The organism is Streptomyces sp. NPDC093795 (assembly GCF_044764665.1).
Classification (GTDB): Bacteria; Actinomycetota; Actinomycetes; order Streptomycetales; family Streptomycetaceae; genus Streptomyces.
In genome coordinates, this window is the sequence record NZ_JBIWIO010000002.1 from 169,275 (window position 1) to 226,281 (window position 57,007).

Here is a 57,007-nt window from a genome sequence, read left to right on the forward strand (position 1 = left end):
CGCTCGGCGTGGGCTTCGCCGTCGCGGGCGCGGAGGGCGCGGAGGGCTCGGTGGTGCCGGGCCGCCGGGTCGAGGAGGTCAGCGGGTCGCTGCCGGCGGAGACCGGTTCGTCGGCGCTGCCGGCCGGGAGGGGAAGCGCGCGCGGAGGGTCGTACACCGTGCCGGACAGCACCGTGTGCACCCCCCACCAGGACAGGGTGACCGCCGCGCCGGTGGCGAGCGACCAGGCCAGGGCGTGAACGAGTCCTCTTCGCATCGGGGCCATACTGCACCACGCCGAGGGGACCCGTACCGGAGGGTGGTCCATACCTGCCCTCACCCGAATGGCGTACGGTGCGGCCCATGGCAAGTGTGCTCGTGGTCGAGGACGACCAGTTCGTGCGCTCCGCCCTCATCCGGCAGCTGTCCGAAGCCTCCCACACCGTACGGAGCGTCGGCACGGCCCTGGAGGCGCTGCGCGAGGTCGCCCATTTCCGTTTCGACGTGGTCGTCCTGGACCTCGGACTGCCCGACCTGGACGGGTCCGAGGCGCTCAAGATGCTGCGCGGGATCACCGACGTACCGGTGATCATCGCGACCGCCAGGGACGACGAGGCGGAGATCGTACGGCTCCTCCACGCGGGGGCCGACGACTACCTCGTGAAGCCCTTCTCGGTGGACCACCTCTCGGCCCGGATGGCCGCCGTCCTGCGCAGGGCGCGGGCCTCGGCGGGCGAGGCGCCGCCGTCCCGGGCGCTCCGGGTCGGCGGGCTCACCGTCGACCCGCTGCGCCGTCAGGCGGAGCTCGACGGGACGCCGCTCGACCTGACCCGGCGCGAGTTCGACCTGCTCGCCTTCCTCGCCGGGCGGCCCGGGGTCGTCGTCCCGCGCAAGGAGCTGCTCGCCGAGGTGTGGCAGCAGTCGTACGGGGACGACCAGACCATCGACGTCCATCTGTCGTGGCTGCGGCGGAAACTGGGGGAGACGGCCGCCCGGCCCCGCTATCTGCACACCCTGCGCGGGGTCGGCGTGAAGCTGGAGCCGCCGCGGCAGCAGGAACCGGAGCCGCGGCCGTGAGGTGGGCGCTCGTCAAGGTGTCGCTGGCCGTCACCGCCATGGTCGTCGTCGCCTTCGCCGTCCCCCTCGGGCTCGTCGTCAAGGAGATGGCCCGCGACCGGGCCTTCTCCAACGCCGAACGGCGGGCCGCCGGGCTCGCGCCCGTCCTCGCCATCACCACCGACCGCGACGAACTCGACAAGGCCGTCGCCACCACCGAGGACGGGGCCGCCGGACGGCTCGCCGTCCACGTCCCCGCCGGTGAACCCGGCACCACCGACCTGGAGATCGGCACCCGTCGGGCAGGCGAGGAGGAGCTCGCGACGACCCGCAGGCTCGGCCGGGCCTCCATCGCCGAGGTCCCGGGCGGCTTCGCGCTGCTCCAGCCCACCGCGCTCAGCAGCGGCAAGGTCGCCGTCGTCGAGCTGTTCGTCCCCGAGGGCGAGGTGTCCAACGGTGTCGCCACCGCCTGGCTGGTCCTCGCCGGTGTCGGCATCGCCCTGATCGTCGGCTCCGTCGCCGTCGCCGACCGGCTCGGCGTCCGCATGGTCCGGCCCGCCCAGCGGCTCGCGGGCGCCGCCCACGACCTGGGCGAGGGCAGGCTCGGCGCCAGGGTCCCGGAGGAGGGGCCGCCCGAACTCAAGTCGGCCGCCGTCGCCTTCAACTCCATGGCCGACCAGGTCGTGCAACTCCTCGCCAACGAGCGCGAACTGGCCGCCGACCTCTCCCACCGGCTCCGCACCCCGCTCACCGTGCTCCGGCTCAACGCGGCCTCGCTCGGTTCGGGTCCGGCCGCCGACCAGACCCGCGCGGCCGTCGAACAGCTGGAGCGCGAGGTCGACATCATCATCCGCACCGCCCGCGACGCGAAGCCGCAGACCCAGGCGACCGGTCCGGGCGCGGGCTGCGACGCCGCCGAAGTGGTGCGCGAGCGGATGGAGTTCTGGTCGGCACTCGCGGAGGACGAGAGCCGCCGGGTACGGGTCGCGGGCGTCGAGCGCCCGGTCCGTATCCCGGTCGCCCGCCCCGAACTCGTCGCCGCGCTCGACGCCCTCCTCGGCAACGTCTTCCGGCACACCCCCGAGGGCACCGCCTTCTCGATCGACCTCCACAACGGCGACGACGCCGTCATCGTCCTGGTCTCGGACGCGGGCCCCGGCATCGCCGACCCCGCCGCCGCCCTGGCCCGCGGCAACAGCGGTGCCAGGGACGGCTCCACGGGTCTCGGCCTCGACATCGTGCGACGGATGGCGGAGACCACCGGCGGCGACGTCCGCATCGGACACTCGGTCCTCGGTGGTACGGAGGTCCGCGTCTGGATCGGCCTCGACGGGCGCCGCTCGGGCGGCACGCCCGGACGCCCGGGCCGCCGCCCGGCCCGCCGCCGACGCGGGGGTACGGGGACCCGCAGGGCCGCCGACGCGTGAGCCGTACGGAGCGGAACCTTTCGTGGTTCCGATGCCTTCCTTAAGCGGATCCTAAGGATCCCCGCCCGCGCCCCCGGACACCTTTTTGTCCGTTTTCCAGTCGCTAGCGTGCTGCCGCACCCCCTTCCCCCCAGTACGCAGAGGCAGGCACGCGATGGGCACCAGTTCGCACCGGCGCAGGGCGAGCACCAGGACCAAGGCCGTCGGAGCGGTCGTCGCGGCGGCGGTCGTCGGCGGCGCCGTCTTCGCGTTCACCGGCACGGCCCAGGCCGCCGCGGTCGGCGCCGCGTACACCCGTACCAGCGCCTGGACCGGCGGCTACACCGGCCAGTACGTCGTCACCAACGAGACCTCCACCGCCCAGGCCGACTGGACCCTGGAGTTCGACCTCCCGGCCGGGACGACCATCGGGTCCCTCTGGAACGGCGAGCACACCGTCTCCGGCCGGCACGTCACCGTGAAGCCCGCGAGCTGGAACAAGCAGCTGGCCCCCGGCCAGTCCGTCACCGTCGGCTTCGTCACCTCAGCCGCCGGAGAGGCCGGCGACCCCGCCAACTGCCTCATCAACAAGGCGACCTGCTCCGCCGGCGGCACCGCCCCCACGCCCAGCGGCCGCCCCACGGACCCGCCCACCGCGACGGCCTCCCCGTCGGCGACCGCGAGCCCGAGCGCCACGGCCACGCCCACGCCCACCGCCACGGCCACCACGAGCCCGAAGCCGACCGCCACCACGACGACGGCGCCGACCACCGCCCCGACCCCCACCCCGACGCCCACCGCGACCTCGACCGGCGCCCCCGTCACGGCCGCGAAGTACGCCCCCTACGTCGACACCTCGCTCTACCCGGCGTACGACCTGCTCGCGACCGCCGACGCCACGGGCGTGAAGGAGTTCAACCTCGCCTTCATCACCTCCGGCGGCGCCTGCGCCCCGCTGTGGGGCGGGGTCACCGACCTGGCGAACGACAAGGTCGCGGCCCAGATCGGCGCGCTTCGCGCCAAGGGCGGTGACGTCCGGGTCTCCTTCGGCGGCGCAGCCGGCCACGAGCTGGCCCTGAACTGCTCCTCGTCCTCGGCGCTCGCCGCCGCGTACGGCAAGGTCATCGACCAGTACAAGCTGACCAAGGTCGACTTCGACGTCGAGGGCGCGGCCCTGCCGGACACCGCCGCCAACACCCGCCGCTCGCAGGCGATCGCCCAGCTCCAGAAGTCCCACCCGGGCCTGAACGTCTCCTTCACCCTGCCCGTCATGCCCGAGGGCCTCACCCAGCCCGGCGTCGACCTGCTCGCCGACGCGAAGCGGAACGGCGTCCGCGTCGACGCCGTCAACATCATGGCGATGGACTACGGCCCGGCGTACAGCGCGGACATGGGCACGTACGCCATCCAGGCCGCGACCGCGACCCAGGCGCAGATCAAGGGCGTCCTCGGGCTCTCCGACGCGGCCGCCTGGAAGGCCGTCGCCGTCACCCCGATGATCGGCGTGAACGACGTCGTCACCGAGATCTTCACGGTCGACGACGCCACCCAGCTCGTCGACTTCGCGAAGTCCAAGGGCATCGGCTGGCTGTCGATGTGGTCCTCGACCCGCGACAAGCAGTGCGCGGCCGGCGCGGTGAACTACGCGGACGCCACCTGCTCCTCGATCCTCCAGCAGCCCCTGGCCTTCACGAAGGCCTTCGCCGCCTACAAGTAGGAGGCAGGCCCCCAGGCCCCCCACACCGCGCGCCCCGGCCGGAACCACCCCACCGCCGGCCGGGGCGCGCACCCCTACCCGGCCGCCGACGGGCGTACCGCGCAGGCGTCGGCGATCGCCGAGGTGTCCCAGTAGAAGGGCCGGACCTCGGCGATCCGGCCGTCCCGCACGGTGATCGTCTGGAGGATCGGGAAGGTCAGCTCGCGGCCGGTGGCGCGGGCGCGGGCACGCACGCGCGTGAGGACCACCGCGGTGGGGCCCGTGGCGAGGAACTCCTGTTCCGTCATGTCGAAGGACTCCCACACCCGGCTCATCGTGAGGAAGAAGCGCTCCAGGCCCGCGTGTCCGTGCCAGGTCCCGCCGTACGGCAGGGCGGCGGCCTGGTGGAGGACCACGTCGGGCGCGAAGGAGGGGGCGAGCGGCGCGAAGGAGGCTTTGCCGGGGCCGCCGGCCGCCAGGTAGGCGGCCTCCGCCGCGTACATGCCGGTCAGGACTGCCGTCGAGTCGGTGGTGGGGGAGTTCGTCGTCATGCCGCCAGCGTGACCGGCCGGAACGGATCACGCTGGCGGCTGTCGGACGTCGACCTGGCGTCGGCCGTCTCCCTACTCCCGTACGCCCGTGCCACGCCCGTACTACGCCCGTGCGGCCTTCCACTCCTCCGCGTAGTCGGTGAAGATCGCCCGCAGATGGTGGCCGATCTTCAGGTAGTCCAGGTCGTCGAGGTTGGCGAGCGACACGCGTACGGACCACTCGGGGCCGTCGAAGCCGCCACCGTTGAGGAGGACGACGCTGGTCTGCTCGGCCAGCCGGAACAGCGGGTCGACCGGCTCGTAGTTCTTCTCCAGGAAGTCCGCGAAGTCCTTCCCGTGGACCCGCTCCGCCTCCGCGAGGAGGTCGAGCTCGATGTAGTACCCGGCCCGCTTCGGGTCGTCGGCGATCTTCATCCGGGCGCCTTCGAGGAGCAGGTCGAGGCGCTGGCGCACGATGCCCCGGATCTTCTCCTTGTACGCCTGGCCCTCGTCGAGCAGGTCGAAGAGGGAGAACAGCGTCATCATGACCTGCTGCGGGAGCGAGAGCCCCGCCGTGTGGTTGAGGGCGACCTGGCGGGAGTCGGCCACGAGCCGGTCGATGAACCGGATCTTCCCCGGCTCCAGGCTCAGCGTGCCGTACCGCTTGGCGAGGCGGTCCTTCTCGGCCCCCGGCAGGTTCGCGATCATCTCGTCGATGACGTTGTCGTCGTGGAGGCCGATGACGCCGAGCCGGTGCCCGGTGCAGCCGTAGTGCTTGGAGTACGAGTACACCAGGAGCGTGTTGCGCGGCAGATCGGCGGCGAGTGAGCGGAAGCCCTCGACGAAGGTGCCGTACACGTCGTCCGTGACGATCAGCAGGTTCGGGTTCGGGCCGGCGACGATGTCCTTGATCTGCTGCGTCACCCGCTCGCTCAGCGCGAGGGACGGCGGGTTGGACGGGTTGACGACGCAGACCAGCTTCACCGCCGGGTCGGCCAGCTTCTCGACCTCCTCGGCCGGGTAGCGCCACTCGCGCACCCCGGTCTCCGCGAAGAGGCTCGCGCTGACGGTGACGACGTCGAAGGCGTACGTGTCGAGTTCGGGGATCTCGATGTACGGGGTGAAGACCGGCACCATGAGCGCGATGCGGTCGCCCTTCCTCAGGATCCCGTTCTTCATCAGGGAGTCGAAGATGTAGCACATGGCGGCCGTGCCGCCCTCGGTCGCGAAGAGCGACAGGTTCCCGGCCGGCGGCCGCTTGTCGAACATCTCGTCGGCGAGGTAGCCGCGTACGACCTGCTCGGTGTGGGTCAGGATCCGGTCCGGTACGGGGTAGTTGTCGCCGATCGTGCTGTCGGTCAGCTCGTGCAGGAACGCGTCCTTGTCGAAGCCGAAGCGCTCGACCCCGTACTCCACGCACCTCTGGAGCAGCTCGATCCCCGGCAGGTCCGGGTGCTGCCGTACGAAGGTGTCGAAGCGGGCGCCGGAACCGGGGAGTTCGGGCATGCCACCGAGGTTGTCGGCGGTCCACACCCGGCGGGACTCGGACAGCGCGAAGTACCCGAGGGCGAAGAAGGCCTCGCGGGGGCCGGTGGCGACCCAGTTCGGGTTGCCACGGCCCGCGTTGAGCATCTGCGTCTGCGACTTCTCCTTCTGGCCGGGCTTGCCGGCCTGCGCGGCCTGCGCGATCTGGATGAACTTGTCCTTCAGCTCGAACGGCGAGAGCTGCGCGAAGGACTTGATCTCCTCGCGGGTGAAGGTGGTCTTGGGCACGGCGGACTCTCATTTCCGTCAGGGGGCGGGGATCACGTTCGTCGGGTCGTGCGCCCTCCTACGCTCCGAGGACGCCGACGAGGAGCGGGCCGGTCAGCGGGAGCAGGAAGTTCGAGAGCGTGTAGGTGATCGTGTAGCCGAGCATCGGGACCGAGCTCTGGGCCACCTGCGTGATCGAGGTGATCGCGGGGGTCGAGCACTGCTGGCCCGCGATGGCGCCGATGAGCAGCGGCTTCTCGATCTTCAGGAGCTTGCGGCCGACGATCAGCGAGATCGTCGCGGGCACCAGGACCATCGCGATCCCCGCGAACGGCAGCAGCGCCCCGTACTCCTTGAGCAGCGGCCATGCCTGCGGGCCCGACACCAGACCTGTACAGGCGATGAAGATCGCGAGGCCCATGTCCTTGAGGGTGGCGGCGGCCTGCGGGGGGAACGCGCCGAAGGTCTGCGTACGGGAGCGGAACCAGCCGAAGAGCAGTCCGGAGATCAGACAGCCGCCGCCCGTGCCGAGCGACATCGGGACGTCGCCGAACTTCACCACGACCTGCCCGAGGAGCGAACCGCAGACGATTCCGAGCCCCAGGTAGATGAAGTCGGTGGCGTCGTTCTTCACGACCGCGCCGACCTTGGACGCCAGCTTGCCGAGGCCCGAGCGGGCGCCGACCAGGGTCAGGACGTCACCGCGGTGGACGACGGTCTCCGGGGTCGCGGGCAGATGCTGGTCGTTGCGCAGGACGTCCGTCACGTACACCCCGCCGGAGGTGAACTCCGGGTGCTCCTTGGCGAGGGTGTCCAGGGACTTGCCGACCACGGCCTTGTCGGTGAGCGAGACCTCGGTGGTCGCGAGCGGGGTGTCGAGACCGGGGACGGCCGGGGTCTCGGGGCCGATGACCCGCCCCGCCTCGATGATGTTGGCCCGCCTGCCCACGGTGAGCACCAGGTCGGAGAGGGTCAGCTCGAAGCCGGGCGGGGGAGGGGTGAGGACCTTGCTGCCCCGCTTCACCGCCTCGACGGTGACCCGGCCGCCGAGTGAGCGCTCCAGGTCGCCGACCCTGGTGCCGTCGGCGTGGGTGACCAGGAAGGTCCGGCCGACCATGCCGGGGAGGGCCTCGCGCTCGTCGGACTCCAGGCCACCGCCGGAGCCGCGCATCTTCTCCCACAGCTCGCGGGAGGCGTCGCGGAGGTTGATCCGCAGCATCATCGGCATGATCTGGCTGGTGTAGATGACGATGGTGATGAGGCCGAAGAGGTAGCAGACCGTGTACGCGGTGGCCACGTGCCCCTGGTACTGGGTGATCTGCTCCTGCGTCAGGTCGGACAGCTTGCCGATGGCCTCGGTGGCCGTACCGACGACCGCCGACTCGGTGGCGGCGCCGGCGAGGATGCCGGCGGCGGTGCCGACGTCGAGGTCGAAGGCCCCGGCGAGGCCGAGGGCGATGCCGACGACACAGACGACCTCGATGAGGCAGAGGGCGAAGAAGCGCAGGCTCTTCTTGTTGAGGTTGGAGAAGAACTGCGGTCCCGCCATGTAGCCGAGCGAGAAGATGAACAGCGCGAAGAAGATCGTCTTCACGTCGTCGGAGACGGTGACCTTCGCCCAGGCTCCGAGGAGCAGCGAGACGATGAGGGTGCCGCAGATGCCGCCGAGGGTGATGGGGCCGACCCGGAGCTTGCCGACGAGGTAGCCGGCGGCGAGGCAGAGGAAGAGGGCGAGTTCGGGATGGTCACGCAGGATCCCCATCGGCCCTCACCGCGCCCAAGAGGGGCTAAATGTGAGGATATTGGACATAAGGGGACGCTAACAGGGGGGAGCGGGGAAGTGGATCATTGCCTCGCCCGAACGGGTGAGCGGGCGGTAGGGGAGAGCGGGAAGAGCGGGTACGGGCGGTGCGGGCAAGCGGAGAGGCTTCTCGCGGTGTTCAGCCCTTCACCGCGCCCCGCATCACCCCGCCCACGATGTGCCGCCCGAACAGCGCCAGCACCACGAGCAGCGGCAGCGTCCCGAGCAGCGCCCCCGCCATCACCACCGACTGGTCCGGCACATGCCCCCGCCCCAGCCCCGTCAGCGCCACCTGCACCGTCGGGTTCCCGGTCTGCGTCAGCGCGAGGACCGGCCAGAAGAAGTCGTTCCACGCCGCCACGAACGACAGCATCGCGAGCACCGCCATCGCCGGCCGCGCCGCCGGGAACACCAGGTGCCACACCACCCGCAGCGTCCCCGCCCCGTCGACCCGAGCCGCCTCCAGGAGCTCCGGCGGCAGCGCCCGGAGGAGGTGCTGGCGCATGAAGAAGACCCCGAACGCCGAGACGAGCGAGGGCAGGACCACCGCCTGGAGCTGGTCCGTCCACTGCAGCCGTGCGATCAGCAGATAGAGGGGTACGACCCCGAGCTGAGGCGGGATCAGCATCGTCGCCCCCACGAGCAGCAGCAGCGCGCCCCGGAACCGGAACCGCAGCCTGGCGAAGGCGAAACCGGCGAGCGTCGAGAAGAGCACCGTGCCCGCCGCGACCGAGCCCGCGACCAGCGTGGTGTTGGCGAGGGCCTCACCGAGCCCACCCTCGGCCCAGGCGATCCCCAGGTTCCGCGGCAGGTTCCGCCCGAACCGGAACGGCGGCGGCGCCGACGCGAGCCGCGTACTCGTCCGCGAGGCCGCCACCGCCGTCCACACCAGCGGGAAGAGGGAGACCGCCGCGAAGAGACCGAGGAGCGTGTACGTACCCCAGCCCGCCCGCACCGTCCGCATCAGGCCGCCCTCCTCTGCCCGAGGAGCCGGGCGATCCCGAACACCACCACCAGGATCAGCAGCATCGCCCAGGCGATGGCCGCCGCCCGCCCCAGATGCAGGTTCACCCACCCCTGCTCGTACAGATAGAGCCCCAGCGTCTGGTACTGGTGGTCCGCCCCGCCCGAGGCGCCCGCCCCGCTGTTGAACAGCAGCGGCTCACCGAACAGCTGGGTCGCTCCGATCGTCGACACGAGCACCGTGAAGAGCAGCGCCGGCCGCAGCCCCGGCAGCGTCACGTGCAGGAACTGCCGCCACCGCGAGGCCCCGTCGAGCGCCGCCGCCTCGTACAGCTCGCGCGGGACGGTCTGCATCGCCGCCAGGTAGATCAGCGCGTTGTAGCCGGTCCAACGCCAGATCACGATCGACGAGACGGCGACCTTCGAGGCCCACGGGCCGTTCTGCCAGTCCACCGGGGCGATCCCGACGAGCCCCAGCACCCAGTTGACCATCCCCTGGTCCCGCCCGAAGAGCAGCGCGAAGACGAGCGTCGCCGCGGCCACCGAGGTCGCGTACGGGGCGAGCGCCACGACCCGGAAGGCGAGGTGACCGCGCAGCCGTACGTCCAGCAGGTGCGCCACACCGAGGGCGAGCAGCAGCTGCGGGACGGTGGCGAGGACACCGATGGCGACGGTGTTGGACAGGGCGTTCCAGAAGAACTCGTCGTGCAGCAGCCGGGCGTAGTTGTGGAGCCCGACCCACTCCCGGGCCTCCGGCGCGGTCAGCTCCACCCGGAACAGCGAGGCCCAGGCGGTGGCGACCAGCGGGAAGAGGCCGAACGCCCCGAAGAGCAGGAAGAACGGGGCGACGAGCACGTACGGAGCGGAGCGCGACCGCAGCCGCCCGAGGCGCACAGGCCGCCCCTGCCCACGCCCCCGCCCCCGGACCGGCAGGGGGGCGGCGGCGGGCGGGGGGACGGGCGTACCGGCGGGTGGCAGGAACGGGTCCACGGGGTCCCTCGTCTCGGTCAAGGGCGCTCACCGGTCCAGTGCGTTGTCGATCGCCCGCATCGCCGCCCGCCAGGCCGAGTCGGGCGACCGCCCGGTCTGGTCGACCTGGAGCATCCCGATGTCGGAGAGGATCTGGTTGACGAGCCCGTCCTTGGGCCCGACCGGGGCGAGCGGCACTCCCCGGGCGGCCGCCGCGAAGAGCGGCCCGGTCGGCGCGTCACCGAAGTAGGGGTGCCGCGCGTCCGCCACCTGCGGCAGCCGGTACGCGGCGGAGGCGCTCGGGAAGCCGCCGCGCCGGGCGAACAGCAGGGCCTGCTGCTCGGGCGCGGTCAGCCAGGCCGCGAGCCGGGCGGCCTCGGCCCGCTGCCGCCCGGCGGACGGCACGACGAGGAAGGAGCCGCCCCAGTTGCCGGGCCGGGGCGCCACCGTCACGTCCCACCGCCCGCGCGCGGCAGGACCGGACTTGTCCTGGATGTAGGCGAGCATCCAGGCCGGGCAGGCGATCGAGGCGAAGGCCCCCCGCGCGAACGCCTGGTCCCAGTCCGGCGTGAACTGCTGGAGCCGGGCGGTGAGCCCCTGCCGGGCGAAGTCGGCGGCGAGGTCCCAGGCGGCCCGCACGTACGGATTGGTCCCCACCACGAGATCGCCGCGCGCGTCGTAGTAGCGCAGCGGAGCGCCGGAGACGGCCGCGGCGAGCACCCCGGAGGCGGAGTCGGTGAACGCCACGCCCTCGGGCGCCCGTTCGGCGAAGCGCCGCCCGACCTCCTCGTACTTCCGCCAGTCCCCGGCCCACAGGCGCCCGACGGTCTCCCGGTCGGTGGGAAGCCCGGCCGCGGCGAAGTGGTCCTTGCGGTAGCAGAGGGCCAGCGGGCCGATGTCCGTGCCGAGCCCGAGGGTGCGGCCGTCGGGGGTGGTGGCCTGCGCCCACTTCCACGGCAGGAAGGCCTTCTTGTCGACGCCGGGCGCCGAGCCGAGGTCGTCGAGTCGTCCGGCCTGGGTGTCGACGACCTCGGCGATGTTGCCGACCTCGACGGCCTGGACGTCGGCGAGGCCGGAGCCTGCGGTGAGGTGGGTGAGCAGCTGGGGGTAGTAGACGTCGTTGCGGGAGAGCGAGGTCTGCCGGACGGTGACGTCGGGACGGAGCCGCATGTACGTGTCGTAGAGCCCGGCCTCCTGGAAGCCGAACTCCCCGAAGACGCCGACGGTGAGGGTGATCGGCCGCCCGGCGCCGTCGACGCGCTCGCGGTCGGGTACGGGGGACGGCTCCGGCGGGTCGGTGGCGCACCCGGCGGAGAGCGCGGCGCACAGGAGGAGGACGAGGGCGAGGAGGAAGGCGGGGGCGGGTACGAGGGGCCCGCGTCCGGCGGCGCCGGGCCGCGTCCTCCTCCACCACATGATCCCGACCGTAGTGCGCGGCGCCTCCGGGGGCGGGGAGCCCACCGGGCGCACCACCCGGACGGCCGAGCGTCGTCGAACGTCTTCGACGGTTCCCGCGTATTGACCGTGTTCTGACAGCCCACCAATAGTGGGAGCGCTCCCATCCACTCTCCGACAGGACCCCCATGCGCAGAACACGACACCTCCTGGCGGGGCTCGCCCTGACCGCCGGTCTCCTCGCGGGGGCAGTGCCGGCCACCGCCGTGCCCACCCCGGCCGCACCCGCGGCCGCGGCCCCCTCGTACACCTGGAAGAACGTCCGGGTCGACGGCGGCGGCTTCGTCCCCGGCATCGTCTTCAACCGGACCGAGAAGAACCTGGCCTACGCCCGCACCGACATCGGCGGCGCCTACCGCTGGAACCAGGCCGCCTCCTCCTGGACCCCGCTCCTCGACCACATCGGCTGGGACGACTGGGGCCACACCGGAGTCGTCGGACTCGCCACCGACTCCGTCGCCCCCGACCGCGTGTACGCCGCCGTCGGCACGTACACCAACGACTGGGACCCCGGCAACGGCGCCGTCCTCCGCTCCGCCGACCGCGGCGCCACCTGGCAGCGCACCGACCTCCCCTTCAAGCTCGGCGGCAACATGCCGGGCCGCGGCATGGGCGAACGCCTCGCGATCGACCCGCACAAGAACAGCGTCCTCTACCTCGGCGCCCCCAGCGGCAACGGCCTCTGGCGCTCCACCGACTCCGGCGTCACCTGGTCGAAGGTCACCTCCTTCACCAACCCCGGCAATTACCAGCAGGACCCCACCGACACCAGCGGCTACAACTCCGACGAACAGGGCATCGTCTGGGTCACCTTCGACGAGTCCACCGGCGCCGCCGGCCGCGCCACGAGCACCCTCTACGTCGGCGTCGGCGACAAGGAGAACGCCGTCTACCGCTCCACCGACGCCGGCGCCACCTGGACCCGCCTGCCCGGCCAGCCCACCGGCTACCTCGCCCACAAGGGCGTGCTCGACGCCGAGAACGGCTACCTCTACCTCGCGTACAGCGACACGGCGGGCCCGTACGACGGCGGCAAGGGCCAGGTCTGGCGGTACGCCACGGCCACCGGCGCCTGGACGGACATCAGCCCCGTCGCCGAGGCCGACACCCACTACGGCTTCAGCGGCCTCACCGTCGACCGGCAGAACCCCGGCACGGTCATGGTCTCCGGCTACAGCTCCTGGTACCCCGACACCCAGATCTTCCGCTCCACCGACAGCGGCGCCACCTGGACCAGGGCCTGGGACTACACCTCGTACCCGAACCGCGCCGACCGCTACACGATGGACGTCTCCTCCGCCCCCTGGCTGACCTGGGGCGCGAGCCCCGCCCCGCCCGAGCAGACCCCGAAGCTCGGCTGGATGACCGAGGCCCTGGAGATCGACCCGTTCGACTCGAACCGCATGATGTACGGCACCGGCGCCACGATCTACGGCACCACCGAGCTCACCCGGTGGGACGCCGGGACGAAGTTCACGATCCGGCCCATGGTCGCCGGTCTCGAGGAGACCGCCGTCCTCGACCTGGCCTCGCCGCCCTCCGGAGCCCCGCTGATCAGCGCCCTCGGGGACATCGGCGGCTTCCGGCACACGGACCTCACCAAGGTCCCCCCGATGATGTTCACCGGTCCCAACTTCACCTCCACCACCAGCGTCGACTTCGCCGAGACCAAGCCGGACACCGTCGTACGCGCCGGGCACCTCGACGGCGGCCCGCGGGTCGCGTTCTCCACCGACAACGCCGCCACCTGGCGCGCCGGACAGGAACCCGCCGGCGTCACCGGCGGCGGCACGGTCGCCGCGTCCGCCGACGGCACCCGCTTCGTCTGGAGCCCCGAAGGTGCCGGCGTCCACACCGGCACCGGCGGCGCGTGGACGGCGTCCACCGGCATCCCGGCCGGCGCGACCGTGGAGTCCGACCGCGTCGACCCGCGCACCTTCTACGGCTTCGCGGCCGGCGCCTTCCACGCCAGTACGGACGGCGGCCTGACCTTCACCGCCAAGGCCACCGGCCTCCCCGCCAAGGGCAACGTCCGCTTCAAGGCCGTCCCCGGCAAGAAGGGCGACATCTGGCTCGCCGGCGGCGCCCCCGACGCCACCTACGGCCTCTGGCACTCCACCGACGGCGGCGCCACCTTCACCCGGATCGCCGGGGTCGAGCAGGCCGACACCATCGGCTTCGGCAAGGCCGCGCCGGGTGCCACGTACCCCACCCTCTACACGAGCGCGAAGATCGGCGGCGTGCGCGGCGTCTTCCGCTCCACCGACGCGGGCGCGAGCTGGGTCCGGATCAACGACGACGCGCACCAGTGGGGCTGGACCGGCGCCGCGATCACCGGTGACCCCCGGGTCTACGGCCGGGTGTACGTCTCCACCAACGGCCGCGGCATCCTCTACGGCGACACGGCCGAGACGGGCGGCGGCGACGGCGGCACCGGCCCCGGCACCCCCACGGGCGCCTGCGAGGTCGCGTACAAGGTGACCAACCAGTGGCAGGGCGGCTTCACGGCCCAGGTCACCCTCCGGAACACGGGTACGGCTCCGCTGAACGGCTGGACCGTCCGCTGGACCCAGCCGGCCGGCCAGCGCGTCACCCAGGCGTGGAACGCGACGGTGACCCAGACCGGAGCGGACGTGGCGGCCTCGCACCTCTCGTACAACGCGACGGTCCCGCCGGGCGGCTCGGCCGCCTTCGGCCTCAATGGCTCCTGGTCGGGCGCCAACCCGCCCCCGACGTCCGTCAGCTGCACGTCGGGAACGTAGACCGGAACGTGGAAACGACTCAGGCCCCGGTTCTTTCGAACCGGGGCCTGAGCCTTCAGGGTGAGTAACGGGACTTGAACCCGCGACATCCTGGACCACAACCAGGTGCTCTGCCAGCTGAGCTATACCCACCATGCCCGGCGGTGTTCCCGAAGGTTTCCCTGACCGGCCGAGAAGAAGTCTACAGGGTGCTGGAGGGTGCTCGCGCCCGCGTTTTCCGCAGCGGGTTCCGAGGGCGCGAGCGGGCGGTCATTCCGCGGGCAGGACGTGACGGGCCGCGATCTGCTTCGCGGTCTCCGAGTCCGGGCCGGGCTGCGGGACGAAGACCGCCTCCCGGTAGTAGCGCAGCTCCGCGATGGACTCGCGGATGTCGGCGAGCGCCCGGTGGTTGCCGTTCTTCTCCGGACTGTTGAAGTACGCCCTCGGGTACCAGCGGCGGGCCAGCTCCTTGACCGAGGAGACATCGACGATCCGGTAGTGCAGGTGGCTCTCCAGGGCGGGCATGTCCCGGGAGAGGAAGCCGCGGTCCGTGGAGACCGAGTTCCCGCACAGGGGCGCCTTGCCGGGTTCCTTGACGTGCTCGCGGATGTACGCGAGGACCTGGGCCTCCGCGTCGGCCAGCGTGGTGCCGCCGGGCAGCGCGTCGAGCAGTCCCGAGGTCGTGTGCATCTGGCGCACGATCTCCGGCATGGTCTCCAGGGCCGCGTCCGGCGGGCGGATCACGATGTCCACCCCGTCGCCGAGCACGTTCAGTTCCGAGTCGGTGACCAGTGCGGCCACCTCGATGAGTGCGTCGTCCGTCAACGAGAGCCCGGTCATCTCGCAGTCGATCCACACCATGCGATCGTTCATGCGTCCTACCTTAGGTGCTCTTCCTGCGGGGGGAAGCGGCCGACGGGCGCCCGGGGGAGGTCTCCCCGGACGCCCGTCGGTCCTGCGGTGCGCCGCTTGTGGCCGCGCGGGTCGGTGTTACGGCGCGCTGCGCTGGCCCGGCAGCGACGCCCGCCCGGGGGCGAAGGCGTCGGACTGCGGCTTGCCGGGCTCCAGGGGGGACGCCGGGCGCCGGACGCCCGCCGAGACCTGGGCGGCCACGACCGTGTCGAGCACCGTCGAACCGGAGTCGCCCTGCGGCCGCCGCGCGCGGTACGCCGCCCGGTAGGCGGCCGGCGAGGAGCCGAGCTGCCGCCGGAAGTGGCCGCGCAGCGCCACCGGCGAGCGGAAGCCGCACCTGCCCGCGACCTCGTCGACCGAGTAGTCGGAGGTCTCGAGCAGCCGCTGCGCCTGGAGCACCCGCTGGGTGATCAGCCACTGGAGGGGGGCCGAACCGGTCAGCGAGCGGAACCGGCGGTCGAAGGTCCGCCGTGACATGTACGCACGGGCCGCCAGGGTCTCCACGTCGAACTGCTCGTGGAGGTGCTCAAGCGCCCAGGCGACGACCTCGGCCAGCGGGTCGGCGCCGATCTCCTCAGGTAAAGACCTGTCGAGGTAGCGCTCCTGACCGCCGCTGCGCCGCGGCGGGACGACCAGCCGGCGCGCCAGGGCGCCCGCGGCCTCCGTGCCGTGGTCGGTCCGCACGATGTGCAGACACAGATCGATTCCGGCCGCGGTGCCGGCGGAGGTCAGCACGTCCCCGTCGTCGACGAAGAGCTCCCGGGGGTCCACATGGACCGACGGGTAGCGCTTGGCGAGCGTCGGCGCGTACATCCAGTGCGTGGTCGCCGGACGCCCGTCGAGCAGGCCGGCCGCGGCGAGGACGAAGGCGCCGGTGCACAGACCGACGATCCTCGCGCCCTCCTCGTGGGCCCTGCGCAGCGCTTCGAGCGCCTCCGGCGGCGGCGGCGAGGTGATCGACCGCCAGGCCGGGACGACGACGGTGCCCGCGCGGCTGATGGCCTCCAGGCCGTACGGCGCGGTCAGTTCGAGTCCACCGGTGGTCCGCAGCGGGCCGTCCTCGCCCGCACAGACGAGCAGCCGGTAGCGGGGCACCCCGGCGTCCTGCCGGTCGATGCCGAACACGGAGAGCGGGATGGAGCTCTCGAAGATGGGGCCGCCACTGAACAGCAGCACCGCGACGACTTCGCGACGGCGGCGCCCGGTCAGTTTCCGTGCGGCCTCCGGCGCAATAATGGAGTCCTGGCTCATGACGCTAAGCCCCCCTCGGTGTTCGCGTCTCCCTGGTCGTGTCGCTCCTGCACGTTTCCCCTCGGTTTTGCACGAGACCCCAGTCTTCGGTACCCATGATCGAATCTACTGTGTCCCGTGGCGCCGGCGTGACAAGTTCTCCATCCGGTGGATTGTCGACAAGGCCACTTGGCGCGAAGCGATCGATGGCGAAGTCTGCCGTCCGACGGCCGTCCCGGGGAGGGGTGGCGCGACGAACACCCCCGTACGCGGGGGTGTGAGCCCTTGTGGCGGGGCGTTTTCGAGTGTCGGCGCCGGGGTTGGGCAACCGTTCCGCCAAGGACTCGCCGGCAGATGGAAGTTGGCTGAAAACATATCGGTTCGCGTGTACGAACCTGTCAACTCGAAGGGGAACGGGCCCCGCGGAGGCCTCCCTTTCGGCCCGGTTTCGACCTAGGCGTTCCGGCGGATCGGGGCCTGGCCGCGCCGCCTGCCGCGACCGCTCCCGCTGCTCCCGCCGTGCGGCCCGCCACTCCCGTCGTTCTCGCCGCGCAGCCCGCGCTCCGAGTGCCGCAGCAGTACCCGGCAGGCCGCCGTCACCGCGACGAGGCCGAGCGCGGCGCCGGCGGCCCCGCCGAGCGAGGTGCCGTAGACGACGAGGACCACCGGGACCAGGACGCAGCAGAACACCGCCCAGCGGACGACGTCGCCGGCCTGGTCCGCCGCGCCGGCGCCCGGCACCGCCCCCGACGCCCCTGGTGCCGCCCCGGCCGCTCCCGGCGCCCTTCCCGGGTCCTGGTCCGCCGTGGCGGGCGGGGAGAGGACGGGGGCCCGGCGGTGGCCGCGAGGTGCGGCGAGCACGGACGCGGGCGTGGTGGAGGTCTGGCCGGCGGCGGTCGATGGTGCGGGCACGGGCGGTCTCCCTACGACGGTGGGCTGGACCTGTGGGCAACGAGGAGCGGAACGTTCCGGTCACTCTGGGCGACGTCCGTTTGGCCCCCGTACGGACGCCTGTAGGACACAACCGGCATTGCCAGATCCCGAGCCGCTCGTGCATGCTCCCTGGAACGCCGTGCGCGAGCGGCGGGCACGCCGGGAGCGGCACGGTGGGCTCTGGGCAGGAGAGGAGTGTCGCCGTACCCTTGGGGGTATGGGCTTGGGAAGATGATTCCCGGACACACAGCTCCGCCGCCACCCTTGTTCCGTCCGCTTCCTTTCCCCGTCCCTTCCCACGAGGACTCTCTTCGCCGAGACACCGATGGCCGGTCACGAATTCTCCGAACCCGCGGACCGCAAGCGCGTCGCCGACTCCACGGTCGACCCCCTGGCGGTAGAACAGCCACGCCATGCCTGCGACCCGGCCTTCCGGCACGGGGTGGTCGTCGGCTTCGACGGCTCCATGTCCAGTGAGCGCGCCCTCGCCTATGCCATCGGCATGGCCCGGCGCTCCGGCTCGGGCCTGATCATCGTGCACGTGGCCAACCGGCTGCCCACCACGGTGTGGGCCGGCTGTGAGCCCCCCGTCTTCGTCGACGTGCCCGATCACCGCACCGAGGTCCTCGGCCTCGAGCTCGCCTGCGCCGAGCACCTCTCCGAGGTGCCCTGGATCCTCGTCGAGCGCGGCGGGGACATCTGCCACGAGCTGGAGGAGGTCGGCCGCGAGTACTCGGCCGACGCGATCGTGGTCGGCTCCACGCACGGGATCGTCGGCCGGATCTTCGGCTCGGTGGCCGGGCGTCTGGCGCGGCGCGCGCAGCGGCCCGTGATCGTCATCCCGTAGGCGCCCCACCGCGCGGGTTCGTTTCTCCCAACTGCCGTCATCCGGCCATAAATTCGGCCTTCCGCAGGTGAATTGTGCGCTTGTGAAGGGTAGATAAAGGTCACCGGATCAGTCTCCGGATCACAGCAGCTCACGCAGCTCGGCTGCACTCCTGAAGGGAGCCCGCCGTGGACAACGACGTCGCCGCGGGGAACAGCACCTCCACTCTCGGCCACCTCGCACTCGGACTGACCCTGCTCGCCTTCGGGCTGGGCGGTACGGGTGTCATCGACAACGTCGCGGCAGCGGATGCCGCGGGCCTCGCCACCTGGGTCGGCGGGGTGGCGCTCTTCCTCGTCGGCATGCTCGCCCTCCGCGCGGGCGACAAGGGCGAGGGCACGGCGTTCGCGGCGCTCGGCGCCTTCTGGTTCACCTGGGGGACCGCGGCCGGCGGCGGCGCCTCGGCCGACGCGGTCGGCGTCTTCATGCTCCTGTGGGCGCTCCTGGCACTCACGCTGACGATGGCGGCCTCGGGCAGCGGGCTGTTCGGACAGGGCGTGTACGGGCTGCTGTTCGTCGCGCTCCTGCTGCTCGGCATCGGGGCGCTCGCCGACAACGGGGGCCTCGGCAAGGCGGGCGGCTGGGTCGCGGCCGTCGCGGGCCTCGTCGCCTGGTACGGCGCCACGGCGGCGGTGGCGGGCTGGCCGATGGCCTTCCGTCGCACGGCGGGCACGAGCGCCCCTGCCGCGGGGTAGGTACGGGAGATGAAATCGGTCCCTGTCGCACCTGGGTGTGCGACAGGGACCGATTTCGTGTCCGGTCGATCCGCCGGGGGACAGGCCCGGCGGCGCGGGTCGGGGGGACAGGCCCCGACCGGCTGCTACTCGACCGTGACGGACTTGGCCAGGTTGCGCGGCTTGTCGATGTCGCGGCCCATGGCGAGCGCCGTGTGGTAGGCGAGGAGCTGGAGCGGGATGCCCATCAGGATCGGGTCCAGCTCGTCCTCGTTCTTCGGCACGATGATGGTGTGGTCGGCCTTCGCCTGCGGCTGGTGCGCGACCGCGAGGATGCGGCCGCTGCGGGCCTTGATCTCCTCGAGGGCGGCGCGGTTCTTCTCGAGCAGGTCGTCGTCGGGGACGATCGCGACCGTCGGCAGGGCCGGCTCGATGAGGGCGAGCGGGCCGTGCTTCAGCTCGGAGGCCGGGTAGGCCTCGGCGTGGATGTAGGAGATCTCCTTGAGCTTCAGGGAGGCCTCGAGGGCGACCGGGTAGCCCCGGACACGGCCGATGAACATCATCGACTGGGCGCCGGCGTACGCCTCGGCGATCTTCTTGATCTCGTCCTCGGTCCGGAGGATCTCGCTGATCTGCTCGGGCAGCTTGCGCAGGCCCTCGATGATCCGCTTGCCGTCGGTGACGGACAGGTCGCGGATGCGGCCCAGGTGCAGGGCGAGCAGCGCGAAGGCGGTGACCGTGTTGGTGAAGCACTTGGTGGAGACGACGCAGACCTCGGGGCCCGCGTGGACGTAGATGCCGCCGTCGGCCTCGCGGGCGATGGCGGAGCCGACCACGTTGACCACGCCGAGGACGCGGGCGCCCTTGCGCTTGAGCTCCTGGACGGCGGCGAGCACGTCGTAGGTCTCACCGGACTGGGAGACGGCGATGTAGAGGGTGTCGGGGTCCACGACCGGGTTGCGGTAGCGGAACTCCGAGGCCGGCTCGGCGTCGGCGGGGATACGGGCCATGGACTCGATGAGCCCGGCGCCGATGAGACCGGCGTGGTACGAGGTGCCGCAGCCGAGGATCTTGATGCGGCGGATGGTGCGGGCCTCGCGCGGGTCCAGGTTCAGGCCGCCGAGGTGCACCGTGGAGAAGCGGTCGTCGATCCGGCCGCGCAGCACGCGGTCGACCGCGTCGGGCTGCTCGGAGATCTCCTTGTGCATGAAGGTGTCGTGGCCGCCCATGTCGAAGGAGGCGGCCTCCCACTCGACGGTCTCCGGGGTGGGGGTGGTGGTGGCGCCGGAGATCGTGTACGTGCGGAAGTCGTCGGCCTTGAGGGTGGCCATCTCGCCGTCGTCGAGGGTGACGACCTGGCGGGTGTGGGCGATCAGGGCGGCGACGTCGGAGGCGACGAGCATCTCCTTCTCGCCGATGCCGAGGATGACCGGCGAGCCGTTGCGGGCCACGACGATGCGGTCGTTGAAGTCGGCGTGCATCACGGCGATGCCGTAGGTGCCCTCGATGACCTTGAGCGCCTCGCGGACCCTGTCCTCCAGGGTCACGGCCTGGGAGCGGGCGATGAGGTGGGTGATGACCTCGGTGTCCGTCTCGGAGGCGAAGACGACGCCGTCGGCCTCCAGCTTGGCGCGGAGCTCCTGGGCGTTGTCGACGATGCCGTTGTGGACGACGGCGACCTTGTTCTCGGGGTCCAGGTGCGGGTGCGAGTTGACGTCGCTCGGCGCGCCGTGGGTGGCCCAGCGGGTGTGGGCGATGCCGGTGGTGCCGGTGAAGCGCTTGGGGACGCGGGCCTCCAGGTCACGGACCCGGCCCTTGGCCTTGACCATCTTCAGGCCGGAGGCCTTCGGGCTGGTGACGACCATGCCGGCGGAGTCGTAACCGCGGTACTCCAGGCGTGCGAGGCCTTCGAGCAGCAGCGGGGCGACGTCACGCTTACCGATGTAACCGACAATTCCGCACATAAAGGTGAAACCCCTCCAGGTTGACGATGGTGCTTCTCAGTCGCTTCTCGGCCGGGTCCCGGCCGCGTCTCAGCCGTAGACGATGCGGCGCAGTTGCCGGAGCGAGAGCTCCGGTGGCGCCACCGCCCGGTGTGGCAGCTCCGCCGCGATCCGTTCGAAGATCTCGGTGTTCACCGCGCCGCCGGACTGCAGTTCGCGATGGCGGCGGCGGACGAACTCCTCGGTCGTCTCGTCGAAGTACGCCAGCACGTCGAGCACCACCCGGGCGGCCTCACCGCGCTGGAGCGCGGTGCTGCGGACCAGATGGTCGACGAGGTCGTCATGCGACGGGCGGCGTTCGAGCACCCGTGAATATTGAGGGGTGCGGACCGTATTTCGCAAGAATCCTGCCCGATATCGGGCAGTGGCGTCATGATCGACGTAAAAACCAGGGTCTTGGTCCAGACCTTGGCCGGTTCCGGGGTGCCGGGGGCGCGCAGGGAGGGCGCTGACCGGATATACGTAACAACAGGACGACGGACGTGTCGATCATCCGAAGGGGACCATGCCTGTGAGACAGAGCCGACGGATTCACCGCCTGATCGGGTCCCTGCTGCTGGTCGCGACCGCCGGGGTGGGCTGCGGCGAGTCCGCCGCCGACACCCGGACCGGCGACGGAAAGACCGCCGCGGCCGAACCCGAGGTCCGCCCCCTCGGCCGCATCGTGCCCGTACCCGCCTCCGTCACCCCCGGCGGCGAGCCGTACGCCCTCACCCCCACCACCCGCATCGGCGTGGCCGGGACCTCCCGCGAGACCAAGGCCATCGGCCGCTACCTCGCCGGCCTGCTCCGCCCCGCCACCGGCTTCCCGCTGCCCGTCGTCGACGAGGCCGCGGCCGGCGGCGGCATCCGGCTCCGGCTCAGCCCCGGCGAGACCGCGCTCGGCGAGGAGGGGTACCGGCTCCGCTCCGCGCCCGACGGCCTCACCCTCACCGCCCGCGAGCCCGCAGGCCTCTTCCGCGGCGTCCAGACCCTGCGCCAGCAGCTGCCCTCCGCCGTCGAGCGGGGCTCCGTACAGCCGGGCCCCTGGAAGATCGCGGGCGGCACGATCACCGACACCCCGCGGTACGCCTACCGGGGCGCCATGCTCGACGTCTCCCGCCACTTCTTCACCGTCGACGAGGTCAAGCGGTACATCGACCAGCTCGCCCTCTACAAGATCAACACCCTGCACCTCCACCTCACCGACGACCAGGGGTGGCGCATCGCCGTCGACTCCTGGCCCCGGCTCACCAGCCACGGCGGCTCCACCGAGGTCGGCGGCGGCCCCGGCGGCTTCTACACCAAGGAGCAGTACAAGGAGATCGTCCGGTACGCCTCCTCCCGCTACCAGGAGGTGATCCCCGAGATCGACATGCCGGGCCACACCTTCGCGGCCCTCGCCTCCTATGACGTCCTCAACTGCGACAACATCGCGCCGCCGCTCTACACCGGGATCAAGGTCGGCCTCAGCTCCCTGTGCGTGCCCAAGGAGGTCACGTACGACTTCGTCGACGACGTGATCCGGGAGATCGCCGCTCTCACCCCCGGCCGCTACCTCCACATCGGCGGCGACGAGGCCCACTCCACTCCCCACGCCGACTACGTGACCTTCATGGACCGCGTGCAGCCGGTCGTCGCGAAGTACGGCAAGAAGGTCGTCGGCTGGCACCAGCTGACGAGCACGACCCCCGCCGAGGGAGCCCTCGTCCAGTACTGGGGCCTCGACCGCACCCCCGCCGCAGAGAAGGAGCGGGTCGCCGCGGCCGCGCGGAACGGCACCGGGATCATCCTCTCGCCCGCCGACCGCACCTACCTCGACATGAAGTACACCCCCGACACCCCGCTCGGCCTCACCTGGGCCGGACACGTCGAGGTACGGAAGTCGTACGACTGGAACCCGGCCACCTACCTGCGGGGGGCGCCGGAGAGCGCCGTCCGGGGCGTCGAGGCGCCCCTGTGGACGGAGACCCTGGCCACCACGGCCGACCTCGACGTCATGGCCTTCCCCCGCCTGCCGGGCGTGGCCGAACTGGGCTGGTCCCCGGCGGCCACCCACGACTGGGACACGTACAAACTCCGCCTGGCGGAACAGGCCCCGAGATTCGAGGCCCTGGGCATCGACTACTACCGGTCACCGCAGGTGCCGTGGCCGGCGGAGTAGCCCGCCCGTGAACGTGGAACGCCCGGCCGGGGGGCTCCCTGGCCGGGCGTTTGGCGTGCGGCCCTCGGTCAGACGACGGGGGGATTCGGCCGTCACGAGGTGCCCTTCCGCGCCTCCTGGATCATGGCCACAGACTCTGCCTGGGAGAGGCATTCGGCCTGTAGTTGCAGGAATCGCATGAGCGGAGGCCTTACAGCGCTGCTCTCCCGCTCCACGAACCCCCGCAAATGGGATTCGCCGTAGGCGACCACAGACCGGTCCGCCAAGGTGGACAAACTGGCCGGGAGGTTGAACGGCCGACGCTCTCCGATGGAGAACGGGGCCACCTGGAGCATGGTGTGAGGCCGCTCGGCGAAGTCGACCAGCTGTTGGAGCTGGGCGTCCATCACGGTCGTCCCGCCGATGGGGCGGCGGATGCAGCTCTCGTCCAACACCACGAGCATCAAGGGCAACCGCCGTAACAACGACGCTTGTCGCTCAGCAACGAATGAGATGCGCTCTTCAGCCTGTTGCTGTGTGATCAAGCCGCGTCGCACGTCTGCCATGTTGACCACTTGCGCGTACTCCGGGGTCTGCAGGAGCCCTGGAATGATCCCGATCTCGAAGATCCGGAGCTCGACGGCCCGCCTCTCGTACTCGACGTACTCCGGGAACCCTTCCAACAGGCTGCCACGCCGCATTTCGTGCCACTTACGCTCGAACGAATCCCCCGCTTCGACGGTGCCGAAGACCAGATCCGCCTTCCGCGAGAAGGGAAGGGTTGGCGGTTTGCGACCGGTTTCCACAGCTGAAATGTGTTGACTGGAGTACTCCATGAGCGCAGCCAGTTCCTCCTGACTCCAGTTACGAAGCTCACGCTGCCTGCGCAGATGTGCGCCGAACGCTGCCCGGGGGCTGCTGTCCGGTCTTAACTCCCTGCGGTTGACCACAACTCTTCCTTCTCGTCAGGCAAGTTGACCAGTTGAAGGAACTCTGACTCTAGGTCACGCTGACGGCCCCTGGTAGCGAAGTCGCTACGGAGAGGAGTGACCGTGTCCGTACACAGCCAGCCCGCCGCCGGCGCTTTCTTGGTCGACACCGGCGACGGGGCGAACCGGCTCGGCCGGGTCTCGCGCAGTCAGGCCGGGAGCGTCTACCTGCGTCCGCCGGGCGGCGGTGCCGAGTGGGTCGTCTCGCCCGAGGACCTGCGCGCGCCGACCGAGGAGGAGTGGTCGCGCATCCGTGTCCTCACCACCCCCGTACCGCCGGTGCTCGTTCTCTCCGCCGACCACGGGCTTCGGCCCCGGCCCGAGCCGGTGCCGGGGTGCGCGGTGTGCGCGTATCTGGCGCGGCGGTTCGACCACTGCATGCGCAGGGGGCCGCAGCACGACGAATCCGCCGCCGTCGATTGCGTGGTCGAGATCCGCAACCACCCGCACGATCCGCCGAAGATGCGGATCGAGGCGCCGTGACCGCCTCGGTGGACGTGCCCGTCACCCACCGAATCGGCCCGCACCCGCAGGGGGAGGTCGTCGCGACGGCCTCCTGCCTGGACGGCGAGTGCACCTGGGAGACACAGCCGACGCCCGAGCCCGCGGGCGTGAACGCCGAATGCCTGGCGCACGCCGTCGCCGCCGGGCACGACACCTTCGCCGTGACGGTCGAATACGTCGCCCTGGTGACGGGTGCGGACCGTATCCGCTGGTCGCGGAGCCGGCAGGGGGCGGAAACCCCGTAGCCGCCCGGTTCGTGGGGTCGGTATCGTCCGGGCTCCCGAACCGCCGTAGCGGCGGCGTACGCGCAGAGAGTGACGCAGAGATGACCAGCCGACAGCCGACGACGACCCTGTGGCGCCCGACCGGCCCCAAGGAGCTGGATCTGGTACGGGAGTCGGACTGGCGTGCGTGGCCGCCCCGGCTGCCCGAGCAGCCGATCTTCTACCCGGTCCTCAACGAGGAGTACGCGGTCAGGATCGCGCGGGACTGGAACGTGAAGCACGACGGCGCCGGCTTCGTCACCCGATTCGAGGTCGAGTCGGAGTTCCTGAGCCGGTATCCCGTCCAGCAGGCCGGCGGGCGGACCATCCTGGAGCTCTGGGTTCCGGCCGAGGAGCTGGACGACTTCAACGCCCACATCGTCGGCGAGATCCAGGTGGTCCACGAGTTCCGCTGAAGAAGAGATGTGGGCCCCGGCGGAGGACCGTACTCCGGCGGGGCCCACATCGGTCTGGGGGGATCGTCAGGCGAACCGGGCTATCGGGTTCACCAGGTCGCCGACCAGTTGGAGGGCCGCCGACGGGTCCGAGAGGTCGACCATCTGCTTGTTGTTGCGGAGCTGGAGGCGGTTGAGGGCCGACAGGGCGAAGGTCTCCGCGAACATGTCGTACTGGGCGAAACGGTCCGCCAGTTCCGGCTTCGAGGCCTCGTAGGCGCGGACGCACTCCGCGACCGTGCGCCAGAAGTCGTCCTCGTCGAGGACGCCCTCCGCCGCCAGCGTCGCCGCCATGAAGCGGAAGAAGCAGTCGAAGACGTCCGTGAAGACCGAGAGGAGCTTCATGTCCTCCGGGATCTCGGCGCGGACGCGCTCCACCGCCGGCGGCAGGACCGCCGTCGGGTCCATGACGACGATCTCCTCGGCGATGTCCTTGAAGATCGCCCGCGCCACCCCGCCGCGCTCGTCGAGGACCAGGATCACGTTCTCGCCGTGCGGCATGAACGCCAGGTCATAGGCGTAGAAGCTGTGCAGGATCGGGAGCAGGTACGCGTCCAGGTACTGGCGGAGCCAGACGGTCGCCTCTACGCCCGACTCCTTGATCAGCGCGCCCGCGAAGGACGCGCCCGCGTGGTCCACATGGAGCAGCGAGGCCATCGTCGCCAGGCGCTCGCCCTCGGCGAGGGTCGGCACCGGGGACTCGCGCCAGAGCGCCGCCAGCATCTTGCGGTACGGCGAGTAACGGTCGGTCGCGGCCTCGTACTCCAGGTGCCGGTAGCCGACGGCCGCCCGCTCGCGGATGATCGAGAACCGGGCCGCCCGGAAGGTCGGGTCCGACTCGATCAGGGTGTGCAGCCAGTCGTTGATCGCCGGCGTGGCCTCCATGTACGCGGCCGACAGACCCCGCATGAAGCCCATGTTGAGGACCGAGAGGGCCGTCTTCACGTAGTGCTTCGACGGGTCCGACGTGTTGAAGAACGTACGGATCGACTGCTGCGCCAGGTACGTGTCGTCGCCCTCGCCCAGGTAGACGAGACGCTGCTGCGCCACCTCGGCCGCGAAGGTCACCGACAGCTTGTTCCACCACTGCCAGGGGTGGCAGGGCATGAGCAGGTAGTCGGCCGGGTCCAGGCCGCGGGCGGTCAGCGTCGCCGCGAAGCCGTCCACCGTCGCGTCACCCAGCTCCGCGCGGACGAACGTCTCGTACGCGATGTCCGCGCCCGCCGTGAAGGTGGTGCGGTCGCGGCGCGCCGCCAGCCAGATCAGGTGGATGTCGCTCGCGGCCTCGGGGGCGTACGCGCGGAACTCGTCCACGCCGAAGCCGAGGCGCCCGTTGTTGGCGACGAAGCAGGGGTGGCCCTCGGTCATCCCGGTCTCGATGGCCTGGAAGCCGGCGTGCGCCAGCTCGGCGGAGGTCACCTGCGGCTTGGTCGACTTGTAGGCCGTACCGGCGAGGGTGGAGGAGATCTCCTCCAGGTAGACCGGCAGGACCTCGTCGCTGAGGCCGAGGGAGCCGCGCAGCTCGGTGATGAACTGGAGCGCGTCGAGCGGGAGCTGCTCGTCCCCGCGGTGGCGGCTGATCGACTCGGCGTAGACCTGCCAGTGGTCGAGGGCGAACCGGTCCGCGGTGAAGCGGTACTCGGTGGTGCCGTCGTCGGCGAGGACCGCGTACCGGCTCTCGCCCAGCTCGCGCGGGTCGAGCAGCCGCTCGTGGGCGAACTCGGCGAGGCCCTTGCGGATCAGGGCGCGGTTGGCGTCGGCCCAGCGCTCGGGGGTGAGGTGGGCGACGGGGTCGGTGAGGGTCATACGGTCGCTCCCACTGCCGTCTCGAACTGCTCGCGGGTGCAGAAGCTCAGCAGGGCCTTCTTCTCCGGCTTCTGGATCTCGCGCTCGGGCACGAAGCCGACGGCCTCGTTGAGCGCGTGGACGGCCTTGTTGGACACGTCGGGCTCGACGACCACGCGGACGGTCGCCGGGTCGGCGAACAGCTCCGCCATGACGGCGGTGATCACGGTCCGGGTGAAGCCGTGCACGGGCGTGTCGGTGGGCGCGACGAGGAAGTGCATGCCGACGTCACCGGGCTGCGGCTCGTACAGCCCGACGAGCTCCAGCTCCGACGGGTCGTAGCGCTCCATCAGGAAGGACGGCTCGCCGTCCACCAGACCGATGAAGGCGTCGTGGTGCGGGTGGGCGGTGATCGCCGTGTACTCGCGCTCGACGTCCTGGAGCGTCGCGCCCTGCATCATCCAGAAGGCGGCCTTGGGGTGGGTGACCCAGGGATGGATCAGCCGGGCGTCCTTCGAGGGGTCGAAGGGACGTATCGATACGGTCATGCCGCGAACTCCTGGAAAGCGATGGTCTTCTCGACGGGGTAGTAGTCGTATCCCAGCATCGCCCCGATGATGTACGCGTTGCGGTACGCCCCCATGCCGAGGTCGGGCGAGGTGATCGAGTGGGTGTGCACACCGGCGTTCTGCAGGAAGACCCCGCGGCCGGTGGTGTCGATCGCGTAGTTGCGGGCCACGTCGAAGCGGCCCTGGCCGTCCCACTTGAGGCGGTCACGGACCGGCTCCAGGAAGGCGGGGACGGCGTACTTGTAGCCGGTGGCGAGGATCAGGCCCTCGGTGTCGAGGGTGAAGTCCTTCTCCTGCTCCTCCTGGCGGAAGCCGAGGGTGTACGTGCCGCTGGTGTCGTCGTACGCGGCGGCGTGCAGCGCGGAGTTGGTGAGCAGCCGGGTCTGCACCGGGCCGTTCAGGTTCTTCTGGTAGAGCAGGTCGAAGATGGCGTCGATCAGCTCGCCGTCGATGCCCTTGAAGAGGCCCTTCTGCTGGGTCTCCAGGCGGTAGCGGGTCTGCTCGGGCAGCGCGTGGAAGTAGTCCACGTACTCCGGGGAGGTCATCTCCAGGGTGAGCTTGGTGTATTCCAGCGGGAAGAAGCGCGGGGAGCGGGTCACCCAGTTCAGCTTGTAGCCGTGGACGTCGATCTCGCTCAGGAGGTCGTAGTAGATCTCTGCGGCGCTCTGGCCGCTGCCGACCAGGGTGATCGACTTCTTCTTCTGCAGCTCCGCCTTGTTCTGCAGGTAGCGCGAGTTGTGGATCAGGTCGCCGCCGAGGTTCCGGCAGGTCTCGGGGACGTACGCCGGGGTTCCGGTGCCGAGGACGAGCCGACGCGAGCGGAACGTTTCTCCGGCCTCGGTGGACACCTCGTACACCTCGGTGGCCTCGTCGAAGGTCACGGACGCGACGGTCGTCGAGAAGCGGACCGAGGAGAGCTTCGCGGCGGCCCAGCGGCAGTAGTCGTTGTACTCGGTCCGCAGCGGGTAGAAGTTCTCCCGGATGTAGAACGAGTACAGCCGGCCCTTCTCCTTCAGGTAGTTCAGGAAGGAGTACGGCGAGGTCGGGTCGGCCATCGTGACCAGGTCCGACATGAACGGGGTCTGGAGGTGGGCGCCTTCGAGGAACATCCCCGAGTGCCACTCGAAGTCCGGCTTCGACTCCAGGAAGAGGCCGTTCAGCTCGTCGATCGGCTCGGTCAGGCAGGCGAGTCCGAGATTGAACGGACCGAGCCCGATGCCGATGAAGTCGTACATCTCAGGCGTCTCAGGCGTGGACAAGGTTCTCTCCCAGGTACTGCTCGGCGTGGCCGGCGATCAGATCGAGGACGGCGGCGATGTCGGCCGTGGTCGTCTCGGGGTTGAGCAGGGTGAACTTGAGGTACTGGCGGCCGTCGACCTTGGTCCCGGCGACGACGGCCTCGCCCGAGGCGAACAGGGCCTTGCGGGCGTGCAGGTTGGCCCGGTCGATGTCCTCGGGGGAGGTGACGGCCTCCGGGATGTAGCGGTAGACGAGGGTGGAGAGCTGCGGCTCGACCACGACGTCGTAGCGCGGGTCGGCGGCGAGCAGCGCGAAGCCCTCGGCGGCCAGGTCGCAGACCTCGTCGAAGAGCTGCCCGACGCCGTCGGCGCCCATCACGCGCAGGGTCATCCAGAGCTTCAGCGCGTCGAAGCGGCGGGTGGTCTGGAGCGACTTGTCGACCTGGTTCGGTATCTGCTCCGCGACCGTGCGGCGCGGGTTCAGGTAGTCGGCGTGGTAGGTCGCGTGGCGCAGGGTGGCACCGTCGCGGACCAGGACGGCGGAGGAACTCACCGGCTGGAAGAAGGACTTGTGGAAGTCGACGGTGACCGAGTCGGCCCGCTCGATGCCGTCCAGGAGGTGGCGGCGGGTCGGCGAGGCGAGCAGCCCGCAGCCGTAGGCGGCGTCGACGTGCATCCAGGCGCCGTACTCGTCGGCCAGGGCGGCGATCTCGGGCAGCGGGTCGATGGAGCCGAAGTCGGTGGTGCCGGCGGTGGCGACGATCGCCATCGGGACGAGGCCCTCGGCGCGGCAGGCCGCGAGCTCGGCGGCGAGGACGACGGACTGCATCCGCTTGTTCCGGTCGACCGGGATGGAGATGACGGCGTCGTTCCCGAGGCCGAGGAGGGTGGCCGACTTCTGGACGCTGAAGTGGCTGCACTCGGAGGAGAAGATCCGGAGCCTGGAGAGGTCGTCCGTCTTGGCCTCCTCGCGGGCGAGGAGCAGGGCCTGGAGGTTGGACTGCGTACCACCGCTGGTGAACACGCCGTCGGCGGCCGGTCCGAGGCCGATGCGGCCGGTGGTCCAGTCGACGAGCTTGCGCTCGATGAGGGTGCCGCCCGCGCTCTGGTCCCAGGTGTCGAGCGAGGAGTTGACCGCCGAGAGGACGGCCTCGCCGAGGACGGCGGGGATGACCACCGGGCAGTTGAGGTGGCCCAGGTAGCGGGGGTGGTGGAAGTAGACCGCGTCGCGGAGGTAGACGCTCTCCAGCTCGTCGAGAGCGGCGGAGGAGTCACCGAGCGGCCGGTCGAGGTCGACGGCGTCGATGACGGGGCCGAGCTCGGCGGGCGTCACACCGGTGAACGGCCCCCGCGTCGAGGCGAGTTTGGCCGCCACGCGCTCGACCCCTTCGGTGACGGAGCGGCGGTAGCTCTCCGCCGTGGCGTCATTGAGCAGGTGGGAGCGCATGTGGGGGGCCTCCGGACAGCGATGAGGGGCGAGGGGCGATGCGTCGTTAGGTTAGCCTAACCTAACAATCAATCGCAACGTCCCCCCGCCCCTCTCAGGTCACTTTCGGTGAACGGGAGTTGAACGATGGATAGGGAAGACGCCTACGCGTCTTCCTGCGTCTCGTCCGGGACCTCGCGCAGCGCGTCCTCGGAAAGCCCCTTGCGCCAGTAGCCGACGAACGTCACCCGGCGCCGGTCGAGCCCGCGCTCCCGCACGAAGTGCCGCCGCAGCGCCTTCACCGCCCCGGACTCGCCCGCGATCCAGACGTACGGGGCCTCACCGGGCAGCTCGGCGCCGCGCACCGCGTCCACGGCGGAGGGCGCCCCCTCCTCCCGTACGAGCCAGGTGACGGTCGCGTCGGCCTGCGTCGACAGCTCCATGCGGTCGCCCGAGTACGGGACTTCCAGGAACACCTGGGCGCGGGTCTCGGCCGGCAGCCACTCCAGGATCGCCGAGGCGGCCGGGAGGGCCGTCTCGTCCGCCCAGATCAGGACCGAGTCGGCGTCCTCGGGCAACTGGAAGCGGACGCCGGTGTTCTCGGCGATCGCGGGGCCGAGGACGACCACCTGGTCACCGGCCTTGGCGCGCCCGGCCCAGCGGCAGGCGGGGCCGCCGTCCTCGTGGATCGCGAAGTCGATGTCGACCTCGGGCGCCGGCTCGGTGCGCTGCTCGCGGACGGTGTACGAGCGCATGACGGCCCGCTCGTCGTCCGGCATCGCGCGCCAGGCGCCCAGGATCGCGTACATGTCCGGGTTGTCCAGCGGGGGCAGGGCGGGCGCGTCCTGGCCGGGGTGCGGCAGGAAGAGGGAGAGTGACTGGTCGCGGCCGCCGGCGGCGAAGTTCTTCAGGTCGTCCCCGGTGAAGGTGACCCGGACCAGGGACGGGCCGAGGCGCCGGGTCCGGTCGACCTGGAGGCGGAAGAACTGGAACGGGGCGGTCTCGGAGTTCGTCATGAAAACATAGGTTAGCCTAACCTCATAACGATCTGTAAGGGGGGAGGGCCCGCCACCCCCTCGGGGCGGCGGGCCCTCCTCACCGGACCGGCCGGCTCAGGCCTGGAGGCCCAACTCCCGTGCGATCAGCATCCGCTGGACCTCGCTCGTGCCCTCGCCGATCTCCAGGATCTTCGAGTCGCGCCACATCCGGGCCACCGGGTACTCGTTCATGAAGCCGTAGCCGCCGTGGATCTGGGTCGCCTCACGGGCGTTGTCCACCGCCACCGTGGAGGAGTACAGCTTCGCGATCGCCGCCTCCTTCTTGAACGGCTCGCCCAGGACCAGACGCGAGGCCGCGTCCCGCCAGCCGATCCGCGCCATGTGCGCCCGCGTCTCCATGTCGGCGATCTTGAACTGGATGGCCTGGTTGTCCCCGATCGGCCGTCCGAAGGCGTGACGTTCCTTCGCGTACTTCACCGACTCGTCGACACAGCCCTGCGCGAGACCCGTCGCGAGCGCCGCGATCGCGACCCGGCCCTCGTCCAGGATCCGCAGGAACTGCGCGTACCCACGGCCCTCCTCACCGAGCAGGTTCCCCACCGGGACCCGGACGTCGGCGAAGGACAGCTCACGGGTGTCCGAGGCGTTCCAGCCGACCTTCGAGTAGGGGGCGGCGACCGTGAAGCCGGGAGTGCCGGACGGCACGATGATCGACGAGATCAGCGGACGCCCGTCGGGCTTGCGGCCGGTGACCGCCGTGACCGTCACCAGACCCGTGATGTCCGTACCGGAGTTGGTGATGAAGCACTTCGAACCGTTGATGACCCACTCGTCGCCGTCGCGGACGGCGGTCGTACGGGTCCCACCCGCGTCCGAGCCCGCGCCCGGCTCCGTAAGCCCGAACGCGCCGAGCATCTCGCCGGCGCACAGCCTCGGCAGCCACTCCCGCTTCTGCTCCTCGGTGCCGAAGAGATGGAGCGGCATCGCGCCGAGCGAGACCCCCGCCTCCAGGGTGATCGCGACGGAGGAGTCGACCCGGGCCAGCTCCTCCAGGGCGATCCCGAGCGCCAGGTAGTCGCCGCCCATGCCCCCGTACTCCTCGGGGAACGGCAGCCCGAACAGGCCCATACGGCCCATCTCACGGACGATCTCGTACGGGAACTCGTGCCGCTCGTAGAAGTCGCCGATCTTCGGCGCCACGACGTCGTGCGCGAACGCCTCGACGGTACGGCGGAGTTCCTGGTGCTCTGCGGAGAGCCGGTGGTCGAGGGACATGGGTGACGTCACTCCTTGTGGGAGAGGGCGCGGACGGTACGGGAAGGGCTCGGGCGGCCCAGCTGTTCGGCCATCCACACGCTTGTGGCGGTGAGGGCGGCCAGATCGACGCCGGTCTCGATGCCGAGACCGTCGAGCATCCACACGAGGTCCTCGGTGGCGAGATTGCCGGTCGCGCTCTTCGCGTACGGGCAGCCGCCGAGGCCGCCGGCGGAGGCGTCGACGGTGGTCACCCCGTGGCGCAGGGCGGCCAGGGTGTTGGAGAGGGCCTGGCCGTAGGTGTCGTGGAAGTGCACGGCGATACGGGAGGTGGGGACCCCGGCCTCGTTCAGCTCCTGGAGCAGCCGCGTGACGTGCCCCGGGGTGGCGACGCCGATGGTGTCGCCGAGGCTCAGCTCGTCGCAGCCCATGTCGGCGAGCGCCTTGGTGACCCGGACGACCTGCTCGACGGGGACGGCGCCCTCCCAGGGGTCGCCGAAGCACATCGACAGATACCCGCGCACCTTCAGGCCCGCCTCTATGGCGCGGGTGACCGTCGGGGCGAACAGCGCGAGGGCCTCGTCGACGGTCCGGTTGAGGTTGGCCTTCGCGAAGGACTCGGTGGCGGAGGCGAAGACGGCGATCTCCCGGGCGCCGAGGGCGAGCGCCCGGTCGAGACCGCGCTCGTTCGGCACGAGCACCGGGAGGCGGACGGGCAGGTCGCGGACGAGCGGGAACAGGTCCTCCGCGTCCGCCAGCTGCGGCACCCACTTCGGGTGCACGAAGCTCGTCGCCTCGACGGTGGAGAGCCCGGCGGCGGCGAGCCGCCGGACGAACTCCGCCTTCACCTCGGTCGGGACGGCCGCCTTCTCGTTCTGCAGCCCGTCCCGCGCGCCGACCTCGTGGATCCGGACTTTCGTCGGGAGCGCGGGGTCGGGGACGGTCATGGGCAGGCTCATTCCGTGTCCTCCTCGCGGGGGGCCACCACGGCCAGGACCTGGTCCATGGCGACGGTGGAACCGGGCGTGACGTCCAGCTCGGTGACGGTGCCGGCGTGCGGGGCGGAGATGACGTGCTCCATCTTCATCGCCTCGACGACGAGCAGACTCTGCCCGGCCTCCACCTCGTCCCCGACCGCCACCTTCACGACGGTCACGGTCCCGGGCATCGGCGCGGCGAGCGTGTCGGCCCCGCCGTGCCGGGCGCCGGAGAGCGCGGCCTCGACCGGGTCGTGGTCGAGGACGTGCCAGGAGTCGCCGTCACGGCCGAGCCAGTTGCCACCGCGGTGGAAGTGATGGGTGAGCCCGTCCACGGTGACCGTCACCGTGGAGTCCGTGACCCGGGCGCCGCCCGGCGCCTCGACCATGACGGGTTCGTGCCCCGAGACCCGTAGGGGGAAGGGGAGCGGAGCCGGACGGCCGCCCAGGCGCCAGCCGTTCGGCGCCGAGAACGGGTCGGCCCAGCCCTCCCGCGCCACCGGGGCGAGCCCCGCGAGCCGTACGGCCGCAGCCGCCGCGTACACCTCGTCCGGTACGCCCTCCGGGACCAGGCTCTCCGCGTCCCGCTCCACCAGGCCCGTGTCCAGGGCCCCCGAGACGACGTCCGGGTGGGCGAGCAGCCTTCGCAGGAAGCCCGCGTTCGTCGGGACGCCCAGGGTGACCGTGTCGGCGAGGGCCGCGCGCAGCTTGCGGAGGGCCGTGGGGCGGTCCTTCGCGTGCACGATGACCTTCGACAGCATCGGGTCGTACAGGCTGCCGACCTCCGTGCCCTCGCTCAGACCCGAGTCCGTCCGCACACCGGGGCCCTGCGGCTCGTTCAGGGCGAGGACCGTGCCGCCCGACGGCAGGAAGCCGCGCGAGGGGTCCTCGGCGCACAGCCGGGCCTCGATCGCCCAGCCGTCGAGCCGGATGTCGTCCTGCCCGAAGGGCAGCGGCTCACCCGCCGCCACCCGCAGCTGCCACTCCACCAGGTCGACCCCGGTGATCAGCTCCGTCACCGGGTGCTCGACCTGGAGCCGGGTGTTCATCTCCATGAAGTAGTACGAGGCCGGGTCGCCGCCCGGCACGATGAACTCGACCGTGCCCGCGCCCACATACCCGCAGGACCGCGCCGCCTCCACCGCCGCCGCGCCCATCGCCGCCCGGATCTCCGGGGTCAGCAGGACGCTCGGCGCCTCCTCGATGATCTTCTGGTGGCGCCGCTGGAGCGAACACTCGCGCTCACCCAGATGGATCACGTTCCCGTGGGTGTCCGCGAGGACCTGGATCTCGATGTGCCGGGGGCGGTCGATCCACCGCTCCACGAGCAGCGTGTCGTCACCGAACGAGGAACGGGCCTCACGGCGGGCCGCCGCGATCTCGTCCTCCAGGACCGACAGGTCCCGGACGAGCCGCATGCCCTTGCCGCCGCCACCGGCGGACGGCTTGAGCAGGACGGGCGCACCCAGCTCCCGGGCCGCCTCGGCCAGTTCGGGATCGGCGGCGCCGGGGACTACGGGCACGCCCGCCGCCTTCACGGTCGCCTTCGCCCGGATCTTGTCGCCCATCAGGGAGATCGCGGCGGCGGAGGGCCCGATGAAGACCAGGCCCGCGTCCGCGCACGCCTGCGCGAACCCGGCGTTCTCCGCGAGGAACCCGTAACCGGGGTGGACGGCCTGCGCACCCGTCCGCCGGGCCGCGTCGAGCAGCGCCGGGACGGACAGATACGACTCGGCGGCCGGCGGCGGACCGATCCGTACCGCCGTGTCCGCCTCCCGTACGTGCCGGGCGTCGGCGTCCGCGTCGCTGTACACGGCCACCGAGCGCACGCCCATCTCCCGCAGCGTGCGGATGACGCGGACGGCGATCTCGCCCCGGTTGGCCACGAGGACGGTGTCGAACATGCTGTGCTGGAACAAGCTGCGCATCTCCTGGGGGCCCCTCACATCCGGAAGACGCCGAACTGGGGGTCACCCAGGGGCGCGTTGGCACAGGCGGTCAGGGCGAGGCCGAGGACCTGCCGGGTCTCCAGCGGGTCGATGACCCCGTCGTCCCAGAGCCGGGCGGTCGCGTAGTAGGCGCTGCCCTGGGTCTCGTACTGCTCACGGATCGGGGCCTTGAAGGCCTCTTCCTCGTCCGCGCTCCAGCCGTCGCCGAGCTGGTCGCGCTTGACGGTCGCGAGGACCGAAGCGGCCTGCTCGCCGCCCATGACCGAGATCTTGGCGTTGGGCCACATCCACAGGAAGCGGGGGGAGTACGCCCGGCCGCACATCGAGTAGTTGCCCGCGCCGTACGAACCGCCGACGACCACCGTCAGCTTCGGCACGCGGGTGGTGGCCACGGCCGTCACCATCTTCGCGCCGTGCTTGGCGATGCCGCCGTGCTCGTACGCCTTGCCGACCATGAAGCCGGTGATGTTCTGCAGGAAGACCAGCGGGATCCCGCGCTGGTCGCACAGCTCGATGAAGTGCGCGCCCTTCTGGGCGGACTCCGCGAACAGGATGCCGTTGTTGGCGACGATCCCGACCGGGTGACCGTGGATGCGGGCGAAGCCGGTGATCAGCGTCTGCCCGTACTCGGACTTGAACTCCTGGAAACGGGAGCCGTCCACGACCCGGGCGATGACCTCGCGGACGTCGTACGGGGTACGGGAGTCCACCGGCACCGCGCCGTAGAGCCCGTACGGGTCGACCTTCGGCTCCTCGACCGGCTCCACCGACCACGGCAGCGGGCCGCGCTCGGGGAGCGTGGCGACGATGTTCCGCACGATCCGCAGGGCGTGGGCGTCGTCCTCGGCCAGGTGGTCGGTGACGCCGGAGATCCGGGAGTGGACCTCACCGCCGCCGAGCTCCTCGGCCGTGACGACCTCACCGGTGGCGGCCTTCACGAGCGGCGGACCGCCCAGGAAGATCGTGCCCTGGTTCCGTACGATCACGGCCTCGTCGCTCATCGCCGGGACGTACGCGCCGCCCGCCGTGCAGGAGCCGAGGACGGCCGCGATCTGCGGGATGCCGGCGCCGGACATCCGGGCCTGGTTGTAGAAGATCCGGCCGAAGTGCTCCCGGTCCGGGAAGACCTCGTCCTGCATCGGCAGGAACGCGCCGCCCGAGTCGACCAGGTAGAGGCAGGGGAGACGGTTCTCCAGCGCCACCTCCTGGGCGCGCAGGTGCTTCTTCACCGTCATCGGGTAGTACGTGCCGCCCTTGACGGTCGCGTCGTTCGCGACGATCACGCACTCGCGCCCGCTGACCCGTCCGATACCCGCGATGACTCCGGCCGCCGGAGCCTGGTCGCCGTACATCCCGTTCGCGGCGAGCGGGGCCAGCTCCAGGAAGGGCGAACCCGGGTCGAGCAGGGTGTCCACCCGGTCCCGGGGCAGCAGCTTGCCGCGCGCGGTGTGCCGGGCCCGGGACTTCTCACCCCCGCCCAGCGCGGCCGCCGCGAGCTTGGCGCGCAGGGCCGCGGCCAGCTCGTGATGCGCCGCCTCGTTCGCCTGCCAGGCCGCCGATGCGGGATCCGCCGCACTCGTCAGCACAGGTGCCTGCTGCATCCCTCGAGCTCCCTTGCTCGGTTAATGAGCGTTAACGTATGTCGCTCAGGTTAACGACCGCTAACGGGGTTGTCTAGAATCGAATGCATGGCCACGACCACGACCCCCACCGCCACCGGCAGGACCGACGCCCCGACGCGGCGCGAGCAGATCCTCAAGGAGGCCGCCCGCCTCTTCGCCGAGCGCGGTTTCCACGGCGTGGGCGTCGACGAGATAGGGGCCGCCGTCGGGATCAGCGGCCCCGGGCTCTACCGGCACTTCCCCGGCAAGGACGCGATGCTCGCCGAGCTGCTCGTCGGCATCAGCGAGCGGCTCCTCGACGGCGGGCGGCTGCGGGCCGGTGCGACCGGCGGCGACCCCGAGGCCCTGCTCGGCTCCCTCATCGACGGGCACATCGACTTCGCCCTCGACGACCGGCCGCTGATCACCCTGCACGACCGGGAGCTCGACCGGCTCAAGGACGAGGACCGCAAGCGGGTACGGCAGCTCCAGCGGCAGTACGTCGAGCTGTGGGTCTCGGTGGTGCGGGAGCTGCACCCCGACGCCGACGAGTCGGAGTCCCGGATCGCCGTCCACGCCGTCTTCGGGCTCCTCAACTCCACCCCGCACCTGGCCGCGCTCGGCCGGGGCCCGATGGAGGAGCTTCTGCGGCGGCTCGCCCACGGGGCGTTCGGGGCGCTCGGGTAGCCGGGCGCCGGGGCCGGGACCTCCGCTCAGAGCTCGACGTCGGCGCCGACGACGGCCTCGTCCTCTCCCCTGGCGGGCCCCCCGAACCTCGTCTGGATGAACGCCCGGATGCGCTGCTCCACGGCGGTCTGGAGGAAGACGAACTCGGACTCCGTGATCGTTCCGCGCGCCGCGTCCATGATCTGCCGGTGTACGGGGTGGCGCTGGCCCGGGCCCACGATGGTGATCTCGTAGCTGATCCAGTCCGCCATCAGTGGTGCGCCGTTCAATATGTTCGGTGCATCGGGGTTCTGGTGCTCCGGGGCGTCCACCATGGTCGCCCTCACCCGTAGTTCGATGCCGTAGCCCCTCGTGTCCAACTGGCGTACGTAGCGGCGCAGACCGATCTCCATCGCCAGCTGTTCGGTGTTCACGGCATTCGTGCCGATCACGAGGTTCTCCGGGATGTTCGGCCCGCTGTCGCCGTCACCGATCAGATGGCACCACTCGTACTTGGCCAGGACGCCCGGCGCTCCCCCCTGGGAGCCCCCGGCGTCGACCCACTCGTGTGCCTGGGTTCCCCCCATGGCCTGGGAGGTGCTCCGCCCTGCCGTGCGCCGGTCGTGGATGGGCGGCTGCGATATGCGCTCCTGCTCGCGTGTGGACCCGGTCAAGCTCGCCATGGCGTACTCGGTATCGAATGCGTCCGCCGACAGGAACTCCCGCTTGTCGTTCAGGAACCGGCTGTCGGACCTGTCCTCTTCGACGAAGAAGACGAAGGGGAGCGAGGGGTCCGTGGGGAGCGGGACGAAGCCGGTGTCCGCGGGGGAGAGCCGCAGGTCCGGGTCCAGCCCGAAGAACGCGGCCGTCTCCGCGGCGCCCTGACCGGGTGCCGCGACGAAGCTCGGATTGGGGGCCCACCGGTGCTCGAACATGTACGTCCTCCCCTGCGAACCGCGTCCGTTCGACCGGGGGGTCTGGGTGAGGACCGGGAAGACCCTGTCCGGGTTGACGTGCGTCGCCGACGTCGCGTCATTGGTGAGGGAGATCCTGTAGTTGAAGTAGGCGGAGTGGTAGGTGGCGACGTAGTGGGTCTGCAATGAGCCGCCGCGTGTGGACGTCTGCGGAGGAACCCAGCCCGCGTCGCGGTACACGGTGATCGTTTCCACGTCGCCGACGTGGGCGTCCGGATGGGCCGCGCCGTCGGGCACGGACGGCTGTGCGCCCTCGTGCCTGGCGGGAATGATCAAGGTGTCGAGTTCCGCCATGGCCTGGGCCTGTGCCTGGCGCAGGTCCGCCCCCGCGCGGGGCCGGCTCAGCTGGTGGGGGGACCAGTTCACATTGAACAGATCGAGGGAGGGAAAGGACGCGCTCTGCTGGGAGAACTGGCTCCCGAGGGTGGCCTGGCTCCCGAAGGCGGTCCCCTGGCTCGACTGGTCGCCGAAGGAGGACTGCTGGGTCCCCATGGAGAGATCCCCGTCCCCGTCGAATCCGCCGCCGAAGTTGCCGTTCCACATGCGCTGGACGGCACCGCCGGCGTGCGTGGGCGCGGCCGTGTCCGTCGTCGCCGGCTCGGCGGCGAGCTCGGGTGCGGTGGCCCTCATGACCCGCACCGCGTTGGCCTCCGCCTCGCGTTCGAACCGGTCGGAGGGGTCGCTCACCTTCAGGCCCGACCCGTCGTCGGTCCCCGCGACGGGGCCCTGACGCTGCTGGATGACGTGCGTCAACTCGTGGGCGAGCGTGTGCGGGTCGCCGCCGCCCTCTCCGATGACGACATGCCCGCCCGAGGTGTAGGCGCGTGCCCCGACCTCCGCGGCGGAGGCGCGAGCGGCGCTGTCGTCGTGGACGCGGACGTCGGAGAAGTCCGCACCCAGACGCGCTTCCATGTCCGTGCGCGTGGCGTCGTCGAGGGGGCGGCCCGGGGTGCGCAGGACGTCGTGGACCGAGGAGCGCTGCACCGAGGGCTGTTCCGGCCCATGGCCGCAGCCGGCCCCGTGCCGATGCTGCTCCGGCTCCGGCCCGGGCCCCGACTCCGGCCCCGACCCCGGCTCCGGTCCCTGTGCCCATGGGTGCCCCGCCCGGCGGAGCATCTGGACGACCGCGGCGTTCCCGGCGAGACCCTGGAGCGCGAGGACGCGCTGAAGCCCCGTCCGCGCTTCACCCGCCGGACTGCGCTCCGGCGGGCGACTGCCGCTGGCCCTGGTCGGCTCGGGGTTCTCGTTGCTGCGCAAGGAAGCCTCTTTCGGCACGGAGATACAGGCTTCCCCTGGATACGCGGAGGAGGGCGCGCGATGCCAGGCACCGAAGGGCAGACCGGTCTGACCGGACGGGCAGTGAGGATGTCCCGACCGCGTCGGGGGACACGGAGGTCCACGGTGCGGAACCGGTTGCCCTCCCCGCCCGGTGCTCGGACAGAATGAGCCCCATGCCGATACTCAGCCGCGCCGCCCTTGTCGAGCACCTCGTCCGTACCCGGATCGCGGGAGACGTCGCCACCCCGCGTGACAACAACCTCTCCCACTACCGCAAGCTCGCCAACGGCGACCGCCACTACTGGCTCGGCATCGAGCTCGGTGACCGCTGGACCGACGAGCAGGACGTGCTCGCCGTGATGGCCGAGCGCTGCGGGGTCATCGACGATCCGGCCCACCGGATCGGCCAGGACACCATCGACCCCGAGCTCACCGTCGACGGCCTCGACCGGATGGCCGCCCGCCTCCGCAAGGCCGCCGCCGGCAAGGAACGCGTCCTCTTCGCGACCGGTCACCCCGGCGCGCTGATCGACGTCCACAGCCGGGTCGCCGCCGCGCTGCGCGCCCAGGGCTGCGACATCGTCCGCATCCCCGGCGGGCTCGTCGCCGACGAGGGGTACGTCGTGCAGTTCGCCGACGTCGCCGTCTTCGAGCGGGGCGCCAGCCTCTGGCACACCCACTCCCCGGAGCCGATGAACGCGATCCTCGACGCGCTCGGTGAGGACGGGCGGCCGGACCTGGTGATCGCGGACCACGGGTGGGCGGGGCGGGCGGGGCAGCGGGGGATCGACTCGGTCGGTTACGCGGACTGCAACGATCCCGCGCTCTTCATCGGTGAGGCGGAGGGCACGATGCAGGTGACGATCCCCCTGGACGACCACGTCCTGGACCCGCGCTTCTACGAGCCCTTGACGGCCTACACGTTGGACGCGGCGGGTCTGCCGGCCTGAGGGGGGTCACGGGCCCGGTGTCGGGTCCAGGTAGACGCGTCGGATCGCGGGGAAGCGGGTGCGGAGGCGGGTTTCCGCCTGCTCGCAGGACTGTTCCACCTGCGCCGCCGACACCACGTCCCTGAAGTCGACCTTCGCAGCGACCAGGACCTCCCCCGGCCCCTGAATCAGCGTCGTCAGGTCGAGTACGGACACGACGTGCGGGACGGAGAGCAGCTCCTCGCGGACCGCGTCCCGCATCTCGCGCGGCAGCGGCCGGCCGATGAGGAGTTGGGCGTTGGAGCGGCCGAGTACCCAGGCCACGTACACGAGCAGGACGCCGATGAGGATCGACGCGACGCCGTCCCAGACGCCGGAGCCGGTGATCTGGCCGCCGAGGAGGCCGCCCGCCGCGAGCATGAGTCCCGCGAGGGCGGCGGAGTCCTCCATGACGACCGCCTTGACGGTGGTGTCGGGGGTCAGCCGCAGGTACTCGGCGAAGGGGGCCTTCAACCGCTCCGCCTCGGCCTTGACCTGCCGGATCCCCGTCCGCAGGGAGAAGCTCTCCAGGACGAAGGCGATGCCCAGGACGACGTACGAGATGAGCGGGTCGCCGAGTTCCTCGCCGTGGGTGAGGGTGTGGATGCCGTCGTACACGGAGAAGACCGCGCCGCCGACGAAGGTGGCGACGGCCGCCAGCATCGCCCAGACGTACAGTTCCCCGGCGTGGCCCATCGGATGGTCCTCGTCGGCCGGCTTCTCGCTCCGTTTGAGCGCGGTGAGCAGCATGGCCTCGGTGACCGTGTCGGCGAGCGAGTGCGCCGCCTCCGACAGCATCGCGCTCGATCCGCTGATGACGCCCGCGACGGCTTTGGCGACGGCGATCCCCAGGTTCGCCGCCGCCGCCACGATCACGGTGAAGGTGCTCTCGCCGTTCCCCGAGTCCTTGGTCATGACATCGGACGGTATGTCCGGTCAGGAACGAGGAACGCGAACGACACCCTCCTGGATCACGGAGATCGCCAGCTTCCCGTCCCGCGTCCAGATCCTGGCCTGGCCGAGCCCGCGCCCGGCGGAGGCGGACGGCGACTCCTGGTCGTACAGGAGCCATTCGTCGGCCCGGAACGGCCGGTGGAACCACATCGCGTGGTCGAGGGAGGCCCCGACCACGTCCCCGAGGGCCCAGCCGCCCCGCCCGTGCGCGAGCAGCACGGAGTCGAGCAGCGTCATGTCGGAGACGTACGTGGCGAGGACGACGTGCAGCAGGGGGTCGTCGGCCAGTTTGCCGTTGGTGCGGAACCAGACCTGGGAGCGCGGTTCGCGCGGCTGCCCGACCGAACCCCAGGGCGGTACGTCGACGTACCGCAGGTCCACCGCGGCCCGGGCCTCGATCAGCCGGTCCGCGACCTCGCGGGGGAGGTGGCGGGGGAGCATCTCGGCCGGTGTGGGCAGCGACTCCGGATCGGGCGCGGCCGGCATGTCCGACTGGTGGTCGAGCCCCTCCTCGTACGCCTGGAAGGAGGCGGAGAGGTGGAAGATCGGCTGCCCGTGCTGGACGGCGACGACCCGGCGGGTGGTGAAGGAGCGGCCGTCGCGGATGCGGTCGACCGTGTAGACGATCGGCGCGCCCGGGTCCCCGGCCCGCAGGAAGTACGCGTGGAGCGAGTGCGCCAGGCGGTCTTCCGGGACTGTCCGCCCCGCCGCCACCAGCGCCTGGGCGGCCACCTGGCCGCCGAAGACGCGGGGGACGAGCGCGGAGCGGGACTCACCCCGGAAGATGTCCCGCTCGATCCGCTCCAGGTCGAGCAGATCGAGCAGGGCATCGAGGGGGTCGTGCGCGTCGGGCACCTGGACTACAGGCCCATCGACTTCGCGATGATCGACTTCATGATCTCGCTGGTGCCGCCGTAGATGCGGTTGACGCGGTTGTCGGCGTACAGGCGGGCGATCGGGTACTCGTTCATGTAGCCGTAGCCGCCGTGCAGCTGGAGGCAGCGGTCGATGACGCGGTGCGCGACCTCGGTGCAGAAGAGCTTGGCGCTCGCGGCCTCGGCGGGGCTGAGTTCGCCCGCGTCCAGGGCCTCGAGGGCGCGGTCGGCGACGGCCTCGGCCGCGTCGACCTCGGCCTGGCAGGCGGCCAGCTCGAACTTGGTGTTCTGGAACGAGGCGACCGGCTTGCCGAAGACCGTGCGGTCCGTGACGTACTGCTGCGCGAACCGGACGGCGGCCTTGGCCTGGGCGTACGCGCCGAAGGCGATGCCCCAGCGCTCGGAGGCCAGGTTGTGGCCGAGGTAGGAGAAGCCCTTGCCCTCCTCGCCGAGGAGGTCCTCGACGGGCACCTTGACGTCGACGAAGGCCAGCTCGGCCGTGTCGGAGGTGCGCAGGCCGAGCTTGTCCAGCTTGCGGCCGATGGAGTAGCCCTCGGACTTGGTGTCCACGGCGAAGAGGGAGATGCCGAAGCGGCGGTCCTCGGCGCTCGGGGCGGAGGTGCGGGCGCAGACGATCACGCGGTCGGCGTGGACGCCGCCGGTGATGAAGGTCTTGGAGCCGTTGAGGACGTAGTGGGTGCCGTCCTCGGAGAGCTTGGCGGTGGTCTTCATGCCCGCGACGTCGGAGCCGGTGCCCGGCTCGGTCATCGCGAGGGCCCACATTTCCTCGCCGGTGACGAACTTCGGCAGGTAGCGCTTCTTCTGGTCGCCGGTGGCGAGCATCTTGATGTACGGCAGGGCGAGCAGGACGTGGACGCCGGAGCCGCCGAACTGGACGCCCGCGCGCGAGGTCTCCTCGTAGAGGACGGCCTCGAACTTGTGGGTGTCCAGGCCCGCGCCGCCGAACTCCTCGGGCACGTTGATGCCGAAGACGCCCAGCTCGCCGAGCTTGTCGTAGAACTCGCGCGGAGCCTGGCCGGCGGCGAACCACTCGTCGTAGACCGGGACGACCTCGGCCTCGATGAAGGCGCGGATGGTCTCCCGGAACGCCTCGTGGTCCTCGTTGAATACGGTACGGCGCACGAGCCGCCTCCTTGGGTTCCTGTCCTGGTCCGACGCCCTGACGCCTGTCTAAGCGCTTGCTCAGGGTTATACCTCGAAGTTACCCACCAGTCACCCCCTCTGTCCAGAGCTCGCGACTGTGATCCAGCGCCCTCCGACGGCGTCGTACTCATGGACCGGCCGCCCCGCGATCCCGCTCGTACGGAACGGCCTCCCGCCGGTGTCCGTGATCCGGGCGGTGCCCGAGCGGCCCTCGGAGCTCCACACCAGCTCCAGGTACCAGCGGCAGTCGCAGCCCGCCGCCCCCGCGAAGACCAGCAGCTCCTCCGGCTCGGCGGCGGTGACCGCGTACGGGAAGGAGACCGCCGGGAGCGTCCGGCCCTCCTGCCCGGAGGCGTCGTATCCGTCCAGCGCCCGCGCCACCGGCCGCGGCCGGTCCAGGTCCACCTCGAAACGGCGCGGCGTCACCGCCCCGCCGCACCCGTCGTCCATCCGGTACGCCGCCCACGGCAGCGGCGCGCCCCGCTCCACCACCCGCACGTGCAGCGCCTGGAGCACCACCGCCGCCGTGCCCTTCCCCTGCACCGACACCCGCACCAGCGTCTCCCCGCCGTCCACGGCCCCCTGCGCCGTCGCCCAGCTCCGCGCGTCGGCCGCCTCCGGCGGGGGAGGGGGCGTCCGGTCCACGAGGTAGGTGTGCCCGCACCCGTTCTTCCAGAGGTGCGAGGCGACCGTCCACGTCAGCGGCGCCGGTGGTTCGGCGGCCGGCTCCCGGGCCTTCCCGGGCAGGAGTACGGCTCCGAGCGTCACCGTCCCCACGACCGCCAGCGCCCCGCCGACCAGGCCCACCCACCCCCGACGGCGCCTCCGCCGCTCGGGCGGGAGGCCCGGCACGCGCGCGTGCACGGGTTCAAGGTCGGGCTCGGGTTCGGGCTCGACCTCGGACGCAGGCTCCGGGGCCGGCTCGGGCTCCGGCGCCGGCTTCGGTTCAGGGCCGGGCTCGGGCGTCGCGTCGGGCTCGGGCTCCGGGCCTGGCTCGGGCTCCGCGTCGGGCTCGGGCTCGGGCTTCGCGTCGGGCTCCGGCACCGGAGGGCGGCGGGCGCCGTCCGCGCGGGTCCAGGCCGCCTCCAGGGTCCGCCGCTCCTCCTCGTCCGCCCCGCACAGCAGGGCGAGGCGGTCGACCACGGCGAACTCCTCCGGGACGGTCGCGCCCGAGCAGTAGCGGTGGAGGGTGGACGCGCTGACGCTCAGTCGCCGGCCCAGCGCCTCGTAACTCCTCCCGTCCCGCGCCTTCAGCACGCGCACGAGCTGCGCGAACTCCTCGACGGCGGCGTTCTTCGGCATTCCATCCCCCTACACCCTGCGTCCCACGCTTCATGTCCTTGCACGTCAGCGGGGGTGGGATGGTTCCGGGACGGGTGGAGGGCGCGTCACCGTTGCAGGCGGCGGGCGCCGACCCGAAGCTGGTGGAGCACTGACCGAACGACCCGACGGGGGATCCACCACCATGAACAAGTTCCGTACCGCACTCGCCACCGCCGCCGCTGCCGCCCTGGGCCTCGCGGCCCTCGCCACGGCCCCGGCGCAGGCCGCCGCCCAGCCCGCCTTCCTCGCGGCCTCCCAGATGCCGCCGTCGTCGACGCCGTGGACCGCCACCCAGGTCTTCACCGGCATCCCGGAGAACGGCGGCGCCCTCTGCGCCCCGTACAAGATCCCGGCGCAGAACACCCGCTACCGCGAGTTCACCACCGAGCTCGACACCAACGGCGTCCAGATCACCACCGTCGCCCGCACCGAGGCCGACGCCGTGAAGCTGGTCGACACCCTCCGCAAGTCCCTCGCCGGCTGCGGGCCCCTCCTTGAGCGGCAGAACCCGGGCCTGCACGCCGTCAGCGCCTCCCACGGGAAGCTCGCCGTCGAGGAGGGTGCCTGGGTCTACAGCCTGGACACCGCCGACCCGCAGATCGGCATCACCGACATCCACCTCTTCTCCGTCGGCCGCGACGGCCGCACCGTCACCCTCGTCCGCTGGGGTCAGATGGGCGACTTCAAGGACGCCCCGCTGACCGCCTTCCGCACCACGACGAAGACCGCCGTCAACAAGCTTTACTGATCCGGGGGATCACCCGAGCGCGAACCACAGCTCCATCCGTACGTCCGGGTCGTCCAGGTCCCGGTCGAGGAGGGCCGCGCAGCGGGTGATGCGCTGACGGACGGTGTTGCGGTGGATGTCCAGGGCGACGGCCGTGCGGTCCCAGCTGCCGTGCAGGGAGAGCCAGGTGCGCAGGGTCTCCCGGAGGGGGTCCGGCAGGGGGGCGAGGAGGGTCCGGGCGTGGGCCGCGGCCTCGGCGGGGTCCACCAGGGCCGCGAAACCGCCGGGGCGGTGGCGTACGAGAGGGGCGCGGGTCGCCTGCGCCCGGCGCAGGGCCCGCGCCGCCTGGGCGTCGGCGGCGGCCAGGCCGTCCGGCTCGGCGACCGCGCTCACCCCGAGCGTCCAGCCTTCCTGGGCGGTGACGGGGGTGGGGGCGGGAAGAAGGAGCCGTACGGTTCCTTCGCCCGCCCCGGCGTCCGTCCGTGGGGGCGCACCCGTGCGGGCTCCCGCGCCTGGACCCGCACCCGTACCGGGACCCGCACCCGTACCGGGACCGGCCCCCGCCCCCGTCTCCACCAGCGGCGTCCCCAGCGCCGCCGCCAGTGACGCCGTCGCGAACGGTGTGCCGTCGCCGCCCGAGGCGTGGACCACCGTCCACGGGCCGGGGCCCAGCGCGCCCGCGACCTCAGCGGGGGGCGCGCCGAGCAGCAGTCGGACCAGGGCCCCGTCCCGTACCGTCACGTCCGCGCCCCGGTGCGGGGCCGTGAGCAGGGACAGCAGGACGACCGCGACGCCCGCGATGGTGTGGTCGCCGGGGCCGCGCCGCTCCGTCGCCACCCCGAGCGTCGGCCCGTCACCGCCCCCGAGCGCGTACGCGGCGAGCCGGAGCCCGCCGCCTTCCCCGCTCGCCGACGCCGGTCCGCCGGGCCGCGGCCCGAGCACCGCCGCCAGCTCCCGCAGTGCCCGCGCCGCCTCCGCCGGTACCTCCCGGCCGGCCGCCACCGCCTCCGTACCGTCCGCGCCGAACAGCACCGCCCGCCCCGCGAGCCGCGAGGCCAGCGCGCCGAGTACCGCCGGGACCGGGGCCGGGCGGGCCGCGGCCGTCGCCAGGGACTGCTGCGCCTCCGTCACCCGGCGCAGTTCGTGCAGCCGGGCCTCCGCCATCAGCCGCCACAGTGCCCGCGCGACCGCCGTGAACGGCGTCTTCGGCGGCACCTCGACCAGCGGCAGCCCGTGCCGCGCGCAGGCCTCGACGAGCTCCGCCGGGACCGTGTCGTACACGGGTGTCACCCCGAAGGCGAGCGCCGCCGCCCCCGCCTCCACCACCCGCCCCACGTAGTGCGCCGGGTCGGTGAGCAGCACGCCCGCCGTCATGAGCAGCTCACCGCCGAGGAGGTACGGGTACGGGTCGGCCATCTCCGAGGTGTGGACCCAGTGCAGCGGGACGTCCTCGGGCCCCGCGAGCAGCCGCAGGCCGAGGTCCCGGCGCGCGAGCAGCGCGGCCAGCGGAACGGGCGGCGCGGGGGGAGTGGCGGCGGGCTCCGCAGCGATCATGGTCATGGATCCTTCGTACATTCCCGGCCCGGACAGTGGAGGAAACGTACACTTCTACGTCGCTTTCCGGCCACCTACTGTCGTGCCATCCAGAGGCCGCGGGTACGGGCGGATGTCCCCGCGATCAGCACATCTGGTCACTCCCCCGCACGACACGCCACCGAGGTGAACGAAGGAGGGCCCATGGCCGTCGACTACACAGTGATCGTCCTGTACTTGGCCGGCATGCTCGCGATGGGCTGGTGGGGCATGCGCCGCGCCAAGTCCAAGAGCGAGTTCCTCGTCGCGGGCCGCCGCCTCGGACCCTGGATGTACTCCGGGACCATGGCCGCCATCGTCCTCGGCGGCGCCTCCACCATCGGTGGCGTCGGCCTCGGCTACAAGTACGGCCTCTCCGGCGCCTGGATGGTCTTCGCCATCGGCCTCGGCCTGCTCGCCCTGAGCGTGTTCTTCTCCGCCCGGATCGCCCGGCTGAAGGTCTACACCGTCTCCGAGATGCTCGACCTCCGCTACGGCGGGAGGGCCGGCATGATCTCCGGCGTCGTCATGTGGGCGTACACGCTGATGCTCGCGGTCACCTCGACCATCGCGTACGCCACGATCTTCGACGTCCTCTTCGACCTGCCCCGGTCCGTCGCGATCATCCTCGGCGGCACCATCGTCGTCGCGTACTCGACCCTCGGCGGCATGTGGTCCATCACCATCACCGACATGGTGCAGTTCGTGGTGAAGACCGTCGGCGTGCTGCTCCTCCTGCTGCCGATAGCCGTCGTCAAGGCCGGCGGCTTCGCCGAGATGAAGGCCGCGCTGCCCACCTCGTACTTCGAGCCCCTCGGCATCGGCGGCGAGACGATCTTCACGTACGTGCTGATCTACACCTTCGGCATGCTCATCGGCCAGGACATCTGGCAGCGGGTCTTCACCGCCCGGACCGACAAGGTCGCCAAGTGGGGCGGCACGGTCGCCGGTACGTACTGCCTCGTCTACGCCCTCGCCGGAGCCGTCATCGGCACGGCGGCGAAGGTGCTCTACCCGAAGCTGCCCAGCGCCGACGACGCCTTCGCCACCATCGTCAAGGACGAGCTGCCGATGGGCGTCCGGGGTCTCGTCCTCGCCGCCGCCCTCGCCGCCGTCATGTCCACCTCGTCGGGCGCGCTCATCGCCTGCGCCACCGTCGCCAACAACGACATCTGGTCGCGACTGCGCGGGCTCACCGCGAAGGACGGCGGGAACGACCACGACGAGGTGAAGGGCAACCGCCTCTTCATCCTGGTCATGGGCAGCGCCGTCATCCTCATCGCCATCGCCCTGAACGACGTCGTCCAGGCCCTCACCGTCGCCTACAACCTGCTGGTCGGCGGGCTCCTCGTGCCGATCCTCGGCGGGCTGCTCTGGCGCCGCGGCACCGTGCAGGGCGCGCTCGCCGCGGTCACCGTCGGCGGCCTGGCCGTGATCGGCCTGATGTGGGCTTACGGAATCTTGGCAAATGAGCCTGTTTACTATGGTTTGTTGGCCTCACTCGCCACCTATGTGATCGTTTCCCTGGCGACCCGCCCGACGGACGCCGCCGTGCTCGCGCACTGGCGCGCCCGCCTCGCGGGCCAGGACCCCCAGCAGCCCGACCCGGAGACGGAGAAGGCGGCCGTGACCGCCTGACGGCGGCCACCCCAGCCTCCGGGCGCCGCGACCCGGCCGCCCGGACCCACCGATACACCCCAGGAGGACCCGACCATGAGCAGCAGCGACCAGAACACCCCGCGCGGCCCGATCGACTCGTCCCGCATCCCGCGGTACGCCGGTCCCGCGACGTTCGCCCGGCTGCCGCGACTCGACGAGGTCGGCACCGCCGACATCGCCGTGGTCGGCGTCCCCTTCGACAGCGGCGTCTCCTACCGCCCCGGCGCCCGCTTCGGCGGCAACGCCATCCGCGAGGCCTCCCGCCTGCTGCGCCCCTACAACCCGGCGCAGGACGCCTCCCCGTTCGCCCTCGCCCAGGTCGCGGACGCCGGCGACATCGCCGCCAACCCGTTCAACATCAACGAGGCCGTCGAGACCATCGAGGCCGCCGCCGACGACCTCCTCGGCTCCGGCGCCCGCATGATGACCCTCGGCGGCGACCACACCATCGCGCTGCCGCTGCTCCGCTCCGTCGCCAAGAAGCACGGCCCCGTCGCCCTGCTCCACTTCGACGCGCACCTCGACACCTGGGACACGTACTTCGGCGCCGAGTACACCCACGGCACCCCGTTCCGCCGGGCCGTCGAGGAAGGCATCCTCGACACCGAGGCGCTCTCCCACGTCGGTACCCGCGGCCCGCTCTACGGCAAGCAGGACCTCACCGACGACGAGAAGATGGGCTTCGGCATCGTCACCTCGGCCGACATCTACCGCCGCGGCGCCGACGAGGTCGCCGACCAGCTGCGCCAGCGCATCGGGAACCGCCCGCTGTACATCTCCATCGACATCGACTGCCTCGACCCGGCCCACGCCCCCGGCACCGGCACCCCCGAGGCCGGCGGCATGACCTCCCGCGAGCTCCTGGAGATCCTCCGCGGCCTCTCCTCCTGCAACCTGGTGTCGGCGGACGTGGTGGAGGTGGCCCCGGCGTACGACCACGCGGAGATCACGGCGGTCGCGGCCTCGCACACCGCGTACGAACTGACGACGATCATGAGCCGCCAGATCGCCGAGAGCCGTACGGCGAAGTAGCCCCCTGTCGGGTTGTGGGCATACGTTCCGCAGGGCGGGACGGGTGGGCACAACCCGACCACCGGGCCGTACCGTACCGACCACGCCACGCCCCGAGGGGACCGTTCATGACCCACGACCACGACCTGGTCCTGCGCCCCACCGAGGCGCAGACCGCCGCCGCCCTGAATCCCCCGAAGGGCCGCAACGGCGGTGACCTCGTCGTCGAGACCCTCACCGGCCTCGGCGCCACCACCGTCTTCGGCCTCCCCGGCCAGCACGCCCTCGGCATGTTCGACGCCCTGCGCCGCTCCTCCCTCCGGTACGTCGGCCTCCGCGTCGAGAACAACGCGGGCTTCGCCGCCGACGCGTACGGCCGGATCACCGGCGAGGCCGCCCCGCTGCTGCTCTCCACCGGACCCGGCGCGCTCATGTCGCTCGCCGCGCTCCAGGAGGCCGCCGCCGCCTCCGCGCCCGTCCTCGCCATCGGCAGCCAGATCCCGGCGGCCGGCCTCGGCGGCGGGCGGCACGGCTACCTCCACGAGCTGCGCGACCAGCAGGCGTCCTTCCGCGACATCGTGAAGTCCGTCCACACGGTCCGTACGCAGTCCCAGATCCCGTCCGCGATCGCGGCGGCCTGGGAGTCGGCGCTCACCGCCCCCCACGGGCCGGTCTGGATCGAGATCCCGCAGGACGTGCTCCTCGCGGAGACGACCCTGCCCGTGGTCACGGCCATGGACGCGACGCCCGAGGAGGTCGCGCCGCGGCCCGAGCTGACGGCGGTCGCCGCGCACCTCCTCGCGAACGCCGAGCGGCCCGCGATCATCGCGGGCGGCGGAGTCGTACGCTCCGACGCCTCCGGCAAGCTCCTCGCGCTCGCGGAGCGCCTCGACGCCCCCGTCGTCACCACCTTCGGCGGCAAGGGCGCCTTCCCCTGGGAGCACCCGCTGTCGCTCCAGTCGTGGCTCGAGGACCGGCACACCACCGACTTCCTCGAGGACGCCGACGTGCTGCTCGTCGTCGGCTCCGGCCTCGGTGAGCTGTCCTCGAACTACCACACGTTCGCCCCGCGCGGCCGGGTGATCCAGATCGAGGCCGACGCCGGGAAGCTGGAGTCCAACCACCCGGCGCTCGGCATCCACGCGGACGCCCGCCTCGCCCTCCAGGCGCTCCTGGAGACGGCCCCCGAGCGGCGGGACCCGACGGCCCCCGAGCGGGTGCGTACGGTCCTCGCCAAGGTCAGGGACCGGATCGCCGCGCAGGACCTGGACCTGGAACAGCAGGTCGTCGCGGCCGTACGGGCGGCGCTGCCGGCCCGCTCGCCGAGCTTCTGGGACATGACGATCCTGGCGTACTGGGCGTGGTCGGCCTTCGACGCCCGGCACCCGAACACCATGCACTCCGCCCAGGGCGCCGGCGGCCTCGGCTACGGCTTCCCGGCCGCGCTCGGCGCGGCCGCCGCGGACCCGAGCCACCCGGTGCTCGCGGTCTCCGGCGACGGCGGCGCGATGTACTCGATCGCGGAGCTGGCGACGGCGAAGCAGTACGGCCTCGACGTGACGTGGCTGATCGTCGACGACGGCGGCTACGGCATCCTGCGCGAGTACATGACGGGCGCGTTCGGCGAGGCCACGGCCACCGAACTCACCCGCCCGGACTTCGTCGCCCTGTCGGAGTCCTTCGGCGTCCCGGCCACCCTGACGAGCCCGGAAACCCTGACGACGGACCTGACGAAGGCCCTCGCGACCCCGGGCCCCTCGGTCGTGGTTCTCCCGGCCCTCCTCCGCATGTTCGAACCGACGCACCTCTGAGCCGTCGCACCTCTGAGCCGTCGCACCTCTGAGCCGCCGCCCCGGCGCCCGTCCCCGTCCGTGAGGTCCTGAGACCAAAGCCCCGTCTTTGTTGCGGCGGGATGAAATCGCAGCCCAGGCGTGTTGGGCCTTCCGGCAGAGCAGGACGGACGGGAGGCCATTCGTGGCGGCGGTGGGGCAGAAACAGGCGCGGGAACCGGCGCGGGAACAGGCGCGGGAACAGGCGCGGGAACAGCAGGGCTGGGCGCGCAGGCTGGCCGGGTACGCATGGCGTTACCGGGCGAACACCCTGCTCGCGCTCGGGTCCTCCCTGCTCGGTATGGCCGTGCTCGCCCTCGTGCCGCTCGTCACCAAGGTGATCATCGACGACGTCATCGGGACGAAGACCCGGGACCTCGGCACCTGGACCGGCCTCCTCATCGGCGCCGCCGTCCTCGTCTACGTCCTCACCTACGTCCGCCGCTACTACGGCGGCCGCCTCGCGCTCGACGTCCAGCACGATCTGCGTACCGACATGTACGCCACCATCACCCGGCTCGACGGGCGGCGGCAGGACGAGCTGTCCACCGGGCAGGTCGTCGGGCGGGCCACCAGCGACCTCCAGCTGATCCAGGGCCTTCTCTTCATGCTCCCGATGACCATCGGGAACATCCTGCTCTTCCTCATCTCGCTGGCCGTCATGGCCTGGCTCTCCATCCCCCTGACCCTCGTCGCCCTCGCCGTCGCCCCCGCCCTCTGGTTCATCGCCAAGCGCAGCCGTACCCGCCTCCACCCCTCCACCTGGCACGCTCAGCAGCAGGCCGCCGTCGTCGCCGGTGTCGTCGACGGGGCCGTGACCGGCGTCCGGGTCGTCAAGGGCTTCGGCCAGGAGGACCAGGAGACCGGCAAGATCCGCGAGGCCGGGCGGAAGCTGTTCGCCGGCCGGCTGCGGACGGTCCGGCTGAACTCGCGGTACACCCCCGCCCTCCAGGCCGTCCCCGCCCTCGGCCAGGTCGCCGTCCTCGCCCTCGGCGGCTGGCTCGCCTACCGCGGCCAGATCACCCTCGGCACCTTCGTCGCCTTCTCCGCCTACCTGGCCTCCCTCGTCGGCCCGGTCCGCATGCTCGCCATGGTCCTCACCGTCGGCCAGCAGGCCCGCGCCGGCGTCGACCGGGTCCTCGACCTCGTCGACACCGAGCCGGTCATCCAGGACGGCACGAAGGAACTCCCCGCCGACGCCCCCGCCACCGTCGAGTTCGACGACGTGAGCTTCGCGTACGAGGACGGGCGGCCGGTGCTCGACGGCTTCTCCCTCGACATCCGGCCCGGTGAGACCGTCGCCGTCGTCGGCTCCTCCGGCTCCGGCAAGTCCACCGTCTCCCTCCTCCTGCCCCGCTTCTACGACGTCTCCCACGGCGCCGTCCTCGTCGGCGGCCACGACGTTCGCACCCTCACCCTCGACTCGCTGCGCGCCGCCATCGGCCTCGTCCCCGAGGACTCCTTCCTCTTCTCCGACACCGTCCGCGCGAACATCGCGTACGGCCTCCCGGACGCCACCCAGGAGCAGATCGAGACCGCCGCCCGCGCCGCCCAGGCCGACCGGTTCATCGCCGAGCTGCCCGAGGGGTACGACACCAAGGTCGGCGAGCACGGCCTCACCCTCTCCGGCGGCCAGCGCCAGCGCGTCGCGCTCGCCCGCGCGATCCTCACCGACCCCCGGCTCCTCCTCCTCGACGACGCCACCTCCGCCGTCGACGCCAAGGTCGAGCACGAGATCCACGAGGCCCTGAAGTCGGTGATGGCGGGCCGTACGACCCTGCTCATCGCCCACCGCCGCTCCACCCTCAACCTCGCCGACCGCATCGCCGTCCTCGACGACGGCCGGCTCGCCGACATCGGCACCCACGCGGAACTGGAGGAGCGCTCCCCGCTCTTCCGCCGCCTCCTCACCGACCCCGAGGAGCTCGGCGCCGTCTCGCCCGGCCACATCGCCCCGCCCGAAGTCCCCGAGGACCGCACCCTGCGGGCCGAGCTGGACGCGGAGTTCGACGCCGAGCGGGGCATCACCCCCACCCTGTGGGTACGGGACGAGGCCGCCGGCCAGGAGAGCGCCGCACCCGGTGCCACCCCCGAACTGCTCGCCGCCGTCGAGGCCCTCCCGCCGGCCGTCGACACCCCCGACGTCGACGAGGCCCGCGCGGTGTCACCCGAGGACGCCTACGGACTGCGCCGGCTGCTCCGCGGCTTCGGCCTCCCCCTGCTCATCAGCCTCGGACTCGTCGCCGTCGACGCCGGCATGGGTCTGCTGCTTCCCATCCTGATCCGGCACGGCATCGACGAGGGCGTGAACCGGCTCGCGGTCGGCGCCGTCTGGGCGGCCTCCGCGCTCGCCCTGGTCACCGTGCTCGTGCAGTGGGTGGCGCAGACCGCGGAGACCCGGATGACCGGCCGTACCGGCGAGCGGGTCCTCTACGCCCTGCGCCTGAAGATCTTCGCCCAGCTCCAGCGGCTCGGCCTCGACTACTACGAGCGCGAGCTCACCGGCCGGATCATGACCCGGATGACGACGGACGTGGACGCCCTGTCCACGTTCCTCCAGACGGGCCTGGTCACCGCCTTCGTCTCCGTCGTGACCTTCTTCGGCATCATGGTCGCGCTGCTCGTGCTCGACCTCCAGCTCGCCCTGGTCGTCTTCGCGAGCCTGCCGGTCCTCGCCGTCGCCACGTACTTCTTCCGCCGCTCCAGCGTGAAGGCGTACGAGCTGGCGCGCGAGCGGATCAGCGTCGTCAACGGCGACCTCCAGGAGTCGGTCTCCGGCCTTCGGATCGTGCAGGCCTTCCGCCGCGAGCGGTCGGGCGCGGCCCGGTTCGCCGAGCGCAGCGACTCCTACCGGGAGGCGCGCGTCCGGGGCCAGTGGCTGATCTCCATCTACTTCCCGTTCGTGACGCTGCTGTCCTCGGCAGCGGCCGCCGCCGTCATGATCGTCGGCGCGAACCGGATCGAGGCGGGCACGCTCACCACCGGCGCGCTCGTCGCCTACCTCCTCTACATCGACCTGTTCTTCGCCCCCGTGCAGCAGCTCTCCCAGGTCTTCGACGGCTACCAGCAGGCCGCCGTCTCGCTGAAGCGGATGCAGGAACTCCTCCAGGAGCCGACGTCGACGGCCGCCGCCGACAAGCCCCTCGACGTGCGGTCGCTGCGCGGCGAGATCGCCTTCGAGGACGTCTCCTTCGCGTACGGGGGAGAGGACGGCACCACGAAGAAGGAGACCGCCCTCACCGGCATCGACCTGCGCATCCCGGCAGGACAGACGGTCGCCTTCGTCGGCGAGACCGGCGCGGGCAAGTCGACCCTGGTCAAGCTGGTCGCCCGGTTCTACGACCCGACGGGCGGCCGGGTCACCGCCGACGGCACCGACCTGCGGGACCTCGACCTCACCGCGTACCGGCACCGGCTCGGCGTCGTCCCGCAGGAGGCGTACCTCTTCGCGGGGACGGTCCGGGACGCCATCGCGTACGGGCGTCCCGGGGCGACCGACGCCGAGGTGGAGGCGGCGGCCCGCGCGGTCGGCGCCCACGACATGATCGCGACCCTCGACGGCGGCTACCTCCACGAGGTCGCCGAGCGGGGCCGTAACCTCTCCGCCGGGCAGCGCCAGCTCATCGCCCTCGCCCGCGCCGAACTCGTCGACCCGGACGTGCTGCTCCTCGACGAGGCCACGGCGGCTCTCGACCTGGCCACCGAGGCCCAGGTCAACCAGGCCACCGACCGCCTCGCCGGCCGCCGCACGACCCTGGTCGTCGCCCACCGCCTGACCACGGCGGCCCGCGCGGACCGGGTGGTCGTCATGGACCACGGCCGGGTCGCGGAGGACGGCACCCACGAGGAGCTGCTCGCCCTGGGCGGCCGATACGCGGCCCTCTGGAGCACCTTCATCGGGGAGCCGGAGACGCAGGCGGAGCGGGTGTGAGGCGGGTGTGAATCGGGGGGTGTGAGGCGGGTGTGACGTGCGGGGAGCGAGACGGGTGTGAGGCGGGTGTGACGTGCGGGGAGCGAGACGGGTGTGAGGCGTGGGGAGTGAGTACGGGCCGCCGGGTGGGATGAGTACCCCGGCGGATCCCCCGCCCCCGCCCCGGTGCTTGGATCGGGGCATGAGCCACGAGACCCGTGCCCGCGCCGCCTCCCCCGTCCCCATCACCCCGCCGGACGTCGAGGGAGCACGGCTGCGGAGGCGGTCCAGGATCGGGGCCGGGCTGCTCCTGCCCGCGAGTCTGCTCGCCGGCCTCCTGGTGCTCAGCCGTGAGAACACCGCCAGTTGCCTCGCCCACGGGACGGCCTGCGACGGCACCCCCGGGTTCCTGTACGCCGCGAGTCTGGCGATCGCTCTCGCGGCGTTCGTGACCCTGCGGAGGACGTCCCGCCCCGGCGTCCGCCGGGTGGCCCTCCGGACCCAGCTCGGCGCCGAGGGCTTCTTCCTCCTCCTGCTCCTCATCGCCTTCGCGTAGACGCACGGGCCGGAGGCAACCGTTCCGGGGTCGGGTGCGTCGTACGCCCGTACGCCCGTACGCCGAACCACTCGGGAGGGGACCCGCATGCCCACGGACACGCAGAACGCACGACGTGGCCGACGGCTGCTCGCCCGTGTCCTCGCCCCGCTCCTCGCCGCCCTCGCCCTGCTCGTGCTCCCCGGCCCGGGCCCGGGCGCCGGGACCGCCGACGCCGCCTCCGTCTGTCACGGCAGGCCCGCCAGGACCATCGTCTTCGCCACCGGCGAGCTGCGCCTCTACAAGACCCGCCACTACGCCTGCGCCGTCACCGTGGCCAAGCAGCCCGGCGCCCGCCGGCCGATGGCCGTCTCGCTCCAGCCGCGAGGCGCCCGGCCCGCCGTCCGCTCCGGACGGTTCGACCGGCAGGCCGGGCCGGTGACCGT

The 57,007-nt window shown here is 71.7% G+C and carries 47 protein-coding genes and 1 tRNA gene (2 of these 48 only partly in view); 19 read left to right on the forward strand and 29 right to left on the reverse strand.

The genetic code is table 11. The features are described 5' to 3' along the window. On the reverse strand, positions 1-265 hold the beginning of the coding sequence (locus ACIRB7_RS05835; RefSeq protein WP_403592904.1) for a hypothetical protein. 326 nt of this gene lie to the left of the window's left edge; only the first 265 of its 591 coding nucleotides appear in the window; it begins with the start codon at positions 263-265; its stop codon lies beyond the left edge, outside the window. A gap of 77 nt (positions 266-342) precedes the next feature. Between ACIRB7_RS05835 and ACIRB7_RS05840 the strand changes: the two genes are divergently transcribed. From ACIRB7_RS05840 to ACIRB7_RS05850, 3 genes are all read left to right on the forward strand, one after another. Further along, positions 343-1,056, forward strand: coding sequence for a response regulator transcription factor (locus ACIRB7_RS05840; protein WP_403592907.1), 714 nt, complete (start codon positions 343-345; stop codon positions 1,054-1,056). Next, on the forward strand, positions 1,053-2,462 hold the full coding sequence (locus tag ACIRB7_RS05845) for a sensor histidine kinase (RefSeq protein ID WP_403592910.1): 1,410 nt from the start codon (positions 1,053-1,055) through the stop codon (positions 2,460-2,462). Before ACIRB7_RS05840 ends, ACIRB7_RS05845 begins: the two co-directional genes overlap by 4 nt. Positions 2,463-2,616: 154 nt before the next feature. Then, a complete protein-coding gene (locus ACIRB7_RS05850) occupies positions 2,617-4,158 on the forward strand; it encodes a cellulose binding domain-containing protein (RefSeq protein ID WP_403592913.1) in 1,542 nt (513 codons plus the stop codon). A 74-nt stretch (positions 4,159-4,232) separates the two neighbouring features. Here the strand turns inward: ACIRB7_RS05850 and ACIRB7_RS05855 are convergent, their stop codons facing one another. The 6 genes from ACIRB7_RS05855 to ACIRB7_RS05880 form a co-directional block, all read right to left on the reverse strand. After that, the gene (locus ACIRB7_RS05855; protein ID WP_403592916.1) at positions 4,233-4,688 is read right to left on the reverse strand and encodes a nuclear transport factor 2 family protein; all 456 of its coding nucleotides are present in this window, start codon (positions 4,686-4,688) and stop codon (positions 4,233-4,235) included. A 102-nt stretch (positions 4,689-4,790) separates the two neighbouring features. Further along, positions 4,791-6,440 carry a bifunctional aspartate transaminase/aspartate 4-decarboxylase gene (locus ACIRB7_RS05860; protein ID WP_403592919.1) on the reverse strand — a complete coding sequence of 550 codons (1,650 nt, stop codon included), beginning with the start codon at positions 6,438-6,440 and terminating at the stop codon, positions 4,791-4,793. 58 nt (positions 6,441-6,498) lie between these two features. After that, the gene (gene aspT / locus ACIRB7_RS05865) at positions 6,499-8,181 is read right to left on the reverse strand and encodes an aspartate-alanine antiporter (RefSeq protein ID WP_403592921.1); all 1,683 of its coding nucleotides are present in this window, start codon (positions 8,179-8,181) and stop codon (positions 6,499-6,501) included. Between the two features lie 178 nt (positions 8,182-8,359). Next, on the reverse strand, positions 8,360-9,184 hold the full coding sequence (locus tag ACIRB7_RS05870) for a carbohydrate ABC transporter permease (protein WP_403592924.1): 825 nt from the start codon (positions 9,182-9,184) through the stop codon (positions 8,360-8,362). Further along, positions 9,184-10,194, reverse strand: coding sequence for a carbohydrate ABC transporter permease (locus tag ACIRB7_RS05875; RefSeq protein WP_403592927.1), 1,011 nt, complete (start codon positions 10,192-10,194; stop codon positions 9,184-9,186). The genes ACIRB7_RS05870 and ACIRB7_RS05875 overlap by 1 nt, the downstream gene beginning before the upstream one ends. Positions 10,195-10,200: 6 nt before the next feature. After that, entirely contained in the window at positions 10,201-11,568 is a 1,368-nt protein-coding gene (locus ACIRB7_RS05880) for an ABC transporter substrate-binding protein (protein ID WP_403592930.1), read from the reverse strand. Positions 11,569-11,735: 167 nt separating this feature from the next. Between ACIRB7_RS05880 and ACIRB7_RS05885 the strand changes: the two genes are divergently transcribed. Next, positions 11,736-14,369 carry a cellulose binding domain-containing protein gene (locus ACIRB7_RS05885; protein ID WP_403592933.1) on the forward strand — a complete coding sequence of 878 codons (2,634 nt, stop codon included), beginning with the start codon at positions 11,736-11,738 and terminating at the stop codon, positions 14,367-14,369. 59 nt (positions 14,370-14,428) lie between these two features. Here the strand turns inward: ACIRB7_RS05885 and ACIRB7_RS05890 are convergent. From ACIRB7_RS05890 to ACIRB7_RS05905, 4 genes are all read right to left on the reverse strand, one after another. Beyond that, positions 14,429-14,501 (reverse strand) — tRNA-His (locus ACIRB7_RS05890). A gap of 117 nt (positions 14,502-14,618) precedes the next feature. Next, entirely contained in the window at positions 14,619-15,221 is a 603-nt protein-coding gene (gene orn / locus ACIRB7_RS05895) for an oligoribonuclease (protein ID WP_403592936.1), read from the reverse strand. A 117-nt stretch (positions 15,222-15,338) separates the two neighbouring features. Further along, entirely contained in the window at positions 15,339-16,511 is a 1,173-nt protein-coding gene (locus tag ACIRB7_RS05900) for a helix-turn-helix domain-containing protein (RefSeq protein WP_403592939.1), read from the reverse strand. Positions 16,512-16,943: 432 nt separating this feature from the next. Next, complete coding sequence (locus ACIRB7_RS05905) at positions 16,944-17,402, reverse strand: hypothetical protein (RefSeq protein ID WP_403592942.1); 459 nt, start codon at positions 17,400-17,402, stop codon at positions 16,944-16,946. Between the two features lie 346 nt (positions 17,403-17,748). On the opposite strand from ACIRB7_RS05905, the gene ACIRB7_RS05910 reads away from it, so the two are divergent. After that, positions 17,749-18,270, forward strand: a complete 522-nt coding sequence (locus tag ACIRB7_RS05910; protein WP_327162191.1) for a universal stress protein — start codon at positions 17,749-17,751, stop codon at positions 18,268-18,270. 167 nt (positions 18,271-18,437) lie between these two features. Then, positions 18,438-19,004, forward strand: a complete 567-nt coding sequence (locus tag ACIRB7_RS05915; protein ID WP_403592946.1) for a GPR1/FUN34/YaaH family transporter — start codon at positions 18,438-18,440, stop codon at positions 19,002-19,004. Positions 19,005-19,129: 125 nt separating this feature from the next. Here ACIRB7_RS05915 and glmS read toward each other — a convergent pair whose 3' ends face one another. Beyond that, positions 19,130-20,947: a glutamine--fructose-6-phosphate transaminase (isomerizing) gene (gene glmS / locus ACIRB7_RS05920; protein ID WP_403592948.1), complete on the reverse strand. Its 1,818-nt coding sequence runs from the start codon at positions 20,945-20,947 to the stop codon at positions 19,130-19,132. A gap of 69 nt (positions 20,948-21,016) precedes the next feature. Beyond that, positions 21,017-21,292 (reverse strand): hypothetical protein, encoded by a 276-nt coding sequence (locus tag ACIRB7_RS05925; protein ID WP_073807713.1) that lies wholly within the window; start codon positions 21,290-21,292, stop codon positions 21,017-21,019. A gap of 205 nt (positions 21,293-21,497) precedes the next feature. Here ACIRB7_RS05925 and ACIRB7_RS05930 point away from each other — a divergent pair, with 205 nt between their 5' ends. Next, complete coding sequence (locus ACIRB7_RS05930) at positions 21,498-23,129, forward strand: beta-N-acetylhexosaminidase (RefSeq protein ID WP_403592951.1); 1,632 nt, start codon at positions 21,498-21,500, stop codon at positions 23,127-23,129. Between the two features lie 92 nt (positions 23,130-23,221). Here ACIRB7_RS05930 and ACIRB7_RS05935 read toward each other — a convergent pair whose 3' ends face one another. Then, entirely contained in the window at positions 23,222-24,058 is an 837-nt protein-coding gene (locus tag ACIRB7_RS05935; protein ID WP_403592954.1) for a helix-turn-helix domain-containing protein, read from the reverse strand. Between the two features lie 102 nt (positions 24,059-24,160). Here ACIRB7_RS05935 and ACIRB7_RS05940 point away from each other — a divergent pair, with 102 nt between their 5' ends. The 3 genes from ACIRB7_RS05940 (at position 24,161) to ACIRB7_RS05950 (ending at position 25,280) form a co-directional block, all read left to right on the forward strand. Beyond that, positions 24,161-24,580 (forward strand): hypothetical protein, encoded by a 420-nt coding sequence (locus ACIRB7_RS05940; protein ID WP_403592957.1) that lies wholly within the window; start codon positions 24,161-24,163, stop codon positions 24,578-24,580. Beyond that, on the forward strand, positions 24,577-24,846 hold the full coding sequence (locus ACIRB7_RS05945; protein ID WP_403592959.1) for a hypothetical protein: 270 nt from the start codon (positions 24,577-24,579) through the stop codon (positions 24,844-24,846). Before ACIRB7_RS05940 ends, ACIRB7_RS05945 begins: the two co-directional genes overlap by 4 nt. Positions 24,847-24,926: 80 nt before the next feature. Further along, a complete protein-coding gene (locus ACIRB7_RS05950; RefSeq protein WP_403592962.1) occupies positions 24,927-25,280 on the forward strand; it encodes a hypothetical protein in 354 nt (117 codons plus the stop codon). A 66-nt stretch (positions 25,281-25,346) separates the two neighbouring features. Here ACIRB7_RS05950 and ACIRB7_RS05955 read toward each other — a convergent pair whose 3' ends face one another. The 9 genes from ACIRB7_RS05955 to ACIRB7_RS05995 all read right to left on the reverse strand — a co-directional run bounded on the left by ACIRB7_RS05955 (position 25,347) and on the right by ACIRB7_RS05995 (position 37,116). Continuing rightward, entirely contained in the window at positions 25,347-27,125 is a 1,779-nt protein-coding gene (locus tag ACIRB7_RS05955; protein ID WP_403592965.1) for an IucA/IucC family protein, read from the reverse strand. Then, entirely contained in the window at positions 27,122-27,652 is a 531-nt protein-coding gene (locus tag ACIRB7_RS05960) for a GNAT family N-acetyltransferase (protein ID WP_403592968.1), read from the reverse strand. The genes ACIRB7_RS05955 and ACIRB7_RS05960 overlap by 4 nt, the downstream gene beginning before the upstream one ends. Then, positions 27,649-28,908 (reverse strand): lysine N(6)-hydroxylase/L-ornithine N(5)-oxygenase family protein, encoded by a 1,260-nt coding sequence (locus ACIRB7_RS05965; RefSeq protein WP_403594341.1) that lies wholly within the window; start codon positions 28,906-28,908, stop codon positions 27,649-27,651. Before ACIRB7_RS05965 ends, ACIRB7_RS05960 begins: the two co-directional genes overlap by 4 nt. 10 nt (positions 28,909-28,918) lie before the next feature. Then, positions 28,919-30,358 (reverse strand): pyridoxal phosphate-dependent decarboxylase family protein, encoded by a 1,440-nt coding sequence (locus ACIRB7_RS05970; protein WP_403592971.1) that lies wholly within the window; start codon positions 30,356-30,358, stop codon positions 28,919-28,921. Positions 30,359-30,501: 143 nt separating this feature from the next. Next, complete coding sequence (locus ACIRB7_RS05975) at positions 30,502-31,353, reverse strand: siderophore-interacting protein (protein ID WP_403592975.1); 852 nt, start codon at positions 31,351-31,353, stop codon at positions 30,502-30,504. Between the two features lie 96 nt (positions 31,354-31,449). After that, positions 31,450-32,610: an acyl-CoA dehydrogenase family protein gene (locus tag ACIRB7_RS05980; protein WP_403592978.1), complete on the reverse strand. Its 1,161-nt coding sequence runs from the start codon at positions 32,608-32,610 to the stop codon at positions 31,450-31,452. 8 nt (positions 32,611-32,618) lie between these two features. Beyond that, positions 32,619-33,548 carry a hydroxymethylglutaryl-CoA lyase gene (locus tag ACIRB7_RS05985; protein WP_403592981.1) on the reverse strand — a complete coding sequence of 310 codons (930 nt, stop codon included), beginning with the start codon at positions 33,546-33,548 and terminating at the stop codon, positions 32,619-32,621. Continuing rightward, entirely contained in the window at positions 33,545-35,494 is a 1,950-nt protein-coding gene (locus ACIRB7_RS05990) for an acetyl/propionyl/methylcrotonyl-CoA carboxylase subunit alpha (RefSeq protein ID WP_403592984.1), read from the reverse strand. The genes ACIRB7_RS05985 and ACIRB7_RS05990 overlap by 4 nt, the downstream gene beginning before the upstream one ends. A 14-nt stretch (positions 35,495-35,508) precedes the next feature. After that, positions 35,509-37,116, reverse strand: coding sequence for a carboxyl transferase domain-containing protein (locus ACIRB7_RS05995; RefSeq protein ID WP_403592987.1), 1,608 nt, complete (start codon positions 37,114-37,116; stop codon positions 35,509-35,511). Positions 37,117-37,203: 87 nt separating this feature from the next. On the opposite strand from ACIRB7_RS05995, the gene ACIRB7_RS06000 reads away from it, so the two are divergent. Then, entirely contained in the window at positions 37,204-37,803 is a 600-nt protein-coding gene (locus ACIRB7_RS06000) for a TetR/AcrR family transcriptional regulator (protein ID WP_403592990.1), read from the forward strand. Positions 37,804-37,829: 26 nt separating this feature from the next. Here the strand turns inward: ACIRB7_RS06000 and ACIRB7_RS06005 are convergent, their stop codons facing one another. Beyond that, a complete protein-coding gene (locus ACIRB7_RS06005; protein ID WP_403592993.1) occupies positions 37,830-40,013 on the reverse strand; it encodes a DUF4157 domain-containing protein in 2,184 nt (727 codons plus the stop codon). Positions 40,014-40,207: 194 nt separating this feature from the next. Between ACIRB7_RS06005 and ACIRB7_RS06010 the strand changes: the two genes are divergently transcribed. Further along, positions 40,208-40,984 carry a phosphatase gene (locus tag ACIRB7_RS06010; RefSeq protein WP_403592996.1) on the forward strand — a complete coding sequence of 259 codons (777 nt, stop codon included), beginning with the start codon at positions 40,208-40,210 and terminating at the stop codon, positions 40,982-40,984. Between the two features lie 6 nt (positions 40,985-40,990). Here ACIRB7_RS06010 and ACIRB7_RS06015 read toward each other — a convergent pair whose 3' ends face one another. The 4 genes from ACIRB7_RS06015 to ACIRB7_RS06030 all read right to left on the reverse strand — a co-directional run bounded on the left by ACIRB7_RS06015 (position 40,991) and on the right by ACIRB7_RS06030 (position 45,297). Next, positions 40,991-41,917, reverse strand: a complete 927-nt coding sequence (locus tag ACIRB7_RS06015) for a cation diffusion facilitator family transporter (RefSeq protein WP_403592999.1) — start codon at positions 41,915-41,917, stop codon at positions 40,991-40,993. A 21-nt stretch (positions 41,918-41,938) separates the two neighbouring features. Beyond that, entirely contained in the window at positions 41,939-42,811 is an 873-nt protein-coding gene (tesB, locus tag ACIRB7_RS06020) for an acyl-CoA thioesterase II (protein ID WP_403593001.1), read from the reverse strand. A 5-nt stretch (positions 42,812-42,816) separates the two neighbouring features. Continuing rightward, positions 42,817-43,974 carry an acyl-CoA dehydrogenase family protein gene (locus ACIRB7_RS06025; RefSeq protein ID WP_403593004.1) on the reverse strand — a complete coding sequence of 386 codons (1,158 nt, stop codon included), beginning with the start codon at positions 43,972-43,974 and terminating at the stop codon, positions 42,817-42,819. Positions 43,975-44,064: 90 nt separating this feature from the next. Then, positions 44,065-45,297 (reverse strand): helix-turn-helix domain-containing protein, encoded by a 1,233-nt coding sequence (locus ACIRB7_RS06030; protein WP_403593007.1) that lies wholly within the window; start codon positions 45,295-45,297, stop codon positions 44,065-44,067. 163 nt (positions 45,298-45,460) lie between these two features. Between ACIRB7_RS06030 and ACIRB7_RS06035 the strand changes: the two genes are divergently transcribed. Continuing rightward, the gene (locus ACIRB7_RS06035) at positions 45,461-46,066 is read left to right on the forward strand and encodes a hypothetical protein (protein ID WP_403593010.1); all 606 of its coding nucleotides are present in this window, start codon (positions 45,461-45,463) and stop codon (positions 46,064-46,066) included. A gap of 9 nt (positions 46,067-46,075) precedes the next feature. On the opposite strand, the gene ACIRB7_RS06040 is transcribed toward ACIRB7_RS06035, so the two are convergent. After that, a complete protein-coding gene (locus ACIRB7_RS06040) occupies positions 46,076-47,620 on the reverse strand; it encodes a PucR family transcriptional regulator (protein ID WP_403593013.1) in 1,545 nt (514 codons plus the stop codon). Between the two features lie 162 nt (positions 47,621-47,782). On the opposite strand from ACIRB7_RS06040, the gene ACIRB7_RS06045 reads away from it, so the two are divergent. From ACIRB7_RS06045 to ACIRB7_RS06070, 6 genes are all read left to right on the forward strand, one after another. Next, positions 47,783-49,255 (forward strand): sodium:solute symporter, encoded by a 1,473-nt coding sequence (locus tag ACIRB7_RS06045; protein WP_403593016.1) that lies wholly within the window; start codon positions 47,783-47,785, stop codon positions 49,253-49,255. A 75-nt stretch (positions 49,256-49,330) separates the two neighbouring features. Next, entirely contained in the window at positions 49,331-50,308 is a 978-nt protein-coding gene (gene speB / locus ACIRB7_RS06050; protein ID WP_403593018.1) for an agmatinase, read from the forward strand. Positions 50,309-50,415: 107 nt separating this feature from the next. Continuing rightward, complete coding sequence (locus tag ACIRB7_RS06055; RefSeq protein ID WP_403593020.1) at positions 50,416-52,098, forward strand: thiamine pyrophosphate-binding protein; 1,683 nt, start codon at positions 50,416-50,418, stop codon at positions 52,096-52,098. Positions 52,099-52,270: 172 nt separating this feature from the next. After that, a complete protein-coding gene (locus ACIRB7_RS06060; RefSeq protein WP_403594344.1) occupies positions 52,271-56,047 on the forward strand; it encodes an ABC transporter ATP-binding protein in 3,777 nt (1,258 codons plus the stop codon). Positions 56,048-56,228: 181 nt separating this feature from the next. Continuing rightward, positions 56,229-56,582 (forward strand): hypothetical protein, encoded by a 354-nt coding sequence (locus tag ACIRB7_RS06065; protein ID WP_403593023.1) that lies wholly within the window; start codon positions 56,229-56,231, stop codon positions 56,580-56,582. Between the two features lie 87 nt (positions 56,583-56,669). Continuing rightward, positions 56,670-57,007, forward strand: partial view of a hypothetical protein gene (locus tag ACIRB7_RS06070; RefSeq protein ID WP_403593026.1) — the 5' portion only. The gene runs 79 nt beyond the window's last position; the window shows 338 of its 417 coding nt (coding positions 1-338); it begins with the start codon at positions 56,670-56,672; its stop codon lies off the right edge, out of view.

Excerpts from the sequence above, each read along its gene's own strand:
- ACIRB7_RS05840 (WP_403592907.1), top strand. The coding sequence starts at position 343 with ATGGCAAGTGTGCTCGTGGTCGAGGACGACCAGTTCGTGCGCTCCGCC.
- ACIRB7_RS05850 (WP_403592913.1), top strand. The coding sequence starts at position 2,617 with ATGGGCACCAGTTCGCACCGGCGCAGGGCGAGCACCAGGACCAAGGCC.
- ACIRB7_RS05855 (WP_403592916.1), bottom strand. The coding sequence starts at position 4,688 with ATGACGACGAACTCCCCCACCACCGACTCGACGGCAGTCCTGACCGGC.
- aspT (WP_403592921.1), bottom strand. The coding sequence starts at position 8,181 with ATGGGGATCCTGCGTGACCATCCCGAACTCGCCCTCTTCCTCTGCCTC.
- ACIRB7_RS05870 (WP_403592924.1), bottom strand. The coding sequence starts at position 9,184 with ATGCGGACGGTGCGGGCGGGCTGGGGTACGTACACGCTCCTCGGTCTC.
- ACIRB7_RS05880 (WP_403592930.1), bottom strand. The coding sequence starts at position 11,568 with ATGTGGTGGAGGAGGACGCGGCCCGGCGCCGCCGGACGCGGGCCCCTC.
- ACIRB7_RS05885 (WP_403592933.1), top strand. The coding sequence starts at position 11,736 with ATGCGCAGAACACGACACCTCCTGGCGGGGCTCGCCCTGACCGCCGGT.
- orn (WP_403592936.1), bottom strand. The coding sequence starts at position 15,221 with ATGAACGATCGCATGGTGTGGATCGACTGCGAGATGACCGGGCTCTCG.
- ACIRB7_RS05900 (WP_403592939.1), bottom strand. The coding sequence starts at position 16,511 with ATGAGCCAGGACTCCATTATTGCGCCGGAGGCCGCACGGAAACTGACC.
- ACIRB7_RS05910 (WP_327162191.1), top strand. The coding sequence starts at position 17,749 with ATGGCCGGTCACGAATTCTCCGAACCCGCGGACCGCAAGCGCGTCGCC.
- glmS (WP_403592948.1), bottom strand. The coding sequence starts at position 20,947 with ATGTGCGGAATTGTCGGTTACATCGGTAAGCGTGACGTCGCCCCGCTG.
- ACIRB7_RS05950 (WP_403592962.1), top strand. The coding sequence starts at position 24,927 with ATGACCAGCCGACAGCCGACGACGACCCTGTGGCGCCCGACCGGCCCC.
- ACIRB7_RS05955 (WP_403592965.1), bottom strand. The coding sequence starts at position 27,125 with ATGACCCTCACCGACCCCGTCGCCCACCTCACCCCCGAGCGCTGGGCC.
- ACIRB7_RS05960 (WP_403592968.1), bottom strand. The coding sequence starts at position 27,652 with ATGACCGTATCGATACGTCCCTTCGACCCCTCGAAGGACGCCCGGCTG.
- ACIRB7_RS05965 (WP_403594341.1), bottom strand. The coding sequence starts at position 28,908 with ATGTACGACTTCATCGGCATCGGGCTCGGTCCGTTCAATCTCGGACTC.
- ACIRB7_RS05970 (WP_403592971.1), bottom strand. The coding sequence starts at position 30,358 with ATGCGCTCCCACCTGCTCAATGACGCCACGGCGGAGAGCTACCGCCGC.
- ACIRB7_RS05975 (WP_403592975.1), bottom strand. The coding sequence starts at position 31,353 with ATGACGAACTCCGAGACCGCCCCGTTCCAGTTCTTCCGCCTCCAGGTC.
- ACIRB7_RS05980 (WP_403592978.1), bottom strand. The coding sequence starts at position 32,610 with ATGTCCCTCGACCACCGGCTCTCCGCAGAGCACCAGGAACTCCGCCGT.
- ACIRB7_RS05985 (WP_403592981.1), bottom strand. The coding sequence starts at position 33,548 with ATGAGCCTGCCCATGACCGTCCCCGACCCCGCGCTCCCGACGAAAGTC.
- ACIRB7_RS05990 (WP_403592984.1), bottom strand. The coding sequence starts at position 35,494 with ATGCGCAGCTTGTTCCAGCACAGCATGTTCGACACCGTCCTCGTGGCC.
- ACIRB7_RS05995 (WP_403592987.1), bottom strand. The coding sequence starts at position 37,116 with ATGCAGCAGGCACCTGTGCTGACGAGTGCGGCGGATCCCGCATCGGCG.
- ACIRB7_RS06000 (WP_403592990.1), top strand. The coding sequence starts at position 37,204 with ATGGCCACGACCACGACCCCCACCGCCACCGGCAGGACCGACGCCCCG.
- ACIRB7_RS06010 (WP_403592996.1), top strand. The coding sequence starts at position 40,208 with ATGCCGATACTCAGCCGCGCCGCCCTTGTCGAGCACCTCGTCCGTACC.
- ACIRB7_RS06015 (WP_403592999.1), bottom strand. The coding sequence starts at position 41,917 with ATGACCAAGGACTCGGGGAACGGCGAGAGCACCTTCACCGTGATCGTG.
- ACIRB7_RS06030 (WP_403593007.1), bottom strand. The coding sequence starts at position 45,297 with ATGCCGAAGAACGCCGCCGTCGAGGAGTTCGCGCAGCTCGTGCGCGTG.
- ACIRB7_RS06035 (WP_403593010.1), top strand. The coding sequence starts at position 45,461 with ATGAACAAGTTCCGTACCGCACTCGCCACCGCCGCCGCTGCCGCCCTG.
- ACIRB7_RS06040 (WP_403593013.1), bottom strand. The coding sequence starts at position 47,620 with ATGTACGAAGGATCCATGACCATGATCGCTGCGGAGCCCGCCGCCACT.
- ACIRB7_RS06045 (WP_403593016.1), top strand. The coding sequence starts at position 47,783 with ATGGCCGTCGACTACACAGTGATCGTCCTGTACTTGGCCGGCATGCTC.
- speB (WP_403593018.1), top strand. The coding sequence starts at position 49,331 with ATGAGCAGCAGCGACCAGAACACCCCGCGCGGCCCGATCGACTCGTCC.
- ACIRB7_RS06055 (WP_403593020.1), top strand. The coding sequence starts at position 50,416 with ATGACCCACGACCACGACCTGGTCCTGCGCCCCACCGAGGCGCAGACC.
- ACIRB7_RS06065 (WP_403593023.1), top strand. The coding sequence starts at position 56,229 with ATGAGCCACGAGACCCGTGCCCGCGCCGCCTCCCCCGTCCCCATCACC.